Genomic DNA, 57,671 nt, shown 5'->3' with positions numbered 1-57,671 from the left:
CGCAAAGCGACGTCGTCGTCGAGAACTACAAAGTCGGCCAGCTCGCGAAGTACGGTCTGGACTATGCGTCGCTTAAGGCCGTCAAACCCGATCTCGTCTATTGCTCCGTCACCGGCTTCGGCCAGAACGGCCCGCATGCGTCGCGTGCCGGTTACGACTTCATCATCCAAGGCATTGGCGGCTTCATGAGCGTCACGGGCGAGCGCGACGGCCTGCCCGGCGGCGGCCCGCAGAAGGCTGGCGTGGCCATCGCCGACCTGATGACCGGCATGTACGCCAGCCTTGCAATCATGGCCGCGCTCACGCATCGCGACCGCACCGGCGTGGGCCAGTACATCGACATGGCACTGCTCGATACGCAGGTCGCCATGCTCGCCAACATGAACACCAACTACCTCGCCAGCGAAAAGGCGCCGGTACGTTGGGGCAACGCGCATCCGAACATCGTGCCGTATCAAACGTTCCAGACCGGCGACGACGGCTGGATCATCGTCGCCGTGGGCAACGACGGTCAGTTCCGCAAATTCGTGGAAGCCGGTGGTGAAGCCGCGCTTGCCGACGACGCCCGGTTTGCGACCAATCCGTCGCGCGTGCGCCATCGTGAAGTGCTGGTGCCGATACTCGCCGAGATGGTGCGCAAGTTCGGCAAAGACGTCTGGATCGACAAGCTCGAAGCGGCAGGCGTACCGTGTGGCCCGATCAATACGTTGCCGGAAGTGTTTGCGCACCCGCAAGTCGTTGCGCGTGAAATGGCCGTCGAGTTGCCGCATCCGTCGGGCGGTGTCGCGCGCCTCGTCGCCAGCCCGATGAAGATGAGCGAGACCCCGCCGGTCGCGCGCACCGCGCCACCTACGCTCGGACAGCACAGCGACGACATCCTGCGCGAACGGCTGGGCTTCGACGCAGCGAAGATCGCCGCACTGCGCGAGAGCGGCATCGTCTGATACGAAAAAGGCCCGTCGCGAAGCCATCCGCGACGGGCCTGCCTACCAGCGCGACCCACGTCACGCGCCGATACTTCTGGTGTTGCACCCGCCTCGTTGCCGGGCGCGCACATCACACATCCTGCTTACTCGTATCGCTTCCCTTCCGCCAGCAATTCCGGCGTGCCGATCACAGCATTGAGTCCGTCGAAATCGAGCATGCGTTCGCGCCACGCGGCCGTCGTGCCTTGCGTGTGCAGATTGGCGTAGTAGCCCTGCAACGTGTGCGCCACGGCGCGCGCCGTACCGCCCGGGAAGATGACGATACGGAAGCCGATATCGGCGAGCGCCTGCGCACTCTGCACGGGCGTTTTACCGCCCTCCACCATATTGGCAAGCAGCGGCACGCGACCTGCAAAGCGTTTGCACGCCGCCTCCATCTGTTCCGTCGTGCGCAGCGCTTCGATAAACAACGCGTCGGCACCCGCCTCCAGATACTGCTCGGCGCGATCGAGCGCAGCCTCAAGGCCTTCGACCGCGACCGCATCGGTGCGCGCCAGAATGAGCGTCCGGGTGTCGTGACGCGCATCGACCGCGGCACGCACCTTGCCCGTCATTTCCTGCGCGCTGACTACGCCCTTGCCGTCGAGATGCCCGCAACGTTTCGGGAAGGTCTGGTCTTCCAGTTGGATCATCGCGGCACCGGCGCGCTCGAACCCGCGCACGGTGCGCTTGACGTTGAGCGCATTGCCGAAGCCGGTATCCGCATCGACGATCACCGGCACCGATACCCGCTCCGCAATGCGCGCGAGCGTGTCTTCCACTTCGGGATACGTCGTCAGACCGATGTCCGACCTGCCCAGCCGAGTATAGGCAATCGAGGCGCCGGAAAGATAAAGCGCTTCGAAGCCCGCCTGCTCTGCGATCAAGGCCGACAAAGCGTCGTACACGCCCGGCGCGAGCAGCACGCCTTCGCTCAGCCGGTGTTTGAGAGATGACGACAACGTCATTCGGAAATCTCCTGTGATTGGGGGGCAACAGCCGCGCCAGACAACGCATCGATCGCCGTCTTTGCCGCGAGGTAACCGCCTGCGACCGCCGAGAGCAGTCCATTCCCTGACAAATAGCCCCACACCGCGTTGCCGGACACGCCGCGCGCAGCGCCGCCTGCGGCAAGCAGATTCGGGAACGGGGTGCCGTCCGGGTGCAACACGCGGCATTGGGCGTCGATATCGAGCCCGCCCTGCGTGTGAAACAGCGCGCCGGTGACTTTGACGGCGTAATACGGCGCGCTCAAGGCGCGGGAAAAGCGACGCCCATCATCCGCCGTGACGTCGGACGCAATGCCCGCCAACGTCTCACGCAGCGTCTGCACATCGCATCCGATGACGTCGGCGAGCGCGTCGATATCGGCGCACGTCTTGAGTGCGCCAGCGGCTTCGGCGTCTTGAAAATCGGGGAACGTGCGCGCCAGCGCGAGTGTCTGCGCGTCGAAAACATTCCATGCGACGCTATCGGGCTGTGCCAACACATTGACTGCCGCTTCGGAATAACCGTGCGTCTCGTCGTGAAAGCGCTTGCCCTCACGATTGATCTGCACCCCGCCATCCATGATGACGGCCCACGAAATCAGCACGCCGTGCGGCGACGCCCACGAGCCGTGCCCTTGATAGCCACCGAGGTCGGCCTGTGCCGCGCCCAACGCCTGCCCCCAGAGCAGCGCGCTGCCGTCGTTGCCCTCGTGGCCGCCATAGACCGCTTGCGCCATTTCGGGCAGCAACTCGCCTCTCAGCACGGCGTTACCGCCGAAACCGTTGCAGGCGAGCAGCAACATGTCGCAGCCCAGATATTCCATCGCACCATCGGGACGAACGCCGCCCACAGCGTTCACGCGGCCATCGTCGTCCACCCAGAGTTCGCGCACGACGGTTCGCGTTAGCACTGGCGCATCCGTCGCCTGAACCGCGCGTTCAAGCGCCGCCATCAACGCCGCGCCCGTGCGCTCCGGCAAGCTGTGCATACGACGCACGCTATGCCCCGGATACAAAAACCCATCGAGAATTTCGAACTTCAGCCCATGGCGCGCCAAGGCGTCCATGGCAGGCCCGGACGCTTGCGCATAGGCGTTCACCAGATGTGCAGCCGCCGTGCCTTCCGTCTTGCGCAAGATGTCGTGCGCGAACTGTGCCGGACTATCGTCGACACCGGCCGCCCGCTGCACATCACTGCCTGCCGCCGGGATAAAACCCGACGACAGCGCCGTCGATCCGCTCGGCACCGCATCGCGCTCCAGCAGCACGCAGTCGATTCCGGCGTCCTGCAAGACGAGCGCGGCGGTCAGCCCGCAAGCCCCTGCCCCGACGATCACCACGCTTAGCTCCGGCAAGTCGTCGACGGGCGGGCGTCCCTTGCGAATGACCGGCACCATGGGCGCGCTCATACTGCGATTCGGCCAGCGAAGGCCTCGCAAGAGACGATCTCGCCGACCGTGCGCAAATCAGCCAGCGCCGCGTCGTGTGCCGCTGGCGTCGGCGCGGCACAGCCATCGGAGAGCACCAGCACGCGGTAGTCGCGCATGTGCGCATCGCGCGCGGTGCTGGCCACTCCGCCGTTGGTCACGATGCCGCACACCGCCACTGTTTCGATACCGGCGCGTCGCAGCACCCAGTCGAGTTGCGTGTTGAAAAACGCCGAATACGCGACCTTCCACACCGAGACATCCACATGTTCCGCGAGCGACGCCACCGTCGCATGTCCTTCCGACCCGGCCACAAAATCACCGCGCCGCAAAAACGGCCGCAGTTGTTTCAAATGGGGCGAAATCATCGGCTCGCCCAGCGCATCGGGCCAGAGGGTGAACTGGCTCGCGGCGACAAAACCGCCTGCCGCCTTGAGCGAGCGTGCGATTGGCGCAATACGCGCAGGCAGCGCCTGTGCCTGTGCCGTGGCCGCACCGCCCCGGTCGTAAGCGCCGCCGGGGGTGATGAAATCGTTCTGCAAATCGACGATGACGAGCGCCGTGCGCGCGGCATCGAGCGCGTTAGTTTGGCTCATGACATGACTCCCATGACTCGCATGCGCCCGCTCACGCGTCGCGCGTGATAAGCAGGTTGCCCAGCGCGTCCACACGCCCCGAGAAGCCCGGTTCAATCCAGATCGTGGTGTCCGACTGCTCGAGAATCGCCGGACCGGCAACGCTTGCACCAACCGGCAGATCGAGACGCGCAAAGCGCGCGGCATCCCACCACTGGCCTGCGTGATAAACACGCTGCGCGCCGAGCGACGACGGCATCTCGACGGCTTGCGGCGCGAGCACACCGAGGTCGAACTTCGGACGCACGCCAATGCGCGCATAACGCAGGTTCATGATGCGCACAGGAATCCCGTCGAGCGCGCGGCCGAAGGCGTCGCGATACGCGGTCTCGAAGGCTTGCGCGATGCCGGCACGATGCAACGCATCGCGTGCCACCGGCACACGCACCGTGTGACTCTGGCCGACGTAAAGCATGTCGAGCTCGATGATTTCGCGCACGGCTTCAAAGCGCACGCCTGCCGAGTCGAGTCGTTGCTGACACGCGACCTGCAACGCTTCGACGCGGGCCACGAGATCGTCCATATCGAGCGCCGCCAGCGGCTGATTCAGCGTCTGCACGCTGTCGTGACGCATATCGGCAATCACGCAACCCAGCGCCGAGGTCACCCCCGGATAGCGCGGCACGATGCCGGTGGTCGTGCCGACTTCGCGCATCATCGCGCACACGTGCAGCGCCCCGCCGCCACCGAACGGCATGTACGCGAACTGACGCGGATCGTGACCGCGCTCGATCGACACCAGACGAATCGCCCCGGCCATTTTCGCGTTGGCGACCGTGAGAATGGCTTCGGCAGCCGCGTAGACATCGAGCCCTAGCGGCTCGGCTACGTGCTTACCGATGGCCTGCGACGAGAGGCCGCTGTCGAGCTTGCCCAGCAAGCCACCACCCAGCGGACGATCGGCAGCGATGCGGCCCAGCAACACATTGGCGTCCGTCACCGTAGGCCGTAGATTGCCGCGCCCGTAGCAGGCTGGCCCCGGAATGCTGCCTGCCGATTCCGGGCCGACCTGAAGCAAACCGCCTGCATCGACCGACGCAATCGAACCGCCGCCCGCACCAATCGTCTCGATCTGAATCATCGGCGAGCGCACGACCATGCCGAATTCGATCGACGTTTGTGCCGAGAGCGATGCCTCGCCACCTGCCACGAGCGACACATCAAACGACGTGCCGCCCATATCCCCCGTCACCACATTGGGAAAGCCTGCCGCGCGTGCAATGGCGGCACAAGCGATCACCCCGGCGGCCGGGCCGGAGAGCGCAGTGCGAACGGGCACGTCGCTGGCCGTCTCGCGCGACATGATGCCGCCGTTGCTCTGCACGACCAGCAGTTCGCCGTCGAAACCTTGGGCCTGTAAATCGCGCGCCAGACGCGTGAGATAGCCACCGACCACCGGTTGCAGCGATGCATTGAGGGTCGCCGTCGAGCAGCGTTCAAACTCTCGAATTTCAGGCAGCACTTCCGTCGCTGCCGTCACGTTGCCGTTTGGCCAAATCGCTCGCACCGCAGCCACCGCGCGTTGCTCGTTGACCGGATTCGCGTAGGCATTGACGAAGAACACGCACACGGCCTCGCAGTCGGCGACGAGCAGTGCGCGGGCTGCCGCCTCCACTTGCGCAATATCGACTTCGGTATGAATCGAGCCGTCCGCCAGCACGCGCTCGTCGACTTCCAGACGCAGATCGCGCGGCACGATGGGCGCGAAATTGCCACGCAGTCCCCATGTGGCGGGCCGGTCGCGGCGGCGCATTTCCAGTACGTCGCGAAAGCCGGTCGTCGTGATGATGCCGGTGCGCGCTACCTTGCGCTCCAGCAGCGCATTGGTCCCTACGGTCGTGCCATGCACGATGGTGGCAATGGCTGCCGCACCGCCGCGCCCGGCGGATTCGACACGCTCGATACCGTTCATGAAGCCGCGCGCTTCTTCGCCACGCGTGGACGGTACTTTGACGATGCGCGCCACACCAGCCGCTTCATCGAGCACGAACAGATCGGTAAACGTCCCGCCGACGTCGACACCGACGACCAGCGAGGGGTTCGAATTGGCTGCTGCGCTCATGCCTGTTGCTCCTTCGTTGCGTTACCGGTGGTAGCTTGCGTGCCCTCACCTGCTTTCGTCACCGCTTTCGTCACCGCTTTTGTCACGTACCCCATCGCCTTGTCGTGCGCACGTGCCTGTGCGTCGCGTCGCGCCGGGTCGCCGTAGCCACCGCCGCCCGGTGTTTCAAGGCGGACGCGCTCACCGCGTGCGAGCTTGATGCCGAGCATCTTCGACGCCATCGGCGGGGTATGCCATTCACCTTCGTTCTGATACTGGAAGACGTTCGGCACCGACGCTTCACCGCCTGCGATGCCCTGCGGCGCCGAGCGCCCACGCTCGCCGAAGACGAACGCTTCCGCGCTGTCTTCCAGCAATTCGATTTCGTAGATGGCGCCCAACCCGCCGCGATGCTCACCGTCGCCCGCCGAATCGGGGCGCAGCGCCCATTGCGTGAACCGCACCGGATACGCGGCTTCCAGAATCTCGACCGGCGGAATCGTTGCGGTCGAGATCGGCGCGTTGCCGTGCGAGAGACCATCGCCGTCGCTATGCCCGCCGTGACCGCCGCCGAAGAAGCTGAACATCACCCAGCGCTGGCCTTTGCGCGCAGCGTCCGTGCGATACCCCGCAATCGACAATGCGTTGATCGTGCCGTAGGCCTGCGCCATCGCGCGCTCGGGGGCCGCTTGCGCCATCGCGCAGAAGATCACATCGATCATGCGCAGAATGGTTTCGGTGTAACCACCGACCGGACGCGGCCGTTGCGCCGAGATCAGCAGCCCTTCCGGCAGTTCGAACTTCACGGCATCGAGCACACCGGCATTGGCCGGGACGTCGGGGAACAGATGCTTGAGCGCGACGTAGCACGCCGCAATCGCGGTGGCGCGCGAGATATTCACAGGCCCCATGCAAGCCGGTGACGTGCCGGTGAAGTCCAGTGTCAGCGTGTCGCCCGCGACGCGCATGCGCAGCGCGATGGTCAGCGGTTCGTCACGCACGCCGTCGTTGTCGAGCGTGTCGCGATAGGTGTATTCGCCATCGGGCAGTGCGGCCACGTGAGTGCGCATCAGTTTCACGGCGCGCTCGCGCAATTGCGCCAAGGCGTCTTGCACCGTGCCGTCGCCGTACTCGTCGAGCAGGTCGGCAAGGCGTCGTCCGCCGAGTTCGAGCGCCGCCAACTGCCCGTTCAGATCGCCCCAGAGGCTGTCGGGCAAGCGCGTGTTGGCCTTGAGAATCGCCAGCACGTCGGCGTCGAGTTCGCCGCGCCGGATAATGCGCACCGGCGGAATTTGCACGGCCTCCTGCCAGCACTCGGTCGCTGCCGGGTTGTAGTTGCCGGGCACCGCGCCGCCCACATCATGCCAATGCGCGGCAGATGCCAGGAAGCAATACAGCTTGCCGTTGCGGAACACCGGACGCACGAGCTTGAAGTCGTTAGCGTGCGTGCCGCCTTCGTACGGGTCGTTGAAGAGCCACACATCGCCCTCGACCATGCCACCGCGCTCGGCGGCCGCGCGGGCTGCGGCCTGCACAGCGAAGGCCATCGCGCCGACGAAGACCGGCAGGCCCGACTTGCCTTGCACGAGCGTGGCGCCGGTGGCAGCGTCGTAGATGCCGTGGCAGGCGTCGTGTGCCTCGGCAATGATCGGGTTGAAGGCGCTGCGGTAGAGCGTCGCGTCCATTTCGTCGGCGATCTGCTCCAGTCGGCCCTTGAGGACCGCCAGGGTGACGGGATCTAGCATGAAGAAGCTCCGTTAGGTGTCGCGTGAGATGTCGAACTGCGCTGCTTGAGCAGATTGAGCAGGCCACCCGCGTCGACCATGTCGAGCAGGAAGCCGGGCACGTTCTCGCAAGCGAGACGGCTGCCGTCGGCGCGTTCGATAAAACCGTCGCGTGGTGCCAGCCGCAGGGTTTCGCCCTCGGCGATGCACTGCGCGTCGGCGCAGGTAAGCAGCAACAGCCCCACATTGAAGGCGTTGCGGAAATAGAGGCCGTTGAACGACGGCGCGATCACGGCGCGCACGCCCAGATGCACGAGCGCGGCGGCGGCCTGTTCGCGCGACGAGCCGATGCCGAAGTTCGGCCCGGCCACGAGCACGTCGCCCGGCTGGACTTGCGCGGCGAACTCGGGGCGCACGCGATGCAGGCAATGGCGCGCGATCTCGTCGATGCCGAATTTCATATAGGCGCCCGGCGCGAGCGCGTCGGTGTCGATGTCTGCGCCCACCACCCACGTGCGATGGACGGTGGCAAGTGCGTCGGAAGAAGACGTTGGCAATGTCATGAGTGGGGTTGAGGAATCGGGTTCAGGCGCGGGTCCAAGCGCGGATTCAGGCGCGAGTTCAGGCGAGGACATCGCGCGGATCGGCAATGCGGCCCGTGAGCGCGGCAGCGGCCACCGCATAGGGCGAACCGAGGTACACCTGTGCGGTCTCCGCGCCCATGCGCCCCTTGAAGTTGCGCGCGGTGCTCGACATCACAGTGGCGCCCTCGGGGATCGAGCCGCCATAGCCAGCGCAAGCGCCGCAGGTGTTGGCGAGCACCTGTGCGCCAGCGGCGACCAACACGTCCATCACGCCCTCGCGCGCGGCCTGTGCCTGATCGCGTGCCGAGGCCGGTGCGACGACGAAGCGCATGCCATCGGCCACATGACGGCCCTTGAGCACACGCGCCGCAGCCCGCAAGTCTTCGAGCTTCGCGCCCGTGCATGCGCCTAGGTACGCCACGTCGACGGGGATATCGGCAAAGGCATCGATCGAGCGCGTATTGGCCGGGCTGTGGGGCGCGGCGACTTGCGGCGCGAGCGTACTGGCGTCGAACGTATGCACTTCGGCCGCAGCATCGGCATCGCTCTGCCAGCGCGCGACGTCGATGGCATCGGTGACACCGACCGAGCGTAAGTAGTCGACGGTTGTCGCATCCGGCGCGACGAGGCCCACTTGCGAACCCAGTTCGGCGCTCATGTTCGAGAGCGTCATGCGCTCTTGCATCGACAGCGCACGCACGGCTTCGCCGCAGAATTCGATGGCCTGATAGCGGCCGCCGTTCATACCGAAGCGGCCGATCATATGCAGCATCATGTCTTTGGCCGTCACGCCGTCGACCAAACGCCCGTCCCAACGCATCTGGATCGTCGAGGGCACCTTCACCCAGATTTCGCCAGATACCGCCACGCCCAGCATTTCCGTGCTGCCGATACCGAACATGTAGGCACCGAACGCACCGCCGGTCGGCGAGTGCGAATCGCCGCCCACGCAGAACATGCCCGGGCGAAGGTGTCCGTGTTCGGGCACGACCACGTGACAAATGCCGACCGAGTCGTACACGTTGGGCAGCGCCTGCGCGTGTGCCCAGTCGCGGGCGATGCGCACGATGCGGCGCGATTCGTCGTCCGATTCCGGCACGTAGTGGTCGATCACCAGCACGACCTTCGACTTGTCCCACAGTTGCGCGCCGAGCGATTCGAGCATCGGTTGCAGACGGCGCGGGCCACTGGAATCGTGAAACATCGCGAGATCGACCCGGCAGGTCACGATCTCGCCCACTGCGACCTCGGCCCGCCCGCAGGCGGCGGCCAGCAGCTTTTGCGTCAGAGTTTGCGCCACGGTAAGTCCCTTACATTCCGAGATAAGCACGGCGGAGCTCGCTGCTCGCGAGCAATTGCGCGCACGTGCCGCTGTGACGGATCGCGCCGTTCTCCAGCACGTAGCCACGCTGTCCGGTTTCCAGCGACTGACCGACGTTCTGCTCGACGAGCAGGATCGACAGGCCGTCGCGTTGCAAACGTGCGATCAGCGCGAACAACTCTTCGACCATGAGCGGCGAGAGGCCCAGCGACGGCTCGTCGAGAATCAGCAGTCGCGGCTCGGCCATCAGCCCGCGCCCGATGGCGAGCATTTGCTGTTCGCCGCCGGACATCGTTCCGGCAGGCTGTGCGATGCGCTCGCGAAGACGTGGGAACAGGTCGAGCATGCGTTCCAGACTGCGCTCGCGATCTGCGCGACCGCGAGCAAACGCGCCGAGCGCCAGGTTTTCGCGCACGCTCAGGTTCGGGAAAATGCGGCGACCTTCGGGCACCTGAATCAGCCCGGCCTTGACCACCTCGCGATAGTGGCGACCGGTCAGGTCGTGACCGTCGAAGCGCACGCGCCCCGCCCAGACCGGATTGATGCCCGAGAGCGTGTTGTTCAGCGTGGACTTGCCCGCGCCGTTGCTGCCGAGCAGCACCACGATTTCCCCCTCGCCGACCGTCAGGTCGACGCCGCGCAGCACCTCCACGCGGCCATAGCCGGTGCGCAGACCTTCGACTTCGAGCAGATGGCTCATCGCGCACCTCCTGCCTGTGCGGCCTGTGCAGCGAGGCGAGCCGCCGTACCGTGCCCCAGATAAGCTTCCACCACGGCCGGGTCGGACGTCACTTCCTGCGGCGTGCCCGCTGCGATCAACTTGCCCTGTGCCAGCACCCACACGTGTTCGGCCAGACTCATCACGGCGCGCATCACGTGCTCGATCATCAGCACCGTCACACCGCTAGCGGCAATTTCGCGCACCACGGGAATCATTTCGTCGATCTCGCTCGGGTTCAGTCCGGCAAGCACTTCGTCGAGCAACAGCAAGCGCGGGCGGGTTGCCAGTGCACGCGCAAGCTCCAGTCGCTTGCGACCGCAGACGGTCAGGTCAGCCGCCGGTTTATCCAACTGCGCTTGCAGATTCGTACGTACCGCGATTTCCTCGGCTTCGCGCAACGCAGCGCGGCGATTGCCCTGATGGAGATGCGCGCCCACGGCGATGTTCTCGCGCACGGTTTGCGCGCCGAACGGCTGCACGATCTGGAACGTGCGCGTCAGCCCCTGACGCGCCGTCACGAACGGTGCCTGCCCGGTGATGTCGCGCCCTTGAAACTCCACGCGACCCGCCGTCGGCGTCAGGAACCCCGAGAGCAAACCGAACAACGTCGTCTTACCGGCACCGTTCGGGCCTACGAGTGCCGTCAGCGTGCCCGGTCGAATGCTCAGACTGACGTCCTGCACGGCCTTCAGGCCACCGAACGTGATGGACAGACCATCGGCTTTCAACAAGGCGTCAGACACGGGCCTTCTCCTCACTTGCCGCAACACTGGCGTCGCTCGCGCGGAGCGTACCGTCCGCTGGCAACTTGCCGTTGCCCTCTTTGCCCATGCCCAGCGCACGGCGCACTGAAGCGCCCGCACCGGTAATGCCGCGCGGCAGGAACATCACGATCAAAATCAGCACTGCGCCGTAGATCACCATCGACAAACCCGGCAGCTCGCCGAACAAATTGCGCGTGAGCTCGCCGAGCGTGTACAGCGCAGCCGCGCCGAGCACCGGCCCCCACAACGTGCCCAGACCACCGACGATCACGCCCACCAGCGCTTCGACCGAGATGGTCGAACCGAAGGCGATGCCCGCGTCGATGTACTGAAACATTTGCACATAGCAAACCCCTGCCGCACTCATGAACGCCCCAGACAACGCAATGGCGCCGAGCTTCACACGCAGCGGATTAACACCGACGGCACGCGCGGCGTTCTCGTTATCACGCACGGCTTGCAACCATGCGCCGAAGCGCGAATGACGCAGCCAAGCCGTCACCAACAGCGCCGCCATCACGAACGTCAGCAGCACGAATGCGTAGCCGCGCGGCGAGGCAAATTGCAGATTCGCAGTACTTTGATGCAGCGGCACCATCAAGCCGACGCCTGCGCCGGTGAACGGCAGCGAGACGGCAAGAATGCGAAACACTTCGGCGAATGCCAGTGTCACCAGCGCGAAGTACGAGCCCTTGAGGCCGTAGCGGAATGTCACAGCGCCCACGACCACAGCGACGAGCGTGCCCATCGCAATCGCGAACGGCATTGCCAGCCACGGGTTCCATCCCCATTGCAGTTGCGCGATCGCCTGCGCGTACGCGCCAACGCCGAAGAACAATGCATGGCCGAACGACAGTTGCCCGCCAAAGCCGCCGAGGATGTTCCACGACTGCGAGAGCAGCACGGTGTAGAGCGTCATCATCAGAAACGACAGCCACACGCCCGACTGCAACGTCATCAGCAGCCCCGTGACGGCTACGCCGAAAAGCACAATTAACCGAAGATCCTTCATCGTTTGCTCCTGCACATGTCTTGAGGCTCCTTAGGCGCGCGCACCGAACAGCCCCTGCGGACGCAGCAGCACGACGATGATGAAAATGGCGAAGATGCCCATCTGGCCGAGCGAATCGCCCAGCCACAAGCCGCCGAACGACTCGACCACACCGATGAGCAAACCGCCGACGAGTGCGCCGGTAAAGCTCCCCATGCCGCCGAGCACGACGATCGTGAATGCCACCAGCACGAAGCCGCCGCCGACTTGCGGGTTGACGTAGTACGTCGGCAGCAGGAAGCACGCCGCCGCGCCCACGCAAGCCATGCCGATGCCGAACGACACCGCGTACACGCGCTCCACGTCGATGCCCATGAGCTTCGCGCCGTGCTTCTCCTTCGCAACCGCACGAATCGCGCGGCCAAGGTCGGTGGCGCGCATGATCCAGAACAAGATGGCCGCCGTCGCCAGCGCACCGCCGAAGGCAATCAGCTTCGGCACCGCCAACATGACCGGACCGATATCGACGGTGGCGAGCGTGTACGGCGTGTCGATGGTGTGGGTGTCCGACTTGAACCACACGAGCGCGAGGTTCTCCAGCACGATGGCCAAGCCGAGCGTGACGAGCAGAATGTTTTCGTCCTTGCCGTGGCTCGCCCGTTCGATCACCAGGCGCTGCAACGCATAGCCGAGGGCAAACATGCCGAGCGTGACGAACGGCAGCGCTACATAGGGGTCGATGCCGAGCTTCTCGCGCAGCAGCCAGACGGCGTACAGCGCCACCATGAGCGCTGCGCCGTGGGCGAAGTTGATGATGTGCAGCACGCCGTAGACCAGCGTGAGACCGAGCGCGATGAGGGCATATACCGCGCCGGTCGTCAGCCCGTTGAGCAGGGCCGAGAGCAGAATGACCGGGTCGAGCATCGCGTCAGGCCTTGAGCGGGAAGACCGGCGCGACCTGACGGTAGCTGTCCGGCAGAATCACCTTGATGTCGCCGCCGGAGACTTGCGTGAGCAGCGGCTGCGCGCCCGTGTTCTGCCCGTTCACGAACTTCGTCGGGCCGTAGGGCATCAGGTGATCTTTGAACGTGCTGGCCGAGAGCGCCGCCGTGATCGCCGCGCGATCGACCGACTTGGCGTGCTCGATGGCGTCGGCCAGCAGCATCATGGCGGTGTACGTCATGAAGACTTCGTAGCTGAAGAATGCGCCCTTGGCTTCCGTGCGCTTCTTGAGCGCGGCCACACGCGCATCTTTCGGATTGAACCAGTGATTGCAATCGATGATGCCGTCGGCGATGTCCGGAAACTCTTTTAGGAATTTGTAGCTCGACGCGGCACCGCCCAGCACCGAGTAGATCGCCTTTGGGCGGATTTTCTGTTGCTTCATTGCGCGCAACAGCAGCGCGTACTCGTTGTAGTAGTTCGCCGGAATCACGATATCCGGGTTCACCGAGCGCATGCGCAGCACGATGTTGTTGAAGTCGCGCGTCGGGTTGGCGTGCTTGATGACCTCTTTCACTTCGAAGCCACGTGCCGGCAATTCCTTTTGCAGCAAGGCGGCCGTGCCGGTGCCGAAGAGCGACTCTTCATGCACGATCATCACGGTTTTGGCGGGCTTACCGGCGGCATCGTTGAGCGCGGCGAGGTCGTCCACGGCGCGCATCGAGCACATGCGATAGCCGGGGCCGAAACGGAAGGTATTCGTCAGGCCGCGCTCGACGATCTGATCGGCAACGCCGACGTCCACCACGTGCGGCAGACCGTACTTCGCAGCGGTTTGCGTTGTTGCCAGACAGATCGCCGATGCGTAAGCACCGACGATTGCCGACACACCGGCTTCGTTCATCTTTTCCACTTCGGCCGAACCTGCTTCAGGGCGCGACTGCGCGTCGCCGAGCACGGCTTCGATGAGGGCACCGCCGAGCGACTTGATACCACCGGCTGCGTTGATATCGTCGATGGCGAGCAGTGCGCCGAGGCGACATTGTTGGCCCGAATAGGCGAGCGCACCGGTGACCGGGTGCAGAACGCCGATCTTGATGGGCTTGCCGGCGGCGCGCGCGGCCCAAGGCGCGGTGGTGGCGGCGGCGAGCGCAGCCAGGGCGGTGGACTGACGCAGGAACGTGCGACGCGAACTCATTGACGATTCTCCGGGCTTAGCTAGTGGTATGCGGGGTAAGCGGTGGATCAGTGGAATTGAGCGGATAGTTCTTCGCTGACCCAGACCTTGGCGTCGATATCGCCGACGCGCGAGAGCTGAAGCTGGTACTGGTAGCGATCGGGGCGATACAGGCCTTGCAGCAATTGCACGGGGCGGTCGGCAACGTCGCGCACGAGGCGCGTGACCGCGAGCAACGCGGAGCCGACGGCAATATCGAGATGGCGCGCCACGACGGCATCGGCCAGACGCGCGGAAATGGTTTGCGTCGCGCCGCCGAGCTCGACACCCGCTTCTTCGAGAAGCATGAGCAGCGGCTTGCGCTCGAGTTCTTCGCGATTGATTTGCGCGATGCCTTCAGGCACGTGCGTGGTGATGTACGAGAGCGGGCCGGCTTGCGTGCTACGCACACGAATGCTCTTGTAGACCGGTGCGCCGGGGGCGAGCGCGAGGGCTTCTGCCACCGCGTCGCTCGCGCCGACGAGCGACGACTCCAGCACCGACACCGTCGTGCGCAAGCCCATATTGACGATGTTCTCGAGCAGGCCCGTGAGGTGCGCCTTTTCGCGCGAGATGCCGGACATGGCGCCGCCGGTGCGTTGCCCTGCGTGCAAGGGCCAGGTGCCTAACCCCGGTCGGCGGACCACGAGTCCGTCAGCCACGAGCATTTCCATGGCCTTGCGAATCGTGATGCGCGCGACACTGAACTGATCGGCCAGCAGATGTTCGCCCGGCACACCGTCCCGGTCGAAACGCCCCTCCTGCAATTGCTCGCGCAGCACGAGGTAGATCTGGTGGTACTTCGGAAGCGGTAGTGGGGTATCCATGCGGCGATTCTGGAAGTGTCATAATGTCCGGTCAATAGAACAAATGGACAGACAAAATGTCCTATCGGGAAAACACCTAAGCTATTTCGCAATCTCTACGCGAAGGCTCGCAAACGCAGGCACAGCAAGGGGTTTCATCATGCGGCGCAGCATTTTTCGATGCTGCGCCGCATGCGTTTTGGGAAGCGATCAGAAGCGATGACGCAGGCCGACGTAGTAGCTCATTTGGTTGTCGTAGCCGTTGAGCTTCACGCCGTTGCCGCCGGTCCAATTGGTCGTTGTCGTGCCGAAGAGGCCAGACCAGCCGCCGTCGACCCGCTCGTACGCCGTGGCGAAGTACACGTCGGTGCGTTTCGAGAAGAAGTAGTCGACGACGCCGTAGACCGTCTGGCGTTTGCCGCTGAAGTTCACGGCGCTGGTGTTGTCCTGCATGTACGCCACGATGAACTGCCATGACGGGTTGAGCAGATAGCTCGCGCCAAGTGTGAAGAACTGATCGCGGCGCGCGGCCGAGAACACCGAGCCGATGGCTGCCACGGTTGTCGGCGTAGCGGCGGTGCTCATGTTGGTAATCGACGCGTAGTCGAGGCCGCCGTTGGTGACATCGAAGCCTGCTTCACGCTGGCTTTGCAGATAGTCGGCATGGAATTTCCACTGGCCGTAGCTCACCTTCGCGCCGAGCGACCACGTTTTCGCTGTACGGCTTTGCGAGTCGTGCGTTTGCTGTACCTGGCCGGTGAAGACGTTACCGTCTTGCTCCCACGACAGCCCACCCGATGCCGACGAGCGTGCCGAGGCCTGCCCCGCGATGCCGCCGAGTGCGTATTGCAGGTTCATGCCGAAGGGGCCGAACTTCTTCGTCCACGTCAGGGCGTTATTGAAGCGCTGCCCAGTGAGATACACGAGCCACGAGTTCGTGGGTGGCGCACCGATGAAGATCGGATCGACCATCGAGATGGCGACGACGGCGCCGGTGTATTGACGCCCCAGTGCCACTTCGCCCCACACGCCCTGCAAGGCGACGAACGCCTGACGGCCGAATAGCTGTCCTTGTTGATCGAACGTACCGGCTTGCGAGTTGAAGCCGTTTTCGAGGACGAAGCGCGCCTTCGTTCCCCCGCCGAGGTCTTCGATACCTTGCAGGCCGAAGCGGCTTGCCGAGAGAAAGCCCTCCCCGGCTTGATTGACCGAGACGACACGACCGCCGGTTGGGCTGGCGTGATTTTGTGACACGATGGCCGCTTCGATCACCCCGTAGAGCGTGACGCTCGATTGGGCGAAGGCCGGTACCGACGTGGCTGCGAGAAGGAGTGCGGCACTTGCGAGCCGTGGTGTTTTGCGAGTGATGTGCGTCATGAGGCTTGGCGTCTTTCTTTTGTTGAAGAAAACAGTGCCCCACGACGCCGTGCGTGAGCCGTCACCGAAAGCAGCAATCGCTGAGTGATGGGCAAACGTCAGGGCGCACGACGCCGCGTCGTGCACGGTCAGTGCACGTCGATCGGCCAAGGGGCGGTGTGGGAAAAACGCGCGCTCGCTTGAAGATGCGATGGGTGATCGCGAGGCGAGGCGTGCGTCGGGGAGCGGCGGCCTATTCGCGCAGAACGCGATACGTCGCGCGCCGAAGGGCGGACGTTGTCATGGGCGGGTGGGGTCGAGTCATCATGGCCCCGACTCTAGGAGCGCCAATTTGTAGCGTCAATGGAACAAATGGCGCAGGCAGTTGTTCTATCGGGAAATTCCCGAGGTCAGTGTTGTAGGAGAAGCACCATGGAGAATCCTGTTTGCAAGCCTGCGCTGGCGACACCCGGCGCGACGTTGCGGCGGTGGCGCGTATTGCGCCGGATCAAGCAGGCGCACGCGGCCGAGTGGCTCGGCGTTTCGCAATCGACGATATCGCGTTGGGAGGCGGGTACGTTGTCGGTGACGAGCGATGCGCTTGTGCGTATTGAAGCGCTGTTCGCGGCCCAGCACGACTCGGCCGCCGATGATGTGTTGAAGCGTTTGGTGACGCACGACTCGCGTGCGGTGCATCTCGTGTGCGATCACACGCATCGTTTGCTCGCGTGTTCGGCATCGCGTGCGGCGGAGTTTTCGTCGCCGTTGTCGATGTTGATGGGCGTGTCGTTGTGGCCGTACGCGACCGAGGCAATCGTGGCGCGTGAAGCGTCGTTGCGGGATGCCGGGTGGTATGAGCAGCGCGCGCCATCGATGGAATTCGACACGGGGAGCAACGATTCGGCCGAGGTGCCGATTCGGCCGAGCCGTTGTCGTTGGACGCGCATCACGCTTGGCGACGGCACAGTCGCGCGATTGGTCGAGACACTATGAGGTCCCTGAGCGTGGGCTACGCATAATTTATGCGTGGAGCGTGCTGATGGCACGACGTAAGCTATTGGGCTGATAAGGCATTAAACGAATGGTGACCGACATGACGCCTGAGCAAATCGAAGGCCGGCTCAATTTTCTGCGCACGTGCGAGCGCTTGAAGGATGTGCTGCGCAGTGGGTATACGGCTACGGGACGTCAGGAAAGTACGGCGGAGCACAGCTGGCGGCTGAGTCTGATGGCGCTGGTGTTCATGGATCAGTTGGGGGATGTGGACAGTGCGAAGGTATTGGCACTGTGTCTGGTCCACGATCTGGGGGAAGCGCTGGGTGGCGATGTACCGGCACCGGCGCAGATGGCCGGTGGCAGCAAAGACGAGATCGAGCGTCGCGATTTGTTGAAGATATGCGAGCCGCTCGATGCGCAGATGCGCGAGCAGATCGTCGGCTGGTGGGACGAGTATGCGCAAGCCGTAACGCCGGAAGCCCGTGCGGTGAAGGCACTCGATAAGCTCGAGACGATGCTGCAACACACGCAGGGCAAGAATCCGCCGGGCTTCGACTATGGGTTCAACTTGTCGTATGGCAGGCGGTACACGGACGCGACGCCGATGTTCAGTGCGATTCGAGCGCAGATCGATGAAGCGACGCGGGCACGGGCTGCGCAAGCGGAAAACGACGCATAACCGGGCGAAATCCCGAGCACCGCACGCCGTGAACGCCGTGAAATAGGTTTTTGATATACTCTTGCGCTCGCGAGACCCGTATCTCGCCCTCCCTGTAGTTCAATGGATAGAACGAGTGCCTCCTAAGCGCTAGATACAGGTTCGATTCCTGTCGGGGGGACCAGCCGGATGGGGCATTCAGCGTTTGCGGTGAAAAGTGTGTGTCAAATCACCGCTCGCATGGTCGTCGCTGATGCAGCAATTTCGTAGCATGCGCTATGCAAGCCCTCGGCCTCTATCGTTATCGGCGCCGAACTCGACCTGTAACACTCCCTTTGTTCCACAGGGCCGACAAGGCCACGCGAATGCCGAGTGGCATCTGCTCGACGAGCCTGAAGACGCTTGCCGATTTCTCCACCGATGAAAACTGAAAATACCTATCTTCGTCACATTGACGGACTGAGGGCACTTGCGGTTCTCTCTGTTGTCACCTTCCATGCGTTCCCCGCGGCAATTCCAGGAGGGTTCGTCGGTGTCGACGTCTTCTTCGTCATTTCGGGCTATCTCATCACCGGCATTCTGACCGAGCAACTCGAAAATCGTCGATTCAGCATTTTGGACTTCTACTCCCGTAGAGTCCGCCGAATTTTCCCAGCATTGATACTGGTATTGGCAACTTGCTTTGCTGTTGGCTGGTTCAGCCTTCTGCCAGGTGAGTACGGGCAACTCGGAAAACACATTGCAGGCGGTGCGACCTTCTCGTCGAACCTCATGCTGTGGCACGAGTCTGGGTACTTCGACGCGGCAGCCGAGACCAAACCGTTACTTCATCTGTGGTCGCTGGGGATCGAAGAGCAGTTCTACATCGTGTGGCCAATCCTCCTCTACGCGATGTGGGGCAAGCGCACCCGCTTGGTCGCTGTGCTCGTGGCGATTCTATGCGGGTCCTTCGCATGGAGCATCTGGACGACAGGAACGAATCCCACCGAGGCGTTTTACTCCCCGCTCACGCGCGCGTGGGAATTGGCCTGCGGCGCGTTACTGGCCACCCTCGCAAGACGCCAAGGCGGTGAGCGCGGATGGATGGCCGATCGATATGGATCTCTCGGAGCCGGCATCGGCGTCGCACTCATTCTCACGGCCGTCTCGCTGCTGAACAACACCAGCCACTTCCCAGGCTGGTGGGCACTCCTACCGACCGTCGGTGCCGCAATGATCATTTGGGCAGGCCCAGATAATCTGGTGAACCGCCGACTCCTCTCCAATCGACTGATGGTCGGAATCGGTCTCGTCAGCTACCCGATGTATCTCTGGCACTGGCCGCTGCTGTCGTTCGCTCGAATTATGGAAGCCGGCACGCCCTCATGGCGCCTTCGTACCCTATTAGTCGCCACCAGTTTTCTGCTGGCGTGGCTTACATACCGGTACGTCGAATTGCCCGTAAAAAAGTCGAGGCTAAAGATATCGACTGCAATTCCACTCGCGGGCGCCATGGCGGTCCTTGGCGCAGTCGGCAGTGCCATTTACCTCGACGGCGGAGCGGCGTCACGATACCCAGCGGCCATTCAGGTAATCGCAGATTTCAAGTACGAATACACCGTCGACGCACGATTCCCAGATTGCTGGCTCGGTGAAAAGATGGCACCCGATGCCTTCTCTTCTAAGTGCTTCGCCCCCGTCGACGGCAAGCGGAATTTCCTGCTTTGGGGGGATTCGCATTCCGCCCGACTATATCCAGGCTTAGCCAAGGTGCTGGCTCAGCGCGGCGTTAACGTCATGCAAACATCGAGAGACAGTTGCCCCCCTGTGCTGCATCGAGGTGGGTACGCAAACTGCAAGTACGGAAACGAATTTGTGCTTTCTCGGCTCCACGACCTGAACATCGACACGGTCGTACTTTTTGCCGCCTGGGGGCGTTACGCCATCGACTGGGAAAACAACATGCCCGCGAGAAAGGACATGGCAGACACCATCGCCGCGATCCATGCTCAGGGAATCAAGAAGGTCGTTGTGATCGGACCAGCACCGGAATGGCCGGACGCGCTGCCGAAGCTCGTTTATCGCCGATGGGAAGCCGACTACCCTGCGCATCGAATTCCTGAGCGGCTGAACCTGAAATTAGTCGAAGGCACCGTTCAGTCTGACATCGCACTCGCAAAAGTAGTCCCCGAGATGGGGGCTACATTCATCCCGTTGATGAGTGGCCTGTGCAACGCGCGAGGATGCCTAACCCACACGCCAGGGGCGCCAACCGAGCTGATGACGTGGGACTACGGCCACCTGACGACGCCAGGGGCGATCTATATTTCTAAGATGATCGAAGCTCAGATCCTGTAGTCCTCGTCAACGCCAGCGCCGAAAGCAGGACAGTTCAGGTGCCATTCTTGTCGAGCGACCAGAAATTAGTTGGCCAATGTTCGATACGCCCGCGTTTTGGAGCTTCCGACATCGACGGGCTGCGAGCACCCTGCCAACTCGGGACGCGAACAACGCCCGTTCTGGCAGGCCTCCTGATAGTTGACACGGCGTGCCGTGAGATCCGGGCCCTCGATCACATAGGCGCTTTTATCGGTCCACGCCCCGGCCTTCGCCTTATCGCTTCCCCACAACAGACACGTCCCCGTCTGACCGTTCTCCGTGCATCGCCATGCCGTAATGATCGCCGCACGGCCATTGCAAATTCCACCCTCTGCATAGGCCTGCGCAGTCCCCGATGCCATCATCAGAACACCAGCCAAACCTGCCATTGCCATCAAGCCATTTGCTCGTCGTGCCATCGTAACGCGCTCCATATTTCCGTATCCGTAAAATTCCCCCGGGGGACATTCGAGCGCTTTCGTTAGCACTTCATTAATCGCGTTTTTCCTGCTTATCTTACGAATCAAGCGTTTGCAGAGCCTAACAAATTCCCTGTTGCGCATTCATGAATGGCAACAAAATGGTGTGCATTGCAACAACGAGTTCCCCGGCACAACACCCCGAAACCCTTACCAGTATTGGTTCTCAACGGTGTCGCATTGCTGAACTATGGATTACCCCTAATCTTTTCCTAATCCAAAAAGAAAAATCGCGTTCATCCGTTCGTAATCCCCGCTATTTTTAACAGGATTGCCACCTATCTCCGATGTGCTGGCAGGCAGCGCCAGCAGTATGGACTTCGACGGGTTGGACCGCACCATCGGTAGCTCGGCCGATGGCTCGCTCGACCTTGTTGATATGCACTCCTACGCATCTCACTGCGATTTCGTCGATCGTTTCGTCTTAGCGTCCTACAGACTGCCCCGGCAAATATTTTGCCCGCAGGCAAACGAATCGGCCGCCTCGGCAAAGGCGTGTCGTCATGCGACTCCACATGCTCCCCTATCATTTCTCACGTGCCTGCCAGGCTTTATGCAGGCGTCACGCTGCCGCCGTCGCCCGCCATCAAGTGCCTCGGCGCGGTTCCTTCGCCGGATTGCCCATTCTCGACGCCGGGATTCGCATGACGAAGCCTTCGCCACGCACATCATCGACCTGCCCGACCAAGGCAGCGAACACCCCACTCCCTGACAACACTCACGCTATCGCCCACGCGTGGGCACAAGTCGGCGCCGCGCTCAGCCCCTATCCCGATTGCCCCTTGCCGACATGGACAGGGGGCGGTGACACGCTGCATCAGCACCTGATCGTGATCGCCAACGCCCATGAGGCTGACATCGTGGGCCAGTTGCGCCATTTGGAGACGGCGGCATCGCGGTTCGGCAAGGTGGGGTTCGTGGGGCCTGCCAGCGTGAGGCGACTCGTGGAATGGTCGCTCGGCGAGCGCGTGGTAGTCCTCTCTCGCATGCCGCGCGACGTCTCCGACTGGGATCTACGCTGCACACTCGGCGCGCTGGCACGCGCACTCGGCCCGCACGCGGCGGCGGCCCACGACGGCATGGCGCACCTGCGAGTCGCAGCAACGTGCGCGCGGCACTGGCGCGACCGACTGGCCGCTTCGGCACAGCATGGACTTTGTGTTGGGATTGCCTGGCCCGGTGCATCGAACCTCACACCGCTAAACCCGCTGAGCCTGCTGCTCTCAGTCCCCGGCGTGTCGTGGGTGCCGCTCGGCACGCACGATCATCCAATGCCCACTGACACGACACCGCCCCCCCACGTCGACTGGATGGATTGGCGTGCCGACTGCGACGATCTCGCGGACGAAGCCGCACTCGTCGACAATCTCGATCTCGTGATTTCGCTGGATATCGCCCGCACCCACCTCGCGGGCGGGCTGGGCGTGCCGGTTTGGCATGTGGACACAACTGTGCAGCCGGCTGTCGCCGGGTATGCCCAAATGCGCTTATTCTGCGCGGCGGCACGCAACGACTGGCGCGGTGCCGTCGAGGCGGCGGCACAAGCGTTGCACTCGCTATCCGCCGAATTTCAAGGCTGGTCGAGGTAGACCGACGTCCACCGACCAACCAAGTCGCCCGTGCGCCCCAAGCCGTCTATATCGCTTATGCCGCCCAGCGATCGCCGACCTGTGCGGTCTTTACCCACGCCATGAATGCCGCGGCTTCCGGGGTGTCGGCCGGGGCGGACCAGTTCGCATAATCCGCTTCGACAAACGGCCGATACGGGCCGTGTTTCGCTTCGAAAATCACAGCGCCCGGGTCAAGCGACAGCACTGTGTGATGCACATTAATCGGCGACTCGATAACGAGCGTATCTTCGCCGAGTACTTTGCGCTCAGTGACAACACCGGCTTCATCGAACGTCAACACAACGAAGCGGCCACGCAATGCGGTAAGCAACTCCCACGTATGGCGATGCAAATGCGGACGAATATAGGTGGCCGGCTCCATGGCGATCGCCAGGCGCTGAATCGGATCGTCCAGCGCCTCGTGCAGATTCTGATTCATACGCAGACGCGGCGACTGCTCGGCTTGCTGGGTCAGCGCATCGAGCGCTTCGGTGGACAACGTTTTCATATCGGAATCGTGGGGAAATATCGCGCTTATTGAGAAGTTGCAGGGCGCTGAGGTGCAAAGTGTATCAAACCGCCGTCGCGAACCGCGGTATCGGGCCGCCCATAAAAAAACCCGCCTTGCGGCGGGCTTCTTCAACTTCGCATTCCTTTGCGCCACAGTGGCGCAACGGCATGCTTAGTACATCTTCTTCTTCAGGGTCTGGCTGCGCAGACGCTTACGCAGACGGGCCACGGCAGCAGCCTTCTTGCGCTTGCGCTCAGCCGTCGGCTTTTCGTAAGCCGCACGTGCCTTGACTTCCTTGATCAGGCCCGTGCCATCGATGGCGCGGCGGAAACGACGCAGTGCGACTTCAACGGGTTCACCGTCTTTGATAACGATCTTGGTCATGCAATAACTCGTATAGTGAATCGGCTCAGAGAGCCGGAATATTAACTACCGCGCAAAGATACCCTTCACCGCCCTGCCGGAGATTCCTCCTGCCAGGCGCGACGAACGGACTTGCCACGGACTGCACTACACCACATCTGGCGGGACCGCGACTCACCTCCTCGGCGATCTCCCGATTGGCATTTGATGTCCATATTCGCTGCCGGCGCCTCTGCGCTGGCCTCGAACTGCACACCCCGCCTTCCAGACTGGCTGAATGGGTTGACTGATGGCGAAACCGCACTCTTCGTTCGTCACTGAGTACAGTTTCCCCGCGATGCCCAAATTTTGGACAAGGTCGGGATTATACACACAAAGTGCGTGAATTGCACCCGTTTTGCGGCCCCACGATACAAATGGGCTCCGGCGACTGGCGTCGGAGCCCATTTAGGCAGTGATAGGCGGGAAAAACGCGGCGAAACGGCACGAAACCGCCTCGTCGCAACCGCCTTCTCCGTTCAGGCCGAAACCGGCCTCAGCCTGTGATGCTTAGAACTTGTGGCGCACGCCAGCGGTAACAGCGATCTGCGACTGAGCGCCGGTGCCCGTCGGGCCACCCACGTTGTCGATCGCGGCCACGATGGCATCGCCCGTCGCGCGTTGATAGACGGCGGCGATGTACGTTTCCGTACGCTTGCTGAGCGAGTACACACCACCGGCATTGACTTGGAACCAACGCGGCTTCGTGCCCTTGGTGATGCCGGTCAGTGCCGTCGCACCGCCCACGCTGCCATCGCTGTACACGAATGCCAGACCGCCCAGCAGGTTCGGCGTGATCTGGTACTTGCCGTTCAGTTCGAACGTGTTCACGCGAATCGACGATTGGTTGACGTAGTTGACCTTGGCGTAGCTGTACACGAAGCCAACGGTCGCGGCCTGAATCTGGTACGACACACCCGCAGCGGCGATGTCGTGCTTGGCGACGGTGCTCGTGTAGAAGATGTCGGTTGCGCTCGAATAGTCGTTGCTCACGGCACCGTTGCCGTTGACCGTGCCCGGACCTGCCAGGTGCATGTAAGCGGCAGCCGCGGTCAGCGGGCCGTTAGCGTACGAAGCACCCAGGCTCCATGCGCTGTTGTTCGAGAAGCCCGTGCCGCCGCCGGTGTTCGGCTGGTTGCTGAAGCCGTACAGTGCACCGAACGAGAACCCGTTGTAGTTCACGCTCGTGTACTTGACCGAGTTGCTCACGCGGAACGAGTTGTACAGGTTGTCGATGTCGCCGACGTGGGCGCCGTATTGCGTGGCCCACTGCTTGGCCGACGTGATCGGGCTCACGAAATCGACCACGGAATCATACTGGCGACCGATCGTGACCGTGCCGGCTTGCGTGCTCGACAGACCGACATACGCTTGGCGGCCGAACATGCGGCTGTTTTGCGACATCGTACCGTTGGTCAGGCTGAAGCCGTTTTCCAAGACGAACACTGCCTTCAGACCGCCGCCCAGATCTTCCGAACCCTTCAGGCCCCAACGGTTGCCCTGACCGATGCCGCTCACGGCTTGAATGTTGTGCGCGCCCTTGACGTTAGCACCCACGCCGCTGGCGACGTTGTTCACATAACCGATACCGGCGTCGATCACGCCGTAGAGCGTCACGTTGCTTTGGGCCATGGCCGGAGCGGCCACTGCGAAGCTGGCGAGGGCCAGTGCCGTAAGTTGGAAGCGCTTCATTCTTATCCTCTTTGATAATGATTTTTAGAATTCTTGTCCGCTGTGCGGATATCTCCTGTCACTGCCGGTTGCCACGTGCCCCGTGACACGGATTGCTGCAACCGCATATGCAATGGAGTACTCACCAAATGACTTGCGGTGCTTTCCTTATGAGGGAAAAGCACCGCCGGTCATTCGCAAGCGGGTGCATTCTGACACGAGAAAGGGCCGCTTCGCACGCAAGTGGTGCGATTGCAACACTCGTAATTTGCAACATATGCGAGCCCATTCGCATTGCTTCGGTGAGCGTGATATCGGCTATTCGATCAGCCGCATGACACGTCGCGAGACGACGTTGACCGTATCTGCACGGCGCATTGAAGCGGGCCGAAAAAAAGAAAACGGCGCGTCGCCGATATGGCGCGCGCCGTGTATTTTTCAGCGGGAATTTCAGCTGAAATTGCGAGAGGCTGACGCGCAACTTTCGCGTTACACGCCCCAACTTCGACGGCGGGACCCAGCCGATGACTCAGGCCGCGCCGCTCGTCGATGCCGTTTTCAGCGGCTTTGCGGCAGCCGTACCTACGGGCGCCTGTTTTGCCGGCTTGACGACTTTGCGCAACTTGGCCGGCTTGTCGGGTGTCGAGGGCGTCGAGGGTTTCACCGGCTTGATGGCCTTGGGCGCTTTGGGCGCTTTCGCGGCCTTGGCGGCCTTGGCGGGCTTCGCGGGCTTCGCGGGTTTCGCTGGCTTTACGGCCTTCGGCGCCTTATCCGATTTGGCCGACTTGGCAGCAGCGGACACGACCTTTGCCTTAGCGGCGGCGTTGCGCGCAGCGGCGGCGAGTTCAAGATCGATGGTGTGCTTGAGGCCTGCAATGACGGGTTCTGCGAGATCGTCGGCGAAGTGATCGAACCAGCGCTTGGCTTGCAGGAGTTTTTTGCCGCCGAGGCGCTGCTTGTGGCCTTCGTCATGCGCCAGTACTTTGGCGGACAGTCGTGCACGGCCTTTTGAGAGCCGCTCGAGAACGGTGATGATGGTGAACCCGCGATGCGACGTCTTCTGCTCGGCAGACATACTGGCCTCCTGATGTGTTCGCCTGACGGCGAGCCCGGATCGGATAAATGCCACGACTACGTTCACGTGGATGCAAGGATCGTATCACGCCGAAAACGGCCTGATAGCGGGGACGCTGCCGAGCAAAGCTTCAGTGAGAAAAGCGGGGACACTACAGGTAGGACACGCGGAAACGAAAAACGCCCCGAAAGGGGCGTCTCGCAAACTGCTAATACAGCAGGGAATTTCTGGTCGGAGCGATAGGATTCGAACCTACGACCCTCTGATCCCAAATCAGATGCGCTACCAGGCTGCGCTACGCTCCGACGAAGAGGGCGAATTGTAGAGGGTTCTTGGCGCTGCGTCAAATAGACTCTAAGATTCTGCGTGTTTTCCCCGCCGTGGGCTGCCACAATGCCCTTGCTGCGGTTGGTGCATTCCCCATCACACGCCACCACACACACGCCGCACCAGTCTCGCCGACGGTCACGCCGCCGCCACGAAAACCCGCCATAGTGGGAGGTTCAACATGTCCGAACCCGTGTCGATGAACCTGATTCTCTGGCGTCATGCCGACGCCGAAAACCTGCCCGCCACCCTCGCCCTCAGCGCACAAGCCGACCTCGCCCGCGAACTCACCGAACGCGGTCGCAAACAAGCCGAAAAATCCGCCCAGTGGCTGCGCGCCCGATTGCCCGAGGACACGCTTATCCTCTCCAGCCCCGCCGTGCGCGCCGTCCAGACCGCGCAAGCCCTCACCCCCAGCCCCCGCATCGTGCGCGACCTCGCCCCCGGTGCCAACGCCATGACCCTGCTCGGCGCCATCGACTGGCCCGGCACCGCACAGAACGTCGTGATCGTCGGCCATCAACCCGCCCTCGGCCAACTCGCCAGCCTCCTCCTGAGCGGCCAGGAAGCCTACTGGACCATCAAGAAGTCCGGCATCTGGTGGCTCGCCTCACGACGCCGCGAAGACGAAAGTCAGGTCGTCGTGCGCGCCGTCATCAATCCCGATTTACTTTGATTTCAACCGCGTCCGATTGCCGCAGGAAAGCCCCGGAAATGGCCTGCCCACGGCCTTCCGCTTGGGACCTGCTGCGTGACAACTCGCGTTTTGTCATAGAATTGTCGCCTCCCGTTCACGGAATCGACATTGATGCTTTTTAAAGTACGTCGCAACGCGACCGTCACAAAAAGGGCCTTTATGCGCGACCTGCCGAACCCCACCATGCCGCTCTCTTCGCTGACCCCTACGTCGCGGAGGCGTCTTCCTCGCCCTGAAACGCCTGTCAAACCGAATCTGGCTGTGGCGTGGGCACGCGACGAAAGCGAACTTCGAGAAGCCCAACGCCTGAGATATCAGGTCTTCGCCGAAGAAATGGGCGCATCGGTAAAAGGCCCGGCAGGCCTGGACGTCGACGAATACGACCAATATTGCGATCACCTGCTCGTGCGCGATCAGGATTCGCTCAAGGTTGTCGGCACCTACCGCGTATTACCCCCCGACCAAGCCAAACGCCTCGGCCGTCTGTACTCCGAAGGTGAGTTCGACCTCTCGCGCCTCGACCATCTGCGCCCCAAGATGCTCGAAACCGGCCGCTCGTGCGTGCACCACGACTACCGCAACGGCGCCGTCATCATGGCCCTCTGGAGCGGTCTCGCAGAGTACATGGTGCGCCACGGCCTCGAAACGATGCTCGGCTGCGCCAGCGTGCCGATGGCCGACGGCGGACACTACGCCGCCAGCCTCTATCGCAAGCTGCAAGACAGCGATGGCGCCATGGCCCCGGCGGAGTACCACGCCGTACCGCGTATCGCCCTGCCGATCAACGAGCTGCAATCGGGCCTCGATGTCGAACCGCCCGCACTCGTCAAGGGCTACCTGCGTCTCGGCGCCCGCATCTGCGGCGCACCGGCCTGGGACCCCGATTTCAACACGGCAGACTTCCTCACGATGTTCCGCCTGTCCGATATGAATCCGCGCTATGCGCGACACTTCCTCGGACCTGAACTGCTGAACAAGCTCAAAAGCGCCTGATAAGGCCCCCCCCCAACCGATTCAGTCCCCGTCGAAAGGGACAAAAAAAGCCCGGCAAATGCCGGGCTTTTTCATTGGGACCAACGAAAGGCGTATCAGGACTCCACAAGCCAGCGCGACTTCACGCGTACACCACCTTGTAGCGCTGCCCGATCTTCTCCCACTCCTGCGCCTCACGCTGCAAGCTGTAATCGGTCAACGGGTTGGCATCGATCCACGTGCGCGGCACAGACACTTCAAAACCATCATCCAAGCGATTGACTTCGATACGCTCAGGCAACGCATCGATACGGCGGCGACAGAACAATACCGCCAGCCGCAGACAGAACAGCAACTGCCAATCGACCTGCTGCGCCTGCGACGCCAGCTTGCCCAACTTGCCCACGTGCCCCAACAGCAACTCGGCAAGGCGCGCCTGATCGGGGCGCGAGAAGCCGGGCATGTCCGCATTGCTGCCGATGTACGCCGAATGCTTGTGATACGCGCTGTGCGAAATCGACAACCCCATCTCGTGCAACGACGAGGCCCAGCTGAGCAGCGCTTTGCCCTCTTCACGTCCGTCGTCTTCGTCTTCCGCACCAGCGACCACCGGCAACTGTCGATAAAGGTCGATCGCCAGACGCCCGACGCGCTCCGCCTGCGCGCGATCCACGCCATAACGGCGCACAAACTGCTCAACCGTCACGGCACGCATATCCTGATGCTGCGTACGGCCCAGCAAGTCGTACATCACGCCCAAGCGCAAAGCCGCATCGGTCGTTTCCATATGATCGACTTCAAGCTCATTGAAGACCGACAACATGATCGACAAACCACCCGGCAATACCGGAATGCGGTCCTGCTTCAGTCCGGCCAATTTCAATCGATTGGCGTTTTCCGCCTTGATTAGCGCCCGTTTAAGCCGCTCAAGACCGCCGCGCGTAAGGCCGTGCACGCCACCGTCGTTAAAACCATTGGCTTCCAGCAATTCGGCCAATGCACGCGCCGTGCCCGAAGAACCGATGGCCTGCGACCACCCTGCTTCGCGGAACGCGGCAGAAATGATCTGAATCTCACGACGCGCGGCAAGCTCCGCCTGCTTCATCGCATATTCGTCGACATTGCCGCTCGGAAAGAACAACCGGCTATGACTCACGCAACCGATATACAGACTCTCCATAATCAGCGGTTCGTAGTCCTGACCGATAATAAATTCCGTCGAACCACCGCCGATATCCACGACCAGCCGATTACCCGGACACGTCGGCACCGAATGCGCCGCACCCGCATAGATCAACCGCGCTTCTTCACGACCAGCAATCACTTCGATGGGAAACCCGAGCGCACGCTGCGCTTCACCGAGAAAGTCCTGCGCGTTCTTCGCCACACGCAGCGTGTTGGTCGCCACTGCGCGTACTTGATCGGGGTGAAAGCCCCGCAACCGCTCGCCAAAGCGCTTGAGCACATCCCAGCCGCGTTGCTGCGACGGGTGATCGAGGTACTTTTCCGCATTCAGGCCGGCGGCAAGGCGCACCGGCTCGCGCAGCGCATCGACCTGATAGATCTGCGTGCCGGCGGAAGTTTCCTCCACCCGGCCGATGATCAGGCGAAAACTGTTCGAGCCGAGATCGACGGCCGCTAATAAAGGCGAAGGGGTACTCATGTGGGGGTGCGCCTGAGCGATGAGGGTCGAAATACGCTTTGTTGCACACGAAAAGCGTGACGCGCACTCGACAGATAAATGACGAATACGTTACAAAGTGAATATGACACGTCGTTGACAAATGTGAATGTCATATAACTGTAACAATACGGATGAAGAATTCACGCCAATCCCATGTCTTTCGCACGTTCAATATGAATTATCCGCTGCTCAATCGCGAGCTAGGCATCCTTGCGTTCAATGAACGCGTGCTCGCCCAGGCAGCCGATCCGGCCACGCCACTGCTCGAACGCCTGCGTTTTGTCTGTATCGTCAGTAGCAATCTGGATGAATTCTTCGAGATCCGCGTCGCCGGACTCAAGGAGCAGATGCGCGAAAATCCGGGCATGCTCACGCCCGACGGCATGACTTTTCAGCAAGTTTACACGCAAGTCTGTTCCCGGGCACAGGCGCTCGTGGAAAAGCAGTACGCCATGTTCGGCAGCCTGATGCCCGCGCTCGAGGCCGAAGGCATCGCCTTTCACCCCTCCGGCCAGTGGAACGACGCCCAAGTCGAGTGGGCGCGCGACTACTTCATGCGCGAACTGGTTCCCGTGCTCACGCCCATCGGGCTCGATCCGGCGCACCCGTTCCCCCGCGTGCTCAACAAGAGCCTGAACTTCGCCGTCGAACTCGAAGGGAAAGACGCCTTCGGGCGCGACGCCGAGCTCGCCATCGTGCAAGCCCCGCGCGCCCTGCCCCGGCTGGTGCCCATGCCCGCACCGCTCGCGCCGCTGCCCAACAGCTTCGTGCTGCTCAGCTCGCTCATGCTGCGCTTCGCAAGCGAACTGTTCCCGGGCCTCACCGCCAAGGGCTGCCACCAGTTCCGCGTTACTCGCAACAGCGATCTGTTCGTCGACGAAGACGAAATCACGAACCTGCGCACCGCCCTGCAAGGCGAACTGCCCGCCCGCCACCTCGGCGATGCCGTACGCCTGGAAGTCGACGCCGGTGCGCCCGCGCGGCTGGTACGCCGCCTGCAAACGGAATGCGGCCTGACCGACTCGGATTGCTACCGCGTGAAGGGCCCCGTCAACCTCGTGCGCCTGATGCCGCTGCCCGAGATGGTCGATCGCCCCGATCTGAAATTCGCACCGTTCGTGCCGGCGTTGCCCAAGCGCATGATCGCTTCGCCCGCGATGTTCGATCTCATCGATCAGGGCGACGTGCTGCTGCATCACCCCTACGACAGCTTCCAACCCGTGCTGGAGCTGCTGTTGCAGGCCGCGCGCGACCCTGATGTGGTCGCCATCAAGCAGACCATCTACCGCACCGGTAACGAGTCGGCGCTGATGGACGCACTCATGGAAGCCGCGCGCAATGGCAAGGAAGTCACGGTGGTGGTGGAGCTGCTGGCGCGTTTCGATGAAGAGACGAACATCAACTGGGCTGCGCGCCTCGAAGCGGTGGGCGCGCACGTCGTGTATGGCGTGGTCGGTCACAAGTGCCACGCGAAGATGCTGCTGGTCGTGCGCCGCACGCATCAGGGCAAGAAGACGTTCCTCAAACGCTATGTCCACCTGGGCACCGGTAACTACCACCCGCGCACGGCACGTCTCTATACCGACTTCGGCTTGATGACGGCCGACGAGAAGCTCTGTGCGGACGTACACGTCGTCTTCCAGCAGCTCACCGGCATCGGACGGCAGACGCAATTGCACGGTCTGTGGCAATCGCCGTTCACGATGCATACGCATTTGCTCGAAGCGATCCGGCGTGAGACCGAGGCGGCGACGGCTGGCAAGAAGGCCCGCATCATCGCGAAGATGAACGCGCTGCTCGAGCCGACCATCATTGCCGAGTTGTACAAGGCGTCGCGCGCGGGCGTGAAGATCGATCTGATCGTGCGCGGCGTGTGTTCGTTGCGCGCAGGCGTGCCGGGGCTCTCGGAGAACATCACCGTGCGCTCGATCGTCGGACGTTTTCTCGAACACCACCGCATCTACTACTTCTATTCGCACGGTGACGAGCAGGTGATGCTCTCGAGCGCCGACTGGATGGAGCGTAACTTCTTCCGTCGCGTGGAAGTCGCCTTCCCGGTGCACGACAAGCGGCTGAAGGCGCGCGTGATTCGTGAGGGCTTGATGGTGCATCTGCGCGACAATACGGCCGCGTGGCTGATGCGTCCGGACGGCAGTTATCTGCGCCGCCGCGCGGGCAAGAAGCCCTTCAACAGCCAACTGGCGCTGATGCAGGAACTCACGCAGTACGTGCAGACGGGGAACTGATCCGGCGAGCACCAGACGCGGACAAGCGGGGCGTACGCCCCGTTTTTCATCGGACTGGCGGCAGCAATGAAAAAGGCGTCTGACTGGAGAGTCAGACGCCTTTTTTGTCGTCCCGCGAGCGAATAAGACTTAACCGTTAGCCGCCACGTTCGGTGTCGCAGCCACCGGCATATCCGACGGGGCCCGGTGAACCACCCGCGACGGCGGGAAATGGATGCTGAACGTGCTGCCACGCCCTTCCTCGCTCGTCACCTTCAGGTCGGCCTGATGGCGCGTGAGCACGTGTTTGACGATCGCCAGCCCCAACCCGGTGCCGCCCGTATCGCGCGAGCGGCTGCGGTCGATCCGATAAAAGCGCTCGGTCAGACGCGGGATATGTTCCGGCGGAATCCCCAGCCCCGAGTCGATGACGGTGAAGCGCGCGCCACCGTCGTCGGTCGCGCTCCAGTCGATGCAAATCTTGCCGCCCTGCGGCGTATAGCGCACCGCATTGCTGACCAAATTGATGAACGCGCTGTGCAGCTCGCCTTCCGCACCTCGCACGTCCAGTCCTTCGACACCGGTGACTTCGATCGAGTGCTGGCCCTGCGAGAGCCCTTCCGCATCACTGCGCAAGGTGCGCATCTGCACGCCCATATCGATGCGCTCGTCCGACGGCGGCTTACCGCTGCCTTCGAGCTTGGCGAGCGTAAGCAGGTCGTTCACGATGCTCTGCATGCGCGACGCTTGCAGCCGCATGATCTCGACGTAACGCTGAATTTCCTCAGCGGAAAGCGGCAACTCGCCAACCGTCTCAAGAAAGCCCGAGAGCACCGTCAGCGGCGTCTTCAACTCGTGCGAGACGTTGGCCACGAAGTCGCGGCGCATCGCGTCCGTGCGCTCCAGATCGGTGACGTCCAGCGAGATGATCAGCTTGCGGTTGTCGCCATACGGAAACACCTGCATCGACAGCACGTTGTTCCGCTTCACGCCCATGTGCTGCATGATCAGCGCCTCGTCGTAACGCTCGGACGAGAGGTAGTGCACGAACGCCGGGGTGCGCAGCAGATGCGTGATTTGCTGACGCAGATCGCGCTTGGCGTCGATACCGAAGTGGGTTTCGGCAATCGCGTTGCACCATTCGATCTGGTTATGCTCGTCGAGCATGATCACGCCGTTGGGCGACGCCTGAATGGCTTGAATGAAGCGCGCGTGCTGCTGCTCGACCTGCTTGACCTGGTTATGCCAGCGCTTGGCAAGCTTGTGCAGCCGGTAATAGATTTCGCCCCACAGACCGAGTGCACTCGGCACTTCCCCGTAGACCGGGGCATCGAGCAGACGCCAGAGACGTTGCGCGTGGTAGACGTTGAAGAAAAGCTGAACCACCAGCAGAACGATGGCGGTGATATAACCTGCGCGCGCGCCGAGAAGCCAGCCCACACCCGCGGAGATGGCCGCTTGCAGGATCAGGAACGCCAGCGCACGGGCCCAAATGATATTCATAGACGATGCACAGGGGTTTGCCGCCGCTTTGGCCGGGACTGGCGAAGCCGCTACAACGCTTGCGCGTCATACCGAGCCATGCCAGCTGCGGTGAAAACGGCGGCTGACGGCGCCGACGGCGCACGTCAGGGGTCACTTCTTAGCGCCCGGGAGCGCTCAGGAGCGCTTGAAAGCGCCATAAAGCGCCTTGAAGCACCTTAGGCACCTTAGGCACCTTAAACCGACTTCGTGAGACGGTAGCCGCTGCCGCGTACGGTCTCGATCATAGCATCGTGCCCGGCAGGCTTGAGTGCGGCGCGCAGACGCTTGATGTGCACGTCCACCGTGCGCTCTTCGACGAACACGTGATCGCCCCACACCTGATCGAGCAGTTGCGAGCGGCTGTGCACGCGCTCCGGGTGGGTCATGAAGAAGTGCAGCAGGCGGAATTCCGTCGGGCCCAGATCGAGCTTGATGTCGCCGCTCGTCTGATGGCTCGTGACACGATGTGTCGCCGGGTCGAGCTTCAGACCGTTCACGCTCACCACATCTTCCGTCAACTGCGGCGCGCGGCGGCGCAACACCGCCTTGATGCGCGCCATCAGTTCCTTCGGCGAAAACGGCTTGGTGACATAGTCGTCGGCACCGATTTCCAGCCCCATCACTTTGTCCTGCTCTTCGCTGCGCGCGGTGAGCATGATGATGGGGACGTGCTTGGTGCGCTCGTTCGCCCGCAGCTCGCGCGCGAACGTCACACCGGACTTGCCGGGCAACATCCAGTCGAGCAGAACGAGATCCGGCAGGACGTCGCTAATCAGCGTAAGCGCCTGCTCGGCGTTGTACGCCCGGATCGGATAGTGACCCGCATGTTGCAGATTAACGGAAATCAGCTCGGAAATCGCCGGCTCGTCTTCCACGATCAGAATGCTGCTGGGCATCGGTTGCCTCTCAAACCTTCAGTAATGTCGAGCTTGTTATTCGCCTTGCACTTTGCGCTGCAAATCTTCGCGCGAAATGTGCCGGACGTCGGTGCCCTTGACGATGTAAATGATGAATTCTGCAATGTTCTTCGCGTGGTCGCCGATTCGCTCGATGGCCTTGGCGATGAACAGGAAGTCCAACCCCGCCGAAATGGTGCGCGGGTCTTCCATCATGTACGTGACCAATTTTCGCACGAAGCCACGGAATTCATTGTCGATGGCCTTATCGTCGCGCACGATTTCGGCCGCTGCCACGATGTCCAGACGCGCGAAGGCGTCCAGCGTGCGACGCAGCAACTGTGCTGCCATCTCGCCCGAGAGCTTGATCTCGGCGAAATTCACGCTCTGTGCCGCGCCGTCTTCCAGCAAATGGCGCGTGCGCTTGGCAATCTTCTCGGCCTCGTCGCCTGCGCGCTCGAGGTTGGTGATCGTCTTCGAGATCGAGAGCAGCAGGCGCAGGTCGCGCGCGGTCGGCTGGCGACGCGCAATGATCTTGCTGCACTCTTCGTCGATCTCGACTTCCATCGTGTTGAGACGGTGCTCGTTGGCGATCACTTCGTCGACCAGACCACGATCGAACCCGATGAGGCCCTGCATGGCCGTCACAATCTGCGATTCGACCAAGCCGCCCATCTCGAGGACGCGCGAGCAAACCTGATTCAGGTCGGAATCGAACTGGCTGGAAAGATGTTTATCGTTCATATCGCAGGTGTCCTCGTGGAGATCAACCAAAACGGCCGGTGATGTAGTCTTCGGTTTCTTTACGGTCCGGCTTGATGAAGATCTTCTCGGTTTCGCCGAATTCGATCAGTTCGCCCAGATACATATACGCCGTGTAGTCCGAGCAACGCGCCGCTTGCTGCATGTTGTGCGTGACGATCACGACGGTGTAGTCGTCCTTGAGCTCGGCAATCAGTTCTTCGATGCGGCCCGTGGAAATCGGGTCGAGCGCCGAGCACGGCTCGTCGAGCAACAGCACTTCCGGACGGATGGCAATGCCGCGCGCGATGCACAGACGCTGTTGCTGACCGCCCGACAGGCCGTAGCCCGACTGTTGCAGCTTGTCTTTCACTTCGCTCCACAGCGCCGCCTTGGTCAGCGCCCACTCCACGCGGTCGTCCATTTCCGAGCGCGAGAGCTTCTCGAACAGGCGCACGCCGAACGAGATGTTGTCGTAGATCGACATCGGGAACGGCGTCGGCTTCTGGAACACCATGCCGACCTTGGCGCGCAGCAGTGCGATGTCCTGCTTCGAGGTCAGCAGGTTCTCGCCGTCCATGTTGATCTCGCCCTCGGCGCGTTGCTCCGGGTACAGGGCGTACATCTTGTTGAACGTGCGCAGCAGCGTCGACTTGCCGCAACCCGACGGGCCGATGAAGGCCGTGACCTTACGATCGGGAATGCGCAGGTTGATGTTCTTGAGCGCGTGGTATTTCTCGTAGAAGAAGTTCAGGTTCTTGACTTCGATCTTCGAGGGCAGCTTGATTTCTTGTGTCGGATTCGTCATGGTCTGTCTCAGCCGTCAGGTATGCGTTGTGTCGTCGCGTAGGGTGTTGTCGCGTTCGTTTATTTCTTCGCGAACAGCGTGCGCGCCAGAATGTTCAGGAACAGCACACCAAGGGTGATGATGAACACGCCCGCCCAGGCGAGCGCCTGCCACTCCGCAAACGGGCTCATGGCAAATTTGAAGATCGTGACCGGCAGGTTGGCCATCGGCTGGTTCAGGTTCATCGACCAGAACTGATTCGAGAGCGCCGTGAACAACAGCGGTGCCGTCTCGCCCGCGATACGCGCCACCGCCAGCAGCACGCCCGTCACGATACCGGCCATCGAAGCCTTCAACGTGATTTTCACGATGATGCGCCACTTCGGCGTACCCAGTGCGAAGGCCGCTTCACGCAGGTTGTTCGGCACGAGCTTGAGCATGTTCTCGGTCGTGCGAATCACGATCGGCACTTGCAGCAGCGCGAGCGCGATGATGCCCGCCCAGGCCGAGAAGTGGCCCATCTGTGCCACCACCAGCGCGTAGACGAACAAGCCGATCACGATCGAGGGGGCCGACAGCAGAATGTCGTTGATAAAACGCGTGATGCTCGCAAGCCACGACTTCTGACCGTATTCCGCCAGATACACGCCGGCGAGAATGCCCAGCGGCGTGCCGATGACCGTAGCCAGGCCGACCATCACCAGACTCCCGGCAATGGCGTTGGCGAGGCCCCCGCCTGCCGTGTTCGGCGGCGGCGTCATTTCGGTGAACAGCGACAGCGACAAACCGCCGATGCCCAGCGAGAGCGTGGTGTAGAGAATCCACAGCAGCCAGATCAGGCCGAAGGCCATCGCCGCGAGCGACATTGCGATCGCGAAGATATTCTTGCGGCGGCGGTAGGCTTGCAGCCGCACGCGGGTAAAGGCGTCGGTGGGCTTCACGTCTGGCGTTTCCAATTCGAGCGCTTGTTGGGTCATTTATTTACCTTCGCCCTTTTCGAGGCGCAGCAACATCAGCTTGGACAGCGCCAGCACCACAAAGGTGATGAAGAACAGAATCAGGCCGAGTTCCATCAGCGCCGAGGTATGCAGCCCCGGGCCGGCTTCGGCGAATTCGTTGGCGAGCGCCGAGGTAATACTGTTACCCGGCGAGTACAGCGAAACGTTGTCGAGCAAGTTCGTGTTACCGATGACGAAGGTGACCGCCATGGTTTCACCCAGCGCGCGGCCCAGACCGAGCATCACGCCACCGATCACACCCGTCTTGGTGAAGGGCAGCACCACGCGCCACATCACTTCCCAGGTGGTGCAGCCGATGCCGTAGGCCGACTCTTTGAGCAGCACGGGCGTGACTTCGAACACGTCGCGCATGACCGAGGCGATGTACGGAATGATCATGATCGCGAGGATCACGCCGGCCGGCAGAATACCGATGCCCAGCGGCGGGCCTTGGAACAATGCGCCGATCACGGGCACGTTGCCGAGCAGGCCTTGCAGCGGCTTTTGGAAGTACTGACTGAAGATCGGGGCGAAAACCAGCAGACCCCACATCCCGTAGACAATGCTCGGAATGGCGGCCAGCAGCTCGATGGCGGTGCCCAGCGGGCGACGCAGCCATACGGGCGAGAGTTCAGTGAGGAACAGCGCAATTCCGAAACTGACCGGCACAGCGATGAGAAGCGCGATGACCGACGTGATGATCGTGCCGTAGATCGGCACCAGTGCGCCGAATTGTTCTGCGGGAGGATCCCAGTCCTTGGTCCAAAGGAAGGCGAAACCGAACTTCTGAATCGACGGCAGTGCGCTCACGATGAGCGACACGATAATGCCACCGAGCAGGAGCAATGTGATGACAGCGGCGCCGCGGGCGAGCATTGCGAAAAGAATATCGCCAGCGGAAGACGGAGCCCGCTGCGTAGCGGTTCCCGGCGTTGCGAGGGGGCTGGTGGCTTCTGCCATGATGTCGTCTCTTTCGTGAGACGCGCCGCCTGCCGTTGCCGGATCAACCATCAGGCGGCGGCGCGGGCGGCGCGGATAAAGCAATTCTGGAGCCCCGCACTACGCCGTGAGGCGTGGCACGGGGCCGGGCTGGCGTCTTAGATGCCGGCCTTGTTGGCCGAATCGGCCACCTTCGCCTTCCAGCCGGCGCGGATTTGCTTCAGGACGTCTTCCGGCAGCGGAATGTAGTCCAGTTCCGTGGCGGTCTGGTTGCCGTTCTTGAACGACCAGTCGAAGAACTTCAGCACTTCGGCGCTTTGCGCTTCCTTGCCGCTGTCAGCCTTCTGATGCAGCAGCACGAACGTGGCTGCCACGATCGGCCACGACTTTTCGCCCGGCTCGTTCGTCAGAATTTGGTAGAACGTCTTCGACCATTCGGCGTGACCGGCAGCCGTCTTGAACGTTTCGGCGGTCGGCTCGACAACCTTGCCAGCGGCGTTCGTGAGCGACGTGTACGTCAGCTTGTTTTGCTTGGCGTAGGCCGATTCCACGTAGCCGATAGCGCCTGGCAGACGTTGCACGAAGGCGGCGACGCCGTCGTTGCCCTTACCGCCCGTACCCGTCGGCCAGTTGACCGTCGTGCCTTCGCCAACCTTGCTCTTCCACTCGGCGTTGACCTTCGAGAGGTAGTTCGTGAACACAAAGCTCGTGCCCGAACCGTCGGCGCGGCGAACCACGGCGATATCGGTATCCGGCAGCTTGACCTTCGGGTTCAGCTTGGCGATGGCCGGATCGTTCCACTTCTTGATCTTGCCCAGGTAGATGTCGCCGAGCAGTTCGCCCGACAGGACCAGCTCGCCCGGCTTCACGCCCGGCACGTTGATCACCGGCACGATGCCGCCAACCACCGTCGGGAATTGGAACAGGCCTTGCTTAGCCAGTTCTTCGTCCGTCAGCGGGGCGTCCGAACCGGCGAAATCGACGGTCTTGGCCTGAATTTGCTTGATGCCGCCCGAGGAACCGATGCCCTGGTAGTTGACCTTGTTCGAGGTCGCCTTCTGGTATGCGTCGGCCCACTTCGTGTAGATAGGAGCGGCAAACGTGCTACCGGCGCCGGTAATCTCGCCCGCAATCGCGCCTGCGGCGAACAGTGCGCCAGCCAGGCCGGCAATCGCAGTCTTCATCAGCTTCATGGATCTCTCCGAGTTGGTGTGTACAGCGTGTGGATGGCTCGAAGAATAGAGTCCGAATGTGACAATCATGTGTCATTTCCGGATATTCACAACGAAGCTGTCACGCCAATGACGCCGAAATGTCATATTTGGCGCGTTGCATAACGACACATTGATTTTGGATAAATCCAATATTGATGCGGGTTTCGGAGCAATCCCAAGGCAAAAACGCTGATGTGACAGGGGTGCGCACCCCCATGTCAATACTGTGACAGTGTCGGAATTGGTCTTACGACGCTCGGCAGCACTGTCACAAATGTGACAGCGGCCGACGAGATTCTAAAGATAGGAAGGCTGCGAGGTACGCCCCCATGCCCCTCCCCTTCTCATTTCGCCGCGCAATAAAAAAGCCACCAGGCGGTGGCTTTTTTGTGGCTTCATCGTGCCGTGACTCAGGCGGCACGCTTCACGATGTTGGCCAAATGCTGCGCAAACGACGTTGCCTGCGACTCGTCGCGCGCTTCGACCATCACGCGCAACACCGGCTCGGTGCCCGAGGCACGAATCAACACGCGCCCCGTGTCACCCAGCTTTGCCTCGACAGCCTCGCGCTCGGCGGCCAGAAGCGTGTCGGCTTGCCAGTCGTAACCCGGCTCCGTACGCACGTTGATCATGTGTTGCGGGAACAGGCGCACGCCGTCGAGCAGTTTCGCCAGCGGCTTGTTGTCCGCGCGGCGAATGGCGGCGAGCACTTGCAGCGCGGAGACGATGCCGTCGCCCGTCGTGTGCTTGTCCAGACACAGAATGTGGCCCGAGCCTTCCGCACCGATTTGCCAACCGTGTTTGTACAGTTGCTCCAGCACGTAGCGGTCGCCGACCTTCGCGCGCACGAATGGCACGCCCAGCCCCTTGAGGGCCACTTCGACGGCCATATTCGTCATCAAGGTACCCACGGCGCCCGCAACCCCACCGTGGCTCAAGCGGTCCTTGACCAGCAAATAGAGCAATTCGTCGCCGTTATATAGGCGGCCAGCGCCGTCGACGATCTGCAAACGATCGGCGTCGCCATCGAGCGCTACACCAAGATCGGCGTGATTCGCACGCACGGCACGCATGAGCGCATCGGGGGCGGTCGCGCCGCAGTCTTCGTTGATGTTGAAACCGTTCGGCTGATTGCCGATGGCAATGACTTCCGCGCCCAGTTCATGGAACACGTGCGGGGCAATGTGGTAAGCCGCGCCATTCGCACAATCGACCACGATTTTCATGCCGCGCAGGTCGAATTCGTTCGGGAACGTGCTCTTGCAAAACTCGATGTAACGACCGGCGGCGTCGTCCAGACGGCGGGCCTTGCCCAACTGCTCGGAGCGCACACAGCTCATTGGGTTATCGAGTTCGGCCTCGATTTGCAGCTCGGTCTGGTCCGGCAGCTTGTTGCCGTCGGCCGAGAAGAACTTGATGCCGTTGTCGTGATAGGGGTTGTGCGAAGCGCTAATGACAACGCCCGCGGCCAGCCGCAGGGCGCGAGTCAAATAGGCGACGGCAGGCGTGGGCATCGGACCGGCCATCATCGTGTCGACGCCAGCTGCGGCGAAACCCGCTTCGAGCGCGGCTTCAAGCATGTAGCCCGAAATCCGCGTGTCCTTGCCAATCAGCACGGTGGGACGGCCCAACGTCTGATTGCCCGCCAGCACTCGGCCGGCAGCGTAGCCCAAGCGAAGCACAAACTCCGGCGTAATGGGTCCCTCGCCCACCGTGCCGCGAATCCCATCGGTACCAAAATAGCGTCGTTTCATTGTTGCATCGTTCCCAGGTGATGCGTCGCGCCGATGGATCGTCCCGGCGTGCGCTTCTTTTGTTATTGCGTTGCGTGATTTCGTTGTGCGTGGATTCTCGTCGCCAAGCGGCGCTCACGCCACCTGACATTTTTGACCGTAGACATCCCCATTTCATCCCAATGCCGGTAATTGCCCCCCACGGCCGGCCCTGTGCTTACTCGGCGTCGCGTACGGCTTGCCAGACTTTGAGCGCGTCGACCGTTTCGGCCACATCGTGCACGCGCACGATCGCCGCGCCCTTGTCGGCAGCACACATGGCAGCAGCCACACTTGCCACAACCCGCTCCATCGGCGTCTGTCGCCCCGTAATTTCGCCAAGCATACGCTTGCGCGACATGCCGACCAGCAGCGGTAATCCGTCGCGGGAAAGCACACGCAGATGCTTAAGCAAGGCGAGATTATGCGCAAGATTCTTGCCAAAGCCGAATCCCGGATCGAGATACAGACGTTCCGGCGCAACACCTGCCGACAGCAGCGCGTCGACACGACCGTCGAGAAACGCTGCGACTTCGGTCACGACGTCGGTATAAATGGGTGCGTCCTGCATCGTCTTCGGGTCGTGCAGCATATGCATGATGCACAGCGCCGCTTCGCTATTGCGCACGGCGTCGACAGCGCCAGGCTGCTGGAAGCCCCAGATGTCGTTAATCATGTCCGCGCCGGCGGCCAGCACCGCGCGCATCACGCCGGGCTTATAGGTGTCGATGGAAAGCGGCACGCCACAGTCCCGCAGCGCTTCGACAATCGGCACCACGCGATCCAATTCTTCGGACTCCGGCAGCGCTTCAGCGCCAGGACGGGTCGACTCGCCGCCAATGTCCAGGATGTCCACGCCGTCGGCGATCAGTTGCTCGGCGTGGCGCAACGCCGCGTCACGAGCAGCAAACTTGCCGCCGTCAGAGAACGAGTCAGGCGTGACGTTCAGAATGCCCATGACATGCACACGTCGTGCATCCAGTTGGAAACGCGGCCCAAGTGCCAGTTTGTCGGGTCTCGCTTGCGACGAAGCGTTGGCGTCGTCGGCAAAAGACACGTCGTCGGCCGACATAGGTGTCGTAGTCGACGTAAGGGAAGATGGCAGCTCGGTGGACATTCGAAAATTCTTAGCTCGGTAAGCTCGGTAAGGCCGGAGATATTAGGGCGCCTGAGCACCCCTTGCATCACGTATGGCCGTAATGTTACCGGATTCACTTCACGTTTCGACCGCAGAAACACTCGGTAACACCGAATTTCGGAATTCCCGAAGCGGGCAAGTCGATAGCGATATCAGCGCTTCAATGCAAAAAGGCCGGCGATTTGCCGGCCTTTTTGCGGATTACTGCTAAATACTGCTTGAATCGATGTCGTTCAACTCACCGATTGACACCCGTTTTAGACGGTTGCCGGCGTGTTGCTCGGCTTAAGCGGCGGGTTACCACCCGACGCACCGCCGCTCGACGGACCATTCTTCGGAGGACGCGGCGGGCGACCTTCCATGATGTCCTTGACCTGCTCGGCGTCGATCGTTTCCCAGTCCATCAGGGCCTGCGTCATCGTTTCGACCTTGTCGCGGTTGTCTTCCAACAGCTTGCGAGCCAGTGCGTACTGTTCGTCCAGAATGCGGCGAACTTCTGCGTCGACCTTCTGCTGCGTGGCTTCCGACACCGACTTGGCAGACATGCGACCGAACATCGAATCTTGCTCGGTATCGACGTAGACCATCGGGCCCAACGCGTCCGACATCCCGTAACGGGTCACCATGTCGCGAGCCAGCTTGGTGGCGCGTTCGAAGTCGTTCGAAGCGCCCGTCGACATCTTGTTCAGAAACACTTCTTCTGCCGCACGACCGCCGAACAGCATCGCGATCTGGATGAGCATCGTGTCGCGATACTCGGAGTACTTGTCGTGTTCCGGCAACTGCATCGTCACGCCCAGCGCCCAGCCACGCGGAATGATCGTCACCTTGTGCACCGGATCGGCGCCCGGCAGCGACATCGCCACCACTGCGTGACCCGACTCATGGTAAGCCGTGGCCTTGCGTTCTTCATCGCGCATGACTGCCGACTTACGCTCCGGACCCATGAAGATCTTGTCCTTGGCGTCTTCGAAGTCGAGCATCTCAACGATGCGCTTGTTACGACGTGCGGCGAACAGTGCGGCTTCGTTCACGAGGTTTGCGAGATCGGCACCCGACATCCCCGGCGTACCACGAGCGATCACCGAAGCATCGACGTCGTTGGAGATCGGCACCTTGCGCAGGTGAACCTTCAGAATTTGCTCGCGGCCACGGATATCCGGCAGACCGACATAGACCTGACGGTCGAAACGGCCCGGACGCAGCAGCGCCTTGTCCAGCACGTCCGAACGGTTGGTCGCAGCAATCACGATGACGCCCGAATTGGCTTCGAAACCGTCCATCTCGACGAGCATCTGGTTCAGCGTTTGCTCGCGTTCGTCGTTACCGCCGCCCATACCGGCACCACGATGACGACCGACCGCGTCGATTTCGTCGATGAACACGATACACGGCGACTGCTTCTTGGCGTTCTCGAACATGTCGCGGACACGGGCAGCACCCACACCGACGAACATTTCAACGAAGTCCGAACCGGAAATGCTGAAGAACGGCACCTTCGCTTCGCCGGCAATGGCGCGCGCCAGCAACGTTTTACCGGTCCCCGGCGGGCCGACGAGCAGCACGCCACGCGGGATACGACCGCCCAACTTCTGGAATTTCTGAGGATCTTTCAAGAAATCGACGATTTCGCCGACTTCATATTTGGCTTCGTCGCAGCCCGCGACGTCGGCAAAGGTGACCGGATTGGCATTCTCGTCGATGAGACGTGCGCGGGATTTGCCGAAGGAGAAGGCACCACCCTTACCGCCGCCCTGCATCTGCCGCATCATGTAGAACCAGAAGCCGATGATCAGCAGCGTCGGCCCAAGATAGTACAGCGCGGACATCAGCACGTTCGGCTCGTCGTCGGCCTTACCCGAGACTTGCACGCCGTACTTCATGAGATCGCCCACCATCCAAATGTCGCCCGGCGACACGATGCTGTATTTCTGGCCGTCGCTCGGCGTCACCTGAAGGCTACGCCCTTGCACTATCACGTTCTTGATTTTGCCGTTCTTGGCATCGTCCATGAACTGGGAGTACGTCACGCCCTCCTGGACGTGCGGCTTGTCGAACTGTTTAAAAACAGTAAACAAGACCAGCGCGATGACTAACCACACCGCCGCTTTGGAAAACATATTATTGTTCAAAGCGTTGCTCCTTCATGAAATCGCTTCGCGCCAGGAATTCATTCTAATCCACTCGCAGGCGCACCGCCATAGTGATTCTTTACCGCCACCATAGCGCCAGTGCGCTGGTTTGACGGGCATCAAGCCGGATTTTTCAAACCCCGACCCAGAATGAAAGTTTCGGAAGATTTGTCGCGGGACGCCTTGGGCTTGCGCGGCGCCACGGTTTTGAACTGGCGTTTGAATTTTTCGACAATTTGGCTATAGCCACTGCCGTGGAAACATTTGACCAGTAACGCCCCTTCCGGTTTCAAGTGCCGTTGAGAGAAATCCAGCGCGAGATCGCAAATATGCTCGATCCGCGCCGCATCTGCCATCGCGACACCTGACAAATTGGGGGCCATGTCCGAAAGTACAAGGTCTACTTTGCGTCCCGCCACGATTTCTTCGAGCTGCGCGAGCACGCTGTCTTCGCGGAAGTCGCCTTGCAGGAAAGTCACGTCGGCAATCGGGTCCATCGGCAGGATATCCAGCGCGATGATCGTGCCATTGATGCCGCCGTCGGCGCGCTTACCCGCCGCAAGCTTGTTGCGGGCGTACTGACTCCAACTGCCCGGGGTTGCCCCCAGGTCGACAATCACCTGACCGGGCTTGATCAGCCGGTCCTGCTCATCGATCTCCTTGAGCTTGTACGCTGCGCGGGCCCGATAGCCCTCTCGCTGCGCCATTTTGACGTAGGGATCGTTGATGTGATCGTGCAGCCAAGCGTGGCTGAAACGGTTTTTTGCCATAATTCTTCAAAAACACTGCGAATTTGCAGGATAATACGCCCTTGCGCGCCCAAAATGCTGAGTCGGACCTGCCCCTGGCAGAAGCTCCGGCACCCGCCATCAGGCGCATTCTTCTTCGTTTGTCTCGTTTGTCTCTCGTCTGTCTTCTATGTCTGCTTTGACCCTGACCCCGGCGCAACGCGCCGACCTGCGCTCCGCCGCCCATGCGCTGAACCCCGTCGTTCTGATCGGCGCCGACGGCTTGACGCCTGCGGTGCTCAAGGAAATCGACGGCGCCCTGAAGGCCCACGAACTGATCAAAGTGCGTGTCTTCGGTGACGAACGCGACGCGCGCATCGCCATTTACGAATCCATCTGCGACCAACTCGGTGCAGCGCCGGTACAACACATCGGCAAACTGCTCGTGTTGTACCGCCCGACGCCGGACGAAGACGACACCCCGGCGCGTGCTCGTACCGGCGGCACCGGCGCCACCGTCAAGGGTCGCGCACCGCGTACCGTGACGGTCGTCAAGAACAGCCCGAACTCCGGGCGCCGCCCCGCCGTCAAGAAGGTGACCGTGCGCGGTAACGAGCGCATGACCGCCGGCGGCATCGTGAAGAAAGCCAAGAAGCGTCAGACGAGCGTCAAGCGTCAGCGTAACGACTAATTCGGACTGACGGCGGCCGAAGCACACGCAACACCGCTTCGCCGCAGACTGGGACAGTGGTTCGTTTTCACAATTCCACTCGCCCCTAAAAACAACGCGCCCGCATAATATCGGGCGCGTTTTTTATTTGGCTGCGAGGAAAACAATCGAAGGGATTGCCCGCCCTCGCCGCCTGCGGCGTTTAGCCGCGCACAGGCTGGCGCCAAATCAGCGCCACACCCAGCAAACTCTGCAACAAATAAATGGCACTGGAAATACCGTGCAACATGCCGAAGCGTGCTGCGTAGGGCGATTGCCCGATTTCCACGCCGGAGGCTTCCGCCGCCGCCCGCAGTTCCGCCATGAACGGCTGCAATGCGAACCAGCTAATTAGCACGCACACCATCATCGCTACGGACAACCAGCGCAGGCCGCGATAGCGCTTTGCGGTCGGCTCATCGGCGCTGCGCGATACCAGCGCCGTCGCCAGCCAGACCAGAAGCACACCGCAAACGAGGCTCAACCACGCCTGCGTGTGAAACAACCGGCCCGCAACCGTACCGGCCATCGTGCGCGATTCCAACACAGTGAACAACGTCGGCGCGACGATGTAACCGATTGCCCATTGGCTCCCACACCAGAGCGTTGCCACGACTCGGAACAACCGTTCCAGTCGCGGCGCGCCCCGGGTCGACACCATGGCAGACGTCATCTCAGACGTAGCGGACATCGATGATCTCGTACTCACGCACGCCGCTCGGGGCCTGCACTTCGGCCACATCGCCCGCATGCTTGCCAATGAGCGCACGCGCGATCGGCGAGCTCACCGAAATCTTGCCGTGCTCCAGGTCAGCTTCGTCGTCACCGACGATTTGATACAGCACCGTGCCGCCGTTATCGAGGTCTTCGAGTTCGACGGTCGCGGCGAAGACCACACGACCTTCGGCATCAAGCGCCGCCGGGTCGATGATCTGCGCGGCGGACAGCTTCGATTCGAGGTCCTGAATACGGCCTTCGATGAAACCCTGCTTTTCCTTGGCGGCGTCGTATTCGGCATTTTCCGACAGATCGCCTTGCGCACGGGCTTCCGAGATCGCGATGATCACAGCCGGACGTTCGATGGTCTTCAGGCGGTGCAGCTCATCCTTGAGCAGCTCGGCGCCCCGCTTGGTCAGAGGAATGGTACTCATGCGCGTTGTTCCGAAAGACAAAAAAATTGCCGCAGCAAAGCCGCATTCGCACTTTTTGCGAACGCCGCTTGACCGCGGCTGTGACACCTATATGGCGTAAGTGTAGCAGACTTGCCGTAGCTGCCAATTCAGTCACGTATCGGGTTTCGAACGGTGACGAATCGCGCGGCAATCCGCCTGACATAATGCATTTGGCGCGTAGACCGGGGATGGGTTCCCGAGACTACGCGCCATTTTTGCGACATCGCCCGGTGCGGCCTGCACCGCGCCGGGTTTCCGCCCTGTGGCTATTCGGCCACTGACCGCCGATTACGACTGTGCCGGCAGCAGAGCGTGCAGGCTTTGCAGGTCATAGACCTCCAAGTTCTGCAAATACTTCAGACCTTCCACGGCAGCGCGGGCACCCGAGATCGTCGTGTAGTACGTGACCTTGTGCGCTTGCGCCGTCATGCGGATCGAGCGCGAGTCGGCGATTGCCGTACGCGTTTCGTCCACGGTGGTGAACACCAGGGCGATCTCGCCGTTCTTGATCATGTCGACAATGTGCGGACGGCCGTCCTTCACCTTGTTGACCACGCGCACCGGAATGCCAGCCGCCTCAATAGCGGCCGCTGTGCCGCGCGTCGCGACGATCGGGTAGCCAAGGGCGTGCAGCATGCGGGCCACTTCGACCGCGCGCGGCTTGTCCGCATCCTTGACCGTGAGCAGCACCGTGCCGGACGCCGGCAGGCGCGAGCCCGCCGCCAGTTGCGACTTGAAGAGCGCTTCGCCGAACGTACGGCCCACACCCATCACTTCACCCGTCGAGCGCATTTCCGGTCCAAGCACCGGGTCGACACCCGGGAACTTCACGAACGGGAACACGGCTTCCTTCACGCTGAAGTACGGCGGCGAGACTTCGCTCGTCACGCCTTGCTCCTTGAGCGTCTGGCCGACCATCGCACGTGCGGCGATTTTGGCCAACTGACGACCGGTAGCCTTCGAGACGTACGGCACCGTACGCGATGCACGCGGGTTCACTTCGAGCACGTAGATCGTGTCGACGCCGTTGCCTTGTTGAATCGCGAACTGCACGTTCATCAGGCCGACCACGTTCAGCGCGCGCGCCATGGCGGCGGTTTGGCGCTTGAGTTCCGCGACCGTTTCCGCCGACAGCGAGTACGGCGGCAGCGAGCAGGCCGAGTCACCCGAGTGCACGCCGGCCTGTTCGATGTGTTCCATCACGCCGCCGATGTAGACATCGGTGCCGTCCGAGATGCAGTCGACGTCGCATTCGATCGCGTCGTCGAGGAAGCGGTCGAGCAACACAGGGCTGTCGTGGCTCACCTTGACGGCTTCGCGCATGTAGCGCTCCAGATCGCGCGGCTCGTGGACGATTTCCATCGCACGGCCACCCAGCACGTACGACGGGCGCACCACCAGCGGATAGCCGATTTCGCTAGCCAGCTTGAGGGCTTCGTCTTCCGCACGTGCCGTACGGTTCGGCGGCTGACGCAGACCCAGATCGTGCAGCAGCTTTTGGAAACGCTCACGGTCTTCTGCCGCGTCGATCATGTCCGGGCTGGTGCCGACGATGGGCACGCCGTTCGCCTCCAGATCCAGTGCGAGCTTCAACGGGGTTTGACCGCCGTACTGCACGATCACACCGACCGGTTTTTCGAGGTCGACGATTTCAAGCACGTCTTCGAGCGTCACCGGCTCGAAGTAAAGGCGATCCGACGTGTCGTAGTCCGTCGACACCGTTTCCGGGTTGCAGTTGACCATGATGGTTTCGTAACCATCGTCGCGCAACGCCAGTGCCGCGTGCACGCAGCAGTAGTCGAACTCGATACCCTGACCAATACGGTTCGGGCCGCCGCCGAGCACCATGACCTTCTTCTTGTTGGTCGGTTGGGCTTCGCACTCTTCCTCGTAGGTCGAGTACATGTAGGCGGTGTTCGTCGAGAATTCAGCGGCGCAGGTGTCCACGCGCTTGTAGACCGGGCGCACCTTCTGCGCGATACGAGCCTTACGCACGGCGGTTTGATCGGTGCCGAGCAGCTTGGCCAGACGGCGATCCGAGAAGCCACTTTGCTTGAGGAAGCGCAGTTCTTCGGTGCTCAGGCTTTCCAGCGTGCGGCCGTTGAGCGCCTTTTCCTTGTTGACGATCGCTTGCAGTTGCGCGAGGAACCACGGGTCGATCGCCGTCTCGGCGTAGACCTCTTCGAGGCTCATGCCCAGACGGAATGCGTCGCCCACGTACCAGATACGGTCCGGGCCCGGCTCGCCGATCTCGGCCACGATCTCGTCGCGGTCGGTCGACTTTTCGTCCAGACCGTCCACGCCGACTTCCAGACCGCGCATGGCTTTCTGGAAGGATTCCTGGAACGTGCGGCCCATGGCCATCACTTCGCCGACCGACTTCATCTGCGTGGTCAGGCGCGTATCGGCTTCGCGGAATTTCTCGAAGGCGAAACGCGGCACCTTGGTCACGACATAGTCGATCGTCGGTTCGAACGAGGCCGGGGTCGCGCCGCCGGTGATCTCGTTGCGCAGCTCGTCGAGCGTGTAGCCGATAGCCAGCTTGGCGGCGATCTTGGCAATCGGGAAGCCCGTGGCCTTCGAAGCCAGTGCCGACGAACGCGACACGCGCGGGTTCATTTCGATGACGACCATACGGCCGTCCTTCGGGTTGATCGAGAACTGGACGTTCGAGCCGCCCGTCTCCACGCCGATTTCGCGCAGCACTGCCAGCGATGCGTTACGCAGCAGTTGGTATTCCTTGTCGGTCAGCGTCTGGGCCGGTGCGACGGTGATCGAGTCACCGGTGTGCACGCCCATCGGGTCGAGGTTTTCGATCGAGCAGACGATGATGCAGTTGTCGGCGCGATCGCGCACGACTTCCATCTCGTACTCCTTCCAGCCCAGCAACGACTCTTCGATGAGCAGTTCGCGCGTGGGCGAGAGGTCGAGACCGCGCTTGCAGATCTCTTCGAATTCTTCACGGTTGTAGGCGATACCGCCGCCCGAGCCGCCCAGCGTGAACGACGGGCGAATCACCATCGGGTAGCCGCTGCCACCGATCTCGGCGGTGATCTCCGCTTGCACGGCGAGCGCCTCTTCCATCGAGTGGGCGATGCCCGACTTGGCCGAACCGAGACCGATCTTGGTCATCGCGTCCTTGAACTTCAGACGGTCTTCGGCCTTATCGATGGCTTCCGGCGACGCGCCGATCAGCTCGACCTTGTACTTGTCGAGCACGCCGTGCTTATGCAGGTCGAGCGCGCAGTTCAGCGCGGTCTGACCGCCCATGGTCGGCAGAATGGCATCCGGGCGCTCCTTGGCGATGATGCGCTCGACGACTTCCCAGGTAATCGGTTCGATGTAGGTCACATCGGCCGTATCCGGGTCGGTCATGATCGTCGCAGGGTTGCTGTTGATCAGGATGACCTTGTAGCCTTCCTCGCGCAGGGCCTTACAGGCTTGCGCGCCGGAGTAATCGAACTCGCATGCCTGACCGATGATGATCGGGCCGGCGCCGATGATGAGGATGCTCTTGATGTCTGTGCGCTTTGGCATAACGTTCTCAACAAAAATTTAACTCAGCGTCGCGGTCGCGAGCTTCACACCGAAGCCGACGAACAGCGCGCCCACGCCGCCGGTCGCCCCGGCGCTCAACCGGCGACGTTGCCGGAAGTGCTCGGCCAGACGGGAACCGGCCAGGATCAGCGTGCTCAAGTACAGGAAACTACAGGTCTGCACGATCACGCCCAGCACTGCAAACGACAGTGCCGGCCAGGCGTAGCCCGGATCGACAAACTGGATGAAAAACGACACGCAGAACAGGATCGCCTTCGGATTGAGCAGGCTGATGAACAGCGCGCGGCGAAACGGCTGATCCGCGTTGACCTGCTTCGGCGGTGCCGCCACGGCCCCCGGATTCGCGCGCGCGGCACGCATGTTCTTCACAGCGCCGCGCAGCATGTTGAAGCCCATCCAGCACAGGTACGCTGCGCCGAAGTACTTCACTACGAAGAACAGCGTCGGCTGGGCATGCAACAGCGACGCGACGCCCGCGGCCGCAAGGGCCATAAGAATCGTGTCGCCGAGGAACACCCCGCAGGCGCCCGCGTAGCCTTGCCGAACGCCGCGCTGAGCGGCCACCGACAGGACATAGATCGAATTCGGCCCCGGCAGCAAGATGACCACCACCACTCCGGCCAGATAGGTCCAGAGGTTGACGATGCCGAGTGAGTTTCCGAGCATGGTGCGTGTTTCCCGATCCGTTCGTCGCCGTTAGGCGGCTTGTTTTGCGTCGGCCATCGACTGCACGAAGCGGTCGAACAGATAGCCGATGTCGTGCGGGCCAGGCGAGGCTTCCGGGTGACCCTGGAAGCAGAACGCCGGGCGGTCCGTCAGTTCGAAGCCTTGCAGCGTGCCATCGAAAAGCGACACGTGCGAGACGCGTGCATTCTCCGGCAGGCTGTTCGCATCGACGGCGAAGCCGTGATTCTGCGAGGTAATCACCACGCGGCCCGAGGCCAGATCCTTCACCGGATGGTTCGCGCCATGGTGGCCGGTCTTCATCTTGAGGGTCTTCGCGCCGACGGCCAGGCCCATGATCTGGTGGCCCAGACAGATACCGAACGTCGGAATGCGGCGCTCGAGGAACGTCTTCGTGGCAGCGATGGCGTAATCGCACGGTTCCGGATCGCCGGGGCCGTTCGAGAGGAACACGCCGTCCGGGTTCAGGGCGAACACGTCCTCGGCCGAGCTTTGGGCGGGCAGCACCGTGACCTTGCAGCCGCGCTCGGCGAGCATGCGCAGAATGTTGCGCTTGACGCCGTAGTCGAGGGCGACCACGTGGAACTGCGGGTCTTTCTGCTCGCCGTAGCCTTCGCCCAGACGCCATTCCGTCTGCGTCCAGGAGTAGCGCTCGGTGGTCGAGACGACCTTGGCCAGATCCATACCGGCCAAGCCCGGGAACGACTGAGCGAGTGCGATGGCCTTGCCTTCGTCGGCTTCTTCACCGGCAAGAATGCAGCCGTTCTGCGCGCCCTTCTCACGCAGGATACGGGTCAGGCGGCGCGTGTCGAGACCGGCGATGGCGACAACGCCTTCGTCTTTCAGATATTGCGACAGGGTTTTGTCGGCGCGGAAGTTCGATTCGAGGATCGGAAGATCCTTGATGATCAGGCCGGCGGCATGGACTTTCGTGGCTTCGACGTCTTCACCGTTGACGCCCGTGTTGCCAATGTGCGGATACGTCAGCGTGACGATCTGGCGCGCATAGCTCGGGTCGGTGAGGATTTCCTGATAGCCGGTGATGGCCGTGTTGAACACGACTTCGCCGATGGTGTGACCGGCAGCGCCAATGGCGTACCCACGAAAGACCGTGCCGTCAGCGAGCGCGAGAATAGCGGGTGGGAATGACGGCAGCACGGGAAACTCCTGAAGGGTTCACCCCGGCTGCCAGCCCCATCGTCCGCTCGCGATGACATCAGCGCGGGCACCGGAATTGCGCGGAATATGCGCACAGCGGATGCTCGGACTGCGGACGAGATGTCAGGCGGGTAGGCGCTAGGGTGAGGGTTAAGTGACTAAAACCTTCAAAGTATAGCGCAAATCCCAATCATCTCAAAGCTGAACGTGCGGAGTACCAGTACGCTCTGCGTTCTCCCGGGGGGCAAGGCCGCCGACAGACGAATACGCAGAGGGGATAGGGAAGTGAATGCCCGCCCGCTGGGCCGCCAGCACGATATGGCGCTCCATCGCCGCCCCTGCGGCAGCGCCATCGCGGCGGCGCAGCGCGTCGAGGATCTCCAGATGTTCATGATAGGTGGAAAGCACGAGTTCACGCTGATAGAACGGCAGGCGCTGGCTTTCCATGACGATTTCCGTGCTGCCGCGCAGAATGTCGGCGATCGCCCCATTACCGGCAAGTCCGACGATGCGCAAATGGAACGCGAAGTCGAGCTGCGCCGCCGTATCGACGTCACCTTCGATGAGCGCGGCCTTCATGTCATCGACGTTGTCCGTGAGCCAGGCCATTTCGTCGTTGCTGGCCGCGTGAGCCGCCAGCCGAGTGGCAAAGCCTTCGAGCGCGTACCGAAGCTGATAGGTATCGGCGAGCGAAATCTGGTCGGCGAAGCGCCAGGCCACGCCCACGCGTGCCGACGCGTCGCTCACATACACACCCTTGCCGGGGCGAATGGAGACCATGCCAAGCGCTTCGAGCGTCGAGAGAGCTTCGCGCAGCGAGGCGCGGCTGATCGACAGCTCTTCGGCGAGTTGGCGTTGCGACGGCAGCATCGCGCCGGTCGGGTAGACCTGACGCTCGATGCGTTCGCGGATGATGGCGACGGCAGCGTCGGTTACGGCGTGTGCCGAATGCTTCATGGGGCCTCACAAGTCGTGCAGAGATATCGCACAAGCCGCGCAATCGCACACGGCTCGGTATGCCGCATTGTACGACGCCAAATATCGGGCGATGCGCCGCGGCCCCGCCGTGCCGCCCATGCCGCCCCCCCCGTGCCACCATCCCCGCATCATCCTCCCATTACCCGCGTGGGCGCCCACGCGCCTTGGCCGCGTGAGCGTGGTGTTCCGGGTGATCGCCCAGCAGGCGGCGCACCACGCCGTTCGTCCAGCCGAAACCATCTTGCAGCGGATACTCCCCGCCCCCACCGCCACAGGCCGACATGACGTCGCTCGTATGCAGCGAGTATTTCTCCACCAGCTTGCTTTCCCGGGTGTAGAGCGCCCCGACCGTCGCAAGCCAGCGATGGGCGATGTCCTTGGCCAGCAGGTTTTCGCCGTACTTGCGCAAGCCGTGGATGGCAATCCATTGCAGCGGCGCCCAGCCGTTGGGCGGGTCCCATTGCTGAAGGCTAGACGTCTCCGTCGTGCGCAGCCCGCCGGCAGCGATCAGGCGTGCAGCCATCGCACGCGCAGTGCGATGCGCCTGTTCAGGCGTGGCGAGACCAACGAACAGCGGCGTAGCAACGGCGGCCGACAATTGGCGGCGAATCGCCCCGAGTTGCCAGTCGTAATCCATGAACGCGCCGTCCTCATGGCTCCAGAGATGCCGCGTCATCGCGCTGCGACGGGCTTCGGCGCGCGCAGCGAACGCCTGCGCCGAAGCCGTATCACCGCTCGCCTCGCTAAGCCGGGAAATATGCCGTTCGGTGGCGTACAGGAAACTGTTCAGATCGACGGGCAGAATTGCCGTCGTGCGGATCGACGACAAGTCATTGGCGTCATCCAGCCAGCGCGAACTGAAGTCCCAGCCCGACGCCGCCCCGGCGCGCAAGTCGCGATAGACCTCCCCCGCGCTACGCCCCGTCGCATGCAACGCCGTGTTCACATCTTCGAGATAGCCCTCCTCCCGTGGCGTATCGCGCTCGTCCCAATAGCGGTTGAGCATTGCGCCATCGGGCAAGCGCACCAAATGGCGGAACGCCTCGCCAACTGCAAGCGAGTCCTCCCCTGCCATCCAGAACGCATATTCACGAAGCAGATGCGGCAAATAACGCGCCGCACGCGCCACCCCATGCGACTCGAAGAGCTCGACCATCAAGCCGTACATCGGGGGTTGCGAGCGGCTCAGGTAGTACGTGCGGTTGCCGTTCGGCACGTGCCCATAGGTATCGATGAGAAACGAAAAGTTATCGGCCATGTTCACGAGCAGGTCGTGGCGTCCGCTCTGCGCGAGCCCGAGCATCGTGAAATAGGAGTCCCAATAATAGAGTTCGTGAAAACGTCCGCCGGGCACCACGTAAGACTTCGGTAACGGCAACAGCGAGCTATAGGCCGGATGCGCGTGCGGGTACCGGGTGAGCACTTCCCACAGGCCATCGATGTGCGCCACCAGTCCCTGCCCCGGATCCGACACATAGTGACTATCGGGAATGCGTTCGATGGAAAAATGCGCCGAGACAAATGCCGAGAGATCGAAGCCCGGGCGCGCGGCATCGTCGCGATAGCGCCTTAGCACCTCCTCGGGTGCCACCTGCGGCACGCAATCGACGAACGTTTTGCTATCCGGAAAGATGCGCTGCGTCTGCACGGCGACGAACAGTTCCTGATACCGGTCGGCGGGCGTCAGCACATCCGAGGGCGCCACATGCGCCACGTCCGGCGTCATGCCGCCTTGCGAGAGCGTGCGTTGTGCGGTGTCGGTCATGGTCATTGCTCCGAATAATTCCAGAGCAGCCCGCCGTCGACGAAGACCGTCGTCCCCGTGACATAACTGGCTTCGGGCGATGCCAGAAACAAAACCGCGTTAGCCACCTCACTGGGATCGGCGAGACGCCCGAGCGGAATATTCGCAAGCAGCGCGTCGAGTTCCGTCTTGTTCTTGAGCAGTTGCTGATTGATCGCGGTGCCGACCGCACCGGGCGCGACGTTATTGACCGTGATTCCGAGCGGCGCGAGTTCGATGGCGAGATTGCGCATCATCATCTTCATGCCGCCTTTGCTGGCGCAGTAGCTGGTGAAATGCGGGAACGGCAATTCTTCGTGCACCGAACTGACGTTGACGATTCGTCCGCCGCGGTTCGTATCGCGCAGATGGCGCACGAACGCTTGTGTAAGAAAGAAGGCGCCTTTGAGGTTGATATCGAGCACGAGGTCGTAGTCGGCTTCCGTGACATCCAGAAAGGCCGCGCGGCGCTCGACACCGGCGTTATTGACCAGCACGTCGATGCGCCCCATCTTCGCGACCGCCTGCGACACGACATCCTGAACGTCCGCCACGCGCCCGACATCGCCAGCAATGACACAGCCGTCGCTACCGGCCTTGCGCACGGCATCGAGCGTCTGCTCGGCCATCGCGCTGTCTTGCCGGTCTTCCACGACGATGCGCGCGCCCTTCTGTGCCAAACGAATCGCAATCGCTCGCCCAATGCCTTGAGCGCTGCCCGTGACGAGTACCACCGTGTCTCTCATTCGCATCGCGCCTCCCTGCCCTGCGTGAGTTGGGGTTACCCAATGCGACCCCGCGCCGGAAACCGAAGTTCCGGCGGACATACAAGTGCCACCGAGCTGATCCATCCTGTAAAACCGGCACGCTGAGCGCGCGCTGGAGGCATATCGTCACCTAGGGTATCCCCTCAGCGGAAGCGCCTTGACCGCCATATATTGACTTTCTAATATTCGCCATAACACCACTGGTCAGACCGGTATGACTTGTAGAGATACACTGCCCGATGGTGAGGAAAGCGCCGTACCCGCAGAGCCCCCGAAAGAGCAATCCGTTGTTGTAGAGCCCATCAAATTCAGAAAGATCTACGCAGGCAGAGGAGACACACCATGCCCAGGCTGTTCCGTTCGTTGTTTGGCCGAGTCGTCATCGCGTTGGTAATAGGCGTGGCACTTGGCATCTGGTTCCCGCAGTTGGGCGAGTCCTTGCGTCCGCTGGGCGATGGCTTCCTCAAGCTCATCAAGATGGTGATTGGCCCGATCGTCTTTTGCGTCGTCGTCAGCGGTATGGCGAGCGCGGGCGATTTGCGCAAAGTGGGCCGTGTCGGCGTGAAAGCCGTGATCTATTTCGAGATCATCACCACCTTCGCGCTGGTCATCGGCGCCGTGCTGGCGTGGGTTACGCGTCCGGGTGTGGGCATGAACATCGACATTCGCAGCCTCGATCCGAGCGCGATGGCGACCTACACCGAGAATGCCAAGAGCCTGAAAGACACGGCTGGCTTCTTGTTGAACATCATCCCCAACACCATTACCGACGCGTTCGCCAAGGGCGACATTCTGCAAATTCTCGTCTTCTCCGTGATGTTCGGCTGTGCACTCGCGGCGCTCGGCGAGCGGGGCAAGCCGGTGGCGCGTTTCATCGAAGACTTGAGCCACGTGTTCTTCCGCGTGATGGCGTTCATCATCCGCCTGGCCCCGCTGGGTGTGCTGGGTGCGGTGGCGTTCACCACGGGCAAATACGGTGCGTCGTCGCTCAAGCAACTGGGCATGCTCGTCTTCGTGTTCTATCTGAGCTGCGCCGTGTTCGTGACGGTGGTGCTGGGTGGCGTGCTGCGTCTGGCGGGCTTCAACATCTTCAAGTTCATCAAGTATTTCCGCGAAGAGTTGTCCATCGTGCTGGGCACCGCATCGTCCGACGCTGTGTTGCCGACCATCATGCGCAAGCTCGAATGGATGGGCATCAAGAAGTCCACGGTGGGTCTGGTCGTGCCGACGGGTTACTCGTTCAACCTCGACGGCTTCTCGATCTACCTGACGCTCGCCGTCATCTTCATTGCGCAGGCCACCAACACGCCGCTGTCCATTCACGATTTGATTCTCGTGGTGCTCGTGTCGCTGCTGACGTCCAAGGGCGCGCACGGCATCCCGGGTTCCGCCATCGTGATTCTGGCCGCGACGCTGGCGGCGATCCCGGCCATCCCGGTCATCGGTCTGGTGCTGATTTTGCCGGTCGACTGGTTTGTCGGCATTGCCCGTGCGATCACCAATTTGCTGGGCAACTGCGTGGCGACGCTGGTCGTGGCGGCGTGGGAGAAAGACGTCGATTTTGCGAGAGCGCATCAGGTGCTCAACGGCGCACTGCCCTATGAACCGACTGTGCAAGCCGCCGAAGACGACGACGTCCAAGCTTCACCGGCCAATGCTGCACTGACACGTTAAACGCGCGGGTCAACCGTCACACGACGCGACCCGCAGCTTTCTGCCGACGCGCCTCCCCTAACGCGTCGGCCACTTTATCTGGAGTTCAAAGCAAGATGGCCCTCGTCCCGCAAGATCCGAACGCACCGGAATTCGTGCGCCGTTACGTCAATCTGGCCGATCCGCGTCTGGG

Annotated in this window: 49 protein-coding genes and 2 tRNA genes (1 of these 51 running past the window's edge); 11 read left to right on the top strand and 40 right to left on the bottom strand. The window is 62.0% G+C overall.

What is annotated here, in order from left to right; genetic code table 11:
- A protein-coding gene (locus ACPWR9_RS06845; protein WP_426297851.1) for a CaiB/BaiF CoA transferase family protein crosses the window boundary here: on the top strand, positions 1–944 show its 3' portion. It extends 280 nt beyond the left edge of the window; only the last 944 of its 1,224 coding nucleotides appear in the window; its start codon lies beyond the left edge, outside the window; the stop codon is at positions 942–944.
- A gap of 125 nt (positions 945–1,069) precedes the next feature.
- Here ACPWR9_RS06845 and ACPWR9_RS06840 read toward each other — a convergent pair whose 3' ends face one another.
- From ACPWR9_RS06840 to ACPWR9_RS06775, 14 genes are all read right to left on the bottom strand, one after another.
- On the bottom strand, positions 1,070–1,933 hold the full coding sequence (locus tag ACPWR9_RS06840) for an isocitrate lyase/PEP mutase family protein (RefSeq protein ID WP_426297853.1): 864 nt from the start codon (positions 1,931–1,933) through the stop codon (positions 1,070–1,072).
- Positions 1,930–3,363 (bottom strand): FAD-dependent oxidoreductase, encoded by a 1,434-nt coding sequence (locus tag ACPWR9_RS06835; RefSeq protein ID WP_426297855.1) that lies wholly within the window; start codon positions 3,361–3,363, stop codon positions 1,930–1,932. Before ACPWR9_RS06835 ends, ACPWR9_RS06840 begins: the two co-directional genes overlap by 4 nt.
- Complete coding sequence (locus ACPWR9_RS06830; RefSeq protein WP_426297857.1) at positions 3,360–3,977, bottom strand: cysteine hydrolase family protein; 618 nt, start codon at positions 3,975–3,977, stop codon at positions 3,360–3,362. The genes ACPWR9_RS06835 and ACPWR9_RS06830 overlap by 4 nt, the downstream gene beginning before the upstream one ends.
- A 31-nt stretch (positions 3,978–4,008) precedes the next feature.
- Positions 4,009–6,078 carry a hydantoinase/oxoprolinase family protein gene (locus ACPWR9_RS06825; RefSeq protein ID WP_426297859.1) on the bottom strand — a complete coding sequence of 690 codons (2,070 nt, stop codon included), beginning with the start codon at positions 6,076–6,078 and terminating at the stop codon, positions 4,009–4,011.
- A complete protein-coding gene (locus tag ACPWR9_RS06820) occupies positions 6,075–7,802 on the bottom strand; it encodes a hydantoinase B/oxoprolinase family protein (RefSeq protein WP_426297861.1) in 1,728 nt (575 codons plus the stop codon). The genes ACPWR9_RS06825 and ACPWR9_RS06820 overlap by 4 nt, the downstream gene beginning before the upstream one ends.
- On the bottom strand, positions 7,796–8,344 hold the full coding sequence (locus tag ACPWR9_RS06815) for a 3-isopropylmalate dehydratase (protein WP_426297863.1): 549 nt from the start codon (positions 8,342–8,344) through the stop codon (positions 7,796–7,798). Before ACPWR9_RS06815 ends, ACPWR9_RS06820 begins: the two co-directional genes overlap by 7 nt.
- 58 nt (positions 8,345–8,402) lie before the next feature.
- Positions 8,403–9,665, bottom strand: a complete 1,263-nt coding sequence (locus ACPWR9_RS06810) for a 3-isopropylmalate dehydratase large subunit (RefSeq protein ID WP_426297865.1) — start codon at positions 9,663–9,665, stop codon at positions 8,403–8,405.
- A gap of 10 nt (positions 9,666–9,675) precedes the next feature.
- The gene (locus tag ACPWR9_RS06805; RefSeq protein ID WP_426297867.1) at positions 9,676–10,386 is read right to left on the bottom strand and encodes an ABC transporter ATP-binding protein; all 711 of its coding nucleotides are present in this window, start codon (positions 10,384–10,386) and stop codon (positions 9,676–9,678) included.
- The gene (locus ACPWR9_RS06800) at positions 10,383–11,150 is read right to left on the bottom strand and encodes an ABC transporter ATP-binding protein (RefSeq protein ID WP_426297869.1); all 768 of its coding nucleotides are present in this window, start codon (positions 11,148–11,150) and stop codon (positions 10,383–10,385) included. The genes ACPWR9_RS06805 and ACPWR9_RS06800 overlap by 4 nt, the downstream gene beginning before the upstream one ends.
- Complete coding sequence (locus ACPWR9_RS06795; protein ID WP_426297871.1) at positions 11,143–12,183, bottom strand: branched-chain amino acid ABC transporter permease; 1,041 nt, start codon at positions 12,181–12,183, stop codon at positions 11,143–11,145. Before ACPWR9_RS06795 ends, ACPWR9_RS06800 begins: the two co-directional genes overlap by 8 nt.
- A gap of 30 nt (positions 12,184–12,213) precedes the next feature.
- Entirely contained in the window at positions 12,214–13,086 is an 873-nt protein-coding gene (locus ACPWR9_RS06790) for a branched-chain amino acid ABC transporter permease (protein ID WP_426297873.1), read from the bottom strand.
- Positions 13,087–13,090: 4 nt separating this feature from the next.
- Positions 13,091–14,302, bottom strand: a complete 1,212-nt coding sequence (locus tag ACPWR9_RS06785; protein WP_426297875.1) for an ABC transporter substrate-binding protein — start codon at positions 14,300–14,302, stop codon at positions 13,091–13,093.
- 47 nt (positions 14,303–14,349) lie between these two features.
- The gene (locus tag ACPWR9_RS06780) at positions 14,350–15,147 is read right to left on the bottom strand and encodes a GntR family transcriptional regulator (protein ID WP_426297877.1); all 798 of its coding nucleotides are present in this window, start codon (positions 15,145–15,147) and stop codon (positions 14,350–14,352) included.
- A 189-nt stretch (positions 15,148–15,336) separates the two neighbouring features.
- The gene (locus ACPWR9_RS06775) at positions 15,337–16,503 is read right to left on the bottom strand and encodes a porin (protein WP_426297879.1); all 1,167 of its coding nucleotides are present in this window, start codon (positions 16,501–16,503) and stop codon (positions 15,337–15,339) included.
- A 411-nt stretch (positions 16,504–16,914) separates the two neighbouring features.
- Here ACPWR9_RS06775 and ACPWR9_RS06770 point away from each other — a divergent pair, with 411 nt between their 5' ends.
- The 4 genes from ACPWR9_RS06770 to ACPWR9_RS06755 all read left to right on the top strand — a co-directional run bounded on the left by ACPWR9_RS06770 (position 16,915) and on the right by ACPWR9_RS06755 (position 20,473).
- The gene (locus ACPWR9_RS06770) at positions 16,915–17,475 is read left to right on the top strand and encodes a helix-turn-helix domain-containing protein (protein WP_426297881.1); all 561 of its coding nucleotides are present in this window, start codon (positions 16,915–16,917) and stop codon (positions 17,473–17,475) included.
- A 100-nt stretch (positions 17,476–17,575) separates the two neighbouring features.
- Positions 17,576–18,157, top strand: a complete 582-nt coding sequence (locus tag ACPWR9_RS06765; RefSeq protein WP_426297883.1) for an HD domain-containing protein — start codon at positions 17,576–17,578, stop codon at positions 18,155–18,157.
- A gap of 88 nt (positions 18,158–18,245) precedes the next feature.
- Positions 18,246–18,320: transfer RNA gene (locus ACPWR9_RS06760), tRNA-Arg, on the top strand.
- Positions 18,321–18,556: 236 nt separating this feature from the next.
- On the top strand, positions 18,557–20,473 hold the full coding sequence (locus ACPWR9_RS06755; protein ID WP_426297885.1) for an acyltransferase family protein: 1,917 nt from the start codon (positions 18,557–18,559) through the stop codon (positions 20,471–20,473).
- Between the two features lie 65 nt (positions 20,474–20,538).
- Here ACPWR9_RS06755 and ACPWR9_RS06750 read toward each other — a convergent pair whose 3' ends face one another.
- The gene (locus ACPWR9_RS06750) at positions 20,539–20,913 is read right to left on the bottom strand and encodes a hypothetical protein (protein WP_426297887.1); all 375 of its coding nucleotides are present in this window, start codon (positions 20,911–20,913) and stop codon (positions 20,539–20,541) included.
- A 704-nt stretch (positions 20,914–21,617) separates the two neighbouring features.
- Here ACPWR9_RS06750 and ACPWR9_RS06745 point away from each other — a divergent pair.
- A complete protein-coding gene (locus tag ACPWR9_RS06745) occupies positions 21,618–22,562 on the top strand; it encodes a hypothetical protein (protein ID WP_426297889.1) in 945 nt (314 codons plus the stop codon).
- Positions 22,563–22,617: 55 nt separating this feature from the next.
- Here ACPWR9_RS06745 and ACPWR9_RS06740 read toward each other — a convergent pair whose 3' ends face one another.
- The 5 genes from ACPWR9_RS06740 to ACPWR9_RS06720 all read right to left on the bottom strand — a co-directional run bounded on the left by ACPWR9_RS06740 (position 22,618) and on the right by ACPWR9_RS06720 (position 26,547).
- The gene (locus ACPWR9_RS06740) at positions 22,618–23,091 is read right to left on the bottom strand and encodes a WbuC family cupin fold metalloprotein (protein WP_426297891.1); all 474 of its coding nucleotides are present in this window, start codon (positions 23,089–23,091) and stop codon (positions 22,618–22,620) included.
- A gap of 174 nt (positions 23,092–23,265) precedes the next feature.
- Positions 23,266–23,478, bottom strand: coding sequence for a 30S ribosomal protein S21 (gene rpsU / locus ACPWR9_RS06735; protein WP_010806331.1), 213 nt, complete (start codon positions 23,476–23,478; stop codon positions 23,266–23,268).
- A 528-nt stretch (positions 23,479–24,006) separates the two neighbouring features.
- Positions 24,007–25,188, bottom strand: coding sequence for a porin (locus ACPWR9_RS06730; protein ID WP_426297893.1), 1,182 nt, complete (start codon positions 25,186–25,188; stop codon positions 24,007–24,009).
- Positions 25,189–25,696: 508 nt separating this feature from the next.
- A complete protein-coding gene (locus ACPWR9_RS06725; protein WP_426297895.1) occupies positions 25,697–26,242 on the bottom strand; it encodes a hypothetical protein in 546 nt (181 codons plus the stop codon).
- 228 nt (positions 26,243–26,470) lie between these two features.
- Positions 26,471–26,547 (bottom strand) — tRNA-Pro (locus ACPWR9_RS06720).
- Between the two features lie 221 nt (positions 26,548–26,768).
- On the opposite strand from ACPWR9_RS06720, the gene ACPWR9_RS06715 reads away from it, so the two are divergent.
- Together ACPWR9_RS06715 and ACPWR9_RS06710 are read left to right on the top strand one after the other, a co-directional pair.
- Positions 26,769–27,245 carry a SixA phosphatase family protein gene (locus tag ACPWR9_RS06715; protein WP_150681736.1) on the top strand — a complete coding sequence of 159 codons (477 nt, stop codon included), beginning with the start codon at positions 26,769–26,771 and terminating at the stop codon, positions 27,243–27,245.
- 180 nt (positions 27,246–27,425) lie between these two features.
- The gene (locus ACPWR9_RS06710) at positions 27,426–28,259 is read left to right on the top strand and encodes a GNAT family N-acetyltransferase (RefSeq protein ID WP_426297897.1); all 834 of its coding nucleotides are present in this window, start codon (positions 27,426–27,428) and stop codon (positions 28,257–28,259) included.
- Between the two features lie 121 nt (positions 28,260–28,380).
- On the opposite strand, the gene ppx is transcribed toward ACPWR9_RS06710, so the two are convergent.
- Positions 28,381–29,901, bottom strand: a complete 1,521-nt coding sequence (gene ppx, locus ACPWR9_RS06705; RefSeq protein ID WP_426297899.1) for an exopolyphosphatase — start codon at positions 29,899–29,901, stop codon at positions 28,381–28,383.
- 152 nt (positions 29,902–30,053) lie between these two features.
- Here ppx and ppk1 point away from each other — a divergent pair, with 152 nt between their 5' ends.
- The gene (gene ppk1, locus ACPWR9_RS06700; RefSeq protein ID WP_426297901.1) at positions 30,054–32,168 is read left to right on the top strand and encodes a polyphosphate kinase 1; all 2,115 of its coding nucleotides are present in this window, start codon (positions 30,054–30,056) and stop codon (positions 32,166–32,168) included.
- Positions 32,169–32,297: 129 nt separating this feature from the next.
- Here ppk1 and phoR read toward each other — a convergent pair whose 3' ends face one another.
- The 11 genes from phoR to ACPWR9_RS06645 all read right to left on the bottom strand — a co-directional run bounded on the left by phoR (position 32,298) and on the right by ACPWR9_RS06645 (position 45,058).
- A complete protein-coding gene (gene phoR, locus ACPWR9_RS06695) occupies positions 32,298–33,650 on the bottom strand; it encodes a phosphate regulon sensor histidine kinase PhoR (RefSeq protein ID WP_426297903.1) in 1,353 nt (450 codons plus the stop codon).
- Between the two features lie 215 nt (positions 33,651–33,865).
- The gene (gene phoB, locus ACPWR9_RS06690) at positions 33,866–34,567 is read right to left on the bottom strand and encodes a phosphate regulon transcriptional regulator PhoB (RefSeq protein WP_058377916.1); all 702 of its coding nucleotides are present in this window, start codon (positions 34,565–34,567) and stop codon (positions 33,866–33,868) included.
- Between the two features lie 36 nt (positions 34,568–34,603).
- On the bottom strand, positions 34,604–35,311 hold the full coding sequence (gene phoU / locus ACPWR9_RS06685; RefSeq protein ID WP_150681378.1) for a phosphate signaling complex protein PhoU: 708 nt from the start codon (positions 35,309–35,311) through the stop codon (positions 34,604–34,606).
- A gap of 22 nt (positions 35,312–35,333) precedes the next feature.
- Positions 35,334–36,116 (bottom strand): phosphate ABC transporter ATP-binding protein PstB, encoded by a 783-nt coding sequence (gene pstB, locus ACPWR9_RS06680; RefSeq protein ID WP_087686764.1) that lies wholly within the window; start codon positions 36,114–36,116, stop codon positions 35,334–35,336.
- Between the two features lie 59 nt (positions 36,117–36,175).
- Complete coding sequence (gene pstA, locus ACPWR9_RS06675; protein WP_150681379.1) at positions 36,176–37,072, bottom strand: phosphate ABC transporter permease PstA; 897 nt, start codon at positions 37,070–37,072, stop codon at positions 36,176–36,178.
- Positions 37,073–38,053, bottom strand: coding sequence for a phosphate ABC transporter permease PstC (pstC, locus tag ACPWR9_RS06670; RefSeq protein ID WP_150681380.1), 981 nt, complete (start codon positions 38,051–38,053; stop codon positions 37,073–37,075).
- A gap of 137 nt (positions 38,054–38,190) precedes the next feature.
- Positions 38,191–39,225, bottom strand: a complete 1,035-nt coding sequence (pstS, locus tag ACPWR9_RS06665) for a phosphate ABC transporter substrate-binding protein PstS (RefSeq protein ID WP_150681381.1) — start codon at positions 39,223–39,225, stop codon at positions 38,191–38,193.
- A 431-nt stretch (positions 39,226–39,656) separates the two neighbouring features.
- Entirely contained in the window at positions 39,657–41,000 is a 1,344-nt protein-coding gene (gene glmM / locus ACPWR9_RS06660; RefSeq protein WP_426297905.1) for a phosphoglucosamine mutase, read from the bottom strand.
- A gap of 196 nt (positions 41,001–41,196) precedes the next feature.
- A complete protein-coding gene (gene folP / locus ACPWR9_RS06655) occupies positions 41,197–42,090 on the bottom strand; it encodes a dihydropteroate synthase (RefSeq protein ID WP_426297907.1) in 894 nt (297 codons plus the stop codon).
- 323 nt (positions 42,091–42,413) lie between these two features.
- Positions 42,414–44,288 (bottom strand): ATP-dependent zinc metalloprotease FtsH, encoded by a 1,875-nt coding sequence (gene ftsH, locus ACPWR9_RS06650; protein WP_150681383.1) that lies wholly within the window; start codon positions 44,286–44,288, stop codon positions 42,414–42,416.
- A 119-nt stretch (positions 44,289–44,407) separates the two neighbouring features.
- Entirely contained in the window at positions 44,408–45,058 is a 651-nt protein-coding gene (locus ACPWR9_RS06645; protein WP_150681384.1) for an RlmE family RNA methyltransferase, read from the bottom strand.
- A 148-nt stretch (positions 45,059–45,206) separates the two neighbouring features.
- Here ACPWR9_RS06645 and yhbY point away from each other — a divergent pair, with 148 nt between their 5' ends.
- Positions 45,207–45,707: a ribosome assembly RNA-binding protein YhbY gene (yhbY, locus tag ACPWR9_RS06640; protein WP_426297909.1), complete on the top strand. Its 501-nt coding sequence runs from the start codon at positions 45,207–45,209 to the stop codon at positions 45,705–45,707.
- 181 nt (positions 45,708–45,888) lie between these two features.
- On the opposite strand, the gene ACPWR9_RS06635 is transcribed toward yhbY, so the two are convergent.
- The 8 genes from ACPWR9_RS06635 to ACPWR9_RS06600 form a co-directional block, all read right to left on the bottom strand.
- Entirely contained in the window at positions 45,889–46,416 is a 528-nt protein-coding gene (locus ACPWR9_RS06635; RefSeq protein WP_426297911.1) for a DUF4149 domain-containing protein, read from the bottom strand.
- Positions 46,400–46,876 (bottom strand): transcription elongation factor GreA, encoded by a 477-nt coding sequence (greA, locus tag ACPWR9_RS06630; protein ID WP_058377905.1) that lies wholly within the window; start codon positions 46,874–46,876, stop codon positions 46,400–46,402. The genes ACPWR9_RS06635 and greA overlap by 17 nt, the downstream gene beginning before the upstream one ends.
- A gap of 309 nt (positions 46,877–47,185) precedes the next feature.
- Positions 47,186–50,434 carry a carbamoyl-phosphate synthase large subunit gene (gene carB, locus ACPWR9_RS06625; protein ID WP_426297913.1) on the bottom strand — a complete coding sequence of 1,083 codons (3,249 nt, stop codon included), beginning with the start codon at positions 50,432–50,434 and terminating at the stop codon, positions 47,186–47,188.
- Positions 50,435–50,452: 18 nt separating this feature from the next.
- A complete protein-coding gene (leuE, locus tag ACPWR9_RS06620; RefSeq protein ID WP_150681388.1) occupies positions 50,453–51,121 on the bottom strand; it encodes a leucine efflux protein LeuE in 669 nt (222 codons plus the stop codon).
- A 30-nt stretch (positions 51,122–51,151) separates the two neighbouring features.
- Positions 51,152–52,297 carry a glutamine-hydrolyzing carbamoyl-phosphate synthase small subunit gene (gene carA / locus ACPWR9_RS06615; RefSeq protein WP_426297915.1) on the bottom strand — a complete coding sequence of 382 codons (1,146 nt, stop codon included), beginning with the start codon at positions 52,295–52,297 and terminating at the stop codon, positions 51,152–51,154.
- 195 nt (positions 52,298–52,492) lie between these two features.
- On the bottom strand, positions 52,493–53,254 hold the full coding sequence (locus ACPWR9_RS06610; protein ID WP_426297917.1) for a FadR/GntR family transcriptional regulator: 762 nt from the start codon (positions 53,252–53,254) through the stop codon (positions 52,493–52,495).
- 160 nt (positions 53,255–53,414) lie between these two features.
- Positions 53,415–55,040, bottom strand: a complete 1,626-nt coding sequence (treF, locus tag ACPWR9_RS06605) for an alpha,alpha-trehalase TreF (RefSeq protein ID WP_426297919.1) — start codon at positions 55,038–55,040, stop codon at positions 53,415–53,417.
- A 2-nt stretch (positions 55,041–55,042) separates the two neighbouring features.
- A complete protein-coding gene (locus tag ACPWR9_RS06600) occupies positions 55,043–55,810 on the bottom strand; it encodes an SDR family NAD(P)-dependent oxidoreductase (protein WP_426297921.1) in 768 nt (255 codons plus the stop codon).
- A gap of 357 nt (positions 55,811–56,167) precedes the next feature.
- Between ACPWR9_RS06600 and ACPWR9_RS06595 the strand changes: the two genes are divergently transcribed.
- On the top strand, positions 56,168–57,499 hold the full coding sequence (locus tag ACPWR9_RS06595) for a C4-dicarboxylate transporter DctA (protein WP_426297923.1): 1,332 nt from the start codon (positions 56,168–56,170) through the stop codon (positions 57,497–57,499).
- Positions 57,500–57,671: the final 172 nt, after the last annotated feature.

It is taken from the genome of Pandoraea pneumonica (assembly GCF_049918595.1).
Lineage (GTDB): Bacteria > Pseudomonadota > Gammaproteobacteria > Burkholderiales > Burkholderiaceae > Pandoraea > Pandoraea pneumonica_A.
Note: the sequence above shows the minus strand (reverse complement) of the source record. Positions and strands in the feature narration are given on the sequence as shown.

What these genes read in the sequence shown, in the direction of transcription:
- phoR (WP_426297903.1), bottom strand. Translation starts at nt 33,650, where the DNA reads ATGAATATCATTTGGGCCCGTGCGCTGGCGTTCCTGATCCTGCAAGCG.
- pstA (WP_150681379.1), bottom strand. Translation starts at nt 37,072, where the DNA reads ATGACCCAACAAGCGCTCGAATTGGAAACGCCAGACGTGAAGCCCACC.
- ACPWR9_RS06595 (WP_426297923.1), top strand. Translation starts at nt 56,168, where the DNA reads ATGCCCAGGCTGTTCCGTTCGTTGTTTGGCCGAGTCGTCATCGCGTTG.
- ACPWR9_RS06770 (WP_426297881.1), top strand. Translation starts at nt 16,915, where the DNA reads ATGGAGAATCCTGTTTGCAAGCCTGCGCTGGCGACACCCGGCGCGACG.
- ACPWR9_RS06740 (WP_426297891.1), bottom strand. Translation starts at nt 23,091, where the DNA reads ATGAAAACGTTGTCCACCGAAGCGCTCGATGCGCTGACCCAGCAAGCC.
- ACPWR9_RS06635 (WP_426297911.1), bottom strand. Translation starts at nt 46,416, where the DNA reads ATGTCCGCTACGTCTGAGATGACGTCTGCCATGGTGTCGACCCGGGGC.
- treF (WP_426297919.1), bottom strand. Translation starts at nt 55,040, where the DNA reads ATGACCGACACCGCACAACGCACGCTCTCGCAAGGCGGCATGACGCCG.
- ACPWR9_RS06745 (WP_426297889.1), top strand. Translation starts at nt 21,618, where the DNA reads ATGACGAAGCCTTCGCCACGCACATCATCGACCTGCCCGACCAAGGCA.
- ACPWR9_RS06730 (WP_426297893.1), bottom strand. Translation starts at nt 25,188, where the DNA reads ATGAAGCGCTTCCAACTTACGGCACTGGCCCTCGCCAGCTTCGCAGTG.
- phoB (WP_058377916.1), bottom strand. Translation starts at nt 34,567, where the DNA reads ATGCCCAGCAGCATTCTGATCGTGGAAGACGAGCCGGCGATTTCCGAG.
- ACPWR9_RS06790 (WP_426297873.1), bottom strand. Translation starts at nt 13,086, where the DNA reads ATGCTCGACCCGGTCATTCTGCTCTCGGCCCTGCTCAACGGGCTGACG.
- ACPWR9_RS06715 (WP_150681736.1), top strand. Translation starts at nt 26,769, where the DNA reads ATGAACCTGATTCTCTGGCGTCATGCCGACGCCGAAAACCTGCCCGCC.
- pstS (WP_150681381.1), bottom strand. Translation starts at nt 39,225, where the DNA reads ATGAAGCTGATGAAGACTGCGATTGCCGGCCTGGCTGGCGCACTGTTC.
- pstC (WP_150681380.1), bottom strand. Translation starts at nt 38,053, where the DNA reads ATGGCAGAAGCCACCAGCCCCCTCGCAACGCCGGGAACCGCTACGCAG.
- folP (WP_426297907.1), bottom strand. Translation starts at nt 42,090, where the DNA reads ATGTCGGCCGACGACGTGTCTTTTGCCGACGACGCCAACGCTTCGTCG.
- ACPWR9_RS06820 (WP_426297861.1), bottom strand. Translation starts at nt 7,802, where the DNA reads ATGCTAGATCCCGTCACCCTGGCGGTCCTCAAGGGCCGACTGGAGCAG.
- ppk1 (WP_426297901.1), top strand. Translation starts at nt 30,054, where the DNA reads ATGAAGAATTCACGCCAATCCCATGTCTTTCGCACGTTCAATATGAAT.
- ACPWR9_RS06775 (WP_426297879.1), bottom strand. Translation starts at nt 16,503, where the DNA reads ATGACGCACATCACTCGCAAAACACCACGGCTCGCAAGTGCCGCACTC.
- ACPWR9_RS06830 (WP_426297857.1), bottom strand. Translation starts at nt 3,977, where the DNA reads ATGAGCCAAACTAACGCGCTCGATGCCGCGCGCACGGCGCTCGTCATC.
- ACPWR9_RS06795 (WP_426297871.1), bottom strand. Translation starts at nt 12,183, where the DNA reads ATGAAGGATCTTCGGTTAATTGTGCTTTTCGGCGTAGCCGTCACGGGG.
- leuE (WP_150681388.1), bottom strand. Translation starts at nt 51,121, where the DNA reads ATGCTCGGAAACTCACTCGGCATCGTCAACCTCTGGACCTATCTGGCC.
- ACPWR9_RS06805 (WP_426297867.1), bottom strand. Translation starts at nt 10,386, where the DNA reads ATGAGCCATCTGCTCGAAGTCGAAGGTCTGCGCACCGGCTATGGCCGC.
- pstB (WP_087686764.1), bottom strand. Translation starts at nt 36,116, where the DNA reads ATGACGAATCCGACACAAGAAATCAAGCTGCCCTCGAAGATCGAAGTC.
- greA (WP_058377905.1), bottom strand. Translation starts at nt 46,876, where the DNA reads ATGAGTACCATTCCTCTGACCAAGCGGGGCGCCGAGCTGCTCAAGGAT.
- ACPWR9_RS06835 (WP_426297855.1), bottom strand. Translation starts at nt 3,363, where the DNA reads ATGAGCGCGCCCATGGTGCCGGTCATTCGCAAGGGACGCCCGCCCGTC.
- ACPWR9_RS06645 (WP_150681384.1), bottom strand. Translation starts at nt 45,058, where the DNA reads ATGGCAAAAAACCGTTTCAGCCACGCTTGGCTGCACGATCACATCAAC.
- ACPWR9_RS06755 (WP_426297885.1), top strand. Translation starts at nt 18,557, where the DNA reads ATGAAAACTGAAAATACCTATCTTCGTCACATTGACGGACTGAGGGCA.
- ACPWR9_RS06815 (WP_426297863.1), bottom strand. Translation starts at nt 8,344, where the DNA reads ATGACATTGCCAACGTCTTCTTCCGACGCACTTGCCACCGTCCATCGC.
- ACPWR9_RS06710 (WP_426297897.1), top strand. Translation starts at nt 27,426, where the DNA reads ATGCGCGACCTGCCGAACCCCACCATGCCGCTCTCTTCGCTGACCCCT.
- ACPWR9_RS06725 (WP_426297895.1), bottom strand. Translation starts at nt 26,242, where the DNA reads ATGTCTGCCGAGCAGAAGACGTCGCATCGCGGGTTCACCATCATCACC.
- ACPWR9_RS06825 (WP_426297859.1), bottom strand. Translation starts at nt 6,078, where the DNA reads ATGAGCGCAGCAGCCAATTCGAACCCCTCGCTGGTCGTCGGTGTCGAC.
- ACPWR9_RS06780 (WP_426297877.1), bottom strand. Translation starts at nt 15,147, where the DNA reads ATGGATACCCCACTACCGCTTCCGAAGTACCACCAGATCTACCTCGTG.
- ACPWR9_RS06840 (WP_426297853.1), bottom strand. Translation starts at nt 1,933, where the DNA reads ATGACGTTGTCGTCATCTCTCAAACACCGGCTGAGCGAAGGCGTGCTG.
- ACPWR9_RS06765 (WP_426297883.1), top strand. Translation starts at nt 17,576, where the DNA reads ATGACGCCTGAGCAAATCGAAGGCCGGCTCAATTTTCTGCGCACGTGC.
- ACPWR9_RS06610 (WP_426297917.1), bottom strand. Translation starts at nt 53,254, where the DNA reads ATGAAGCATTCGGCACACGCCGTAACCGACGCTGCCGTCGCCATCATC.
- ACPWR9_RS06785 (WP_426297875.1), bottom strand. Translation starts at nt 14,302, where the DNA reads ATGAGTTCGCGTCGCACGTTCCTGCGTCAGTCCACCGCCCTGGCTGCG.
- ACPWR9_RS06600 (WP_426297921.1), bottom strand. Translation starts at nt 55,810, where the DNA reads ATGCGAATGAGAGACACGGTGGTACTCGTCACGGGCAGCGCTCAAGGC.
- yhbY (WP_426297909.1), top strand. Translation starts at nt 45,207, where the DNA reads ATGTCTGCTTTGACCCTGACCCCGGCGCAACGCGCCGACCTGCGCTCC.
- ppx (WP_426297899.1), bottom strand. Translation starts at nt 29,901, where the DNA reads ATGAGTACCCCTTCGCCTTTATTAGCGGCCGTCGATCTCGGCTCGAAC.
- carB (WP_426297913.1), bottom strand. Translation starts at nt 50,434, where the DNA reads ATGCCAAAGCGCACAGACATCAAGAGCATCCTCATCATCGGCGCCGGC.
- phoU (WP_150681378.1), bottom strand. Translation starts at nt 35,311, where the DNA reads ATGAACGATAAACATCTTTCCAGCCAGTTCGATTCCGACCTGAATCAG.
- glmM (WP_426297905.1), bottom strand. Translation starts at nt 41,000, where the DNA reads ATGAAACGACGCTATTTTGGTACCGATGGGATTCGCGGCACGGTGGGC.
- ACPWR9_RS06750 (WP_426297887.1), bottom strand. Translation starts at nt 20,913, where the DNA reads ATGGCACGACGAGCAAATGGCTTGATGGCAATGGCAGGTTTGGCTGGT.
- rpsU (WP_010806331.1), bottom strand. Translation starts at nt 23,478, where the DNA reads ATGACCAAGATCGTTATCAAAGACGGTGAACCCGTTGAAGTCGCACTG.